Origin of the sequence: Kribbella yunnanensis, from assembly GCF_039529655.1 — a bacterium.
In the GTDB taxonomy this organism is placed as follows: domain Bacteria; phylum Actinomycetota; class Actinomycetes; order Propionibacteriales; family Kribbellaceae; genus Kribbella; species Kribbella yunnanensis.
In genome coordinates this window covers 56,698-114,368 of the sequence record NZ_BAAANF010000007.1, presented here as the reverse complement: position 1 = coordinate 114,368, position 57,671 = coordinate 56,698, and the positions used below count along the sequence as shown (strand labels likewise).

General features: G+C 67.6%; 48 protein-coding genes (2 of these 48 only partly in view). 21 read left to right on the top strand and 27 right to left on the bottom strand.

Translation table 11 applies throughout. The annotated features are described in order from the left end of the window. A protein-coding gene (locus tag ABD231_RS10920; RefSeq protein WP_344149098.1) for a M64 family metallopeptidase crosses the window boundary here: on the bottom strand, positions 1 to 1,049 show its beginning. It extends 1,216 nt beyond the left edge of the window; the window shows 1,049 of its 2,265 coding nt (coding positions 1-1,049); its start codon is at positions 1,047 to 1,049; its stop codon lies off the left edge, out of view. Positions 1,050 to 1,198: 149 nt separating this feature from the next. On the opposite strand from ABD231_RS10920, the gene ABD231_RS10915 reads away from it, so the two are divergent. Then, positions 1,199 to 2,002 carry a lysophospholipid acyltransferase family protein gene (locus ABD231_RS10915; RefSeq protein WP_344149097.1) on the top strand — a complete coding sequence of 268 codons (804 nt, stop codon included), beginning with the start codon at positions 1,199 to 1,201 and terminating at the stop codon, positions 2,000 to 2,002. 38 nt (positions 2,003 to 2,040) lie between these two features. Then, positions 2,041 to 2,919 (top strand): prephenate dehydratase, encoded by an 879-nt coding sequence (locus ABD231_RS10910; RefSeq protein WP_344149095.1) that lies wholly within the window; start codon positions 2,041 to 2,043, stop codon positions 2,917 to 2,919. 1,287 nt (positions 2,920 to 4,206) lie between these two features. On the opposite strand, the gene ABD231_RS10905 is transcribed toward ABD231_RS10910, so the two are convergent. Then, positions 4,207 to 5,094 carry an NADP-dependent oxidoreductase gene (locus tag ABD231_RS10905; RefSeq protein WP_344149093.1) on the bottom strand — a complete coding sequence of 296 codons (888 nt, stop codon included), beginning with the start codon at positions 5,092 to 5,094 and terminating at the stop codon, positions 4,207 to 4,209. A gap of 72 nt (positions 5,095 to 5,166) precedes the next feature. Here ABD231_RS10905 and ABD231_RS10900 point away from each other — a divergent pair, with 72 nt between their 5' ends. Next, positions 5,167 to 6,081 carry an aminoglycoside phosphotransferase family protein gene (locus ABD231_RS10900; RefSeq protein WP_344149091.1) on the top strand — a complete coding sequence of 305 codons (915 nt, stop codon included), beginning with the start codon at positions 5,167 to 5,169 and terminating at the stop codon, positions 6,079 to 6,081. After that, the gene (locus tag ABD231_RS10895) at positions 6,081 to 7,058 is read left to right on the top strand and encodes a GNAT family N-acetyltransferase (protein ID WP_344149088.1); all 978 of its coding nucleotides are present in this window, start codon (positions 6,081 to 6,083) and stop codon (positions 7,056 to 7,058) included. Before ABD231_RS10900 ends, ABD231_RS10895 begins: the two co-directional genes overlap by 1 nt. A 285-nt stretch (positions 7,059 to 7,343) precedes the next feature. Here ABD231_RS10895 and ABD231_RS10890 read toward each other — a convergent pair whose 3' ends face one another. Beyond that, positions 7,344 to 7,589: a hypothetical protein gene (locus ABD231_RS10890; protein WP_344149085.1), complete on the bottom strand. Its 246-nt coding sequence runs from the start codon at positions 7,587 to 7,589 to the stop codon at positions 7,344 to 7,346. On the opposite strand from ABD231_RS10890, the gene ABD231_RS10885 reads away from it, so the two are divergent. The 3 genes from ABD231_RS10885 to ABD231_RS10875 all read left to right on the top strand — a co-directional run bounded on the left by ABD231_RS10885 (position 7,579) and on the right by ABD231_RS10875 (position 11,095). Further along, positions 7,579 to 9,567 carry a DUF8189 domain-containing protein gene (locus tag ABD231_RS10885; RefSeq protein ID WP_344149082.1) on the top strand — a complete coding sequence of 663 codons (1,989 nt, stop codon included), beginning with the start codon at positions 7,579 to 7,581 and terminating at the stop codon, positions 9,565 to 9,567. The genes ABD231_RS10890 and ABD231_RS10885 overlap by 11 nt on opposite strands. 110 nt (positions 9,568 to 9,677) lie before the next feature. Continuing rightward, entirely contained in the window at positions 9,678 to 9,839 is a 162-nt protein-coding gene (locus ABD231_RS10880; protein WP_344149080.1) for a hypothetical protein, read from the top strand. A gap of 2 nt (positions 9,840 to 9,841) precedes the next feature. Continuing rightward, positions 9,842 to 11,095: a M28 family metallopeptidase gene (locus tag ABD231_RS10875; protein WP_344149077.1), complete on the top strand. Its 1,254-nt coding sequence runs from the start codon at positions 9,842 to 9,844 to the stop codon at positions 11,093 to 11,095. On the opposite strand, the gene ABD231_RS10870 is transcribed toward ABD231_RS10875, so the two are convergent. Continuing rightward, positions 11,092 to 11,634: a hypothetical protein gene (locus ABD231_RS10870; RefSeq protein ID WP_344149074.1), complete on the bottom strand. Its 543-nt coding sequence runs from the start codon at positions 11,632 to 11,634 to the stop codon at positions 11,092 to 11,094. The two genes, ABD231_RS10875 and ABD231_RS10870, sit on opposite strands and share 4 nt — an antisense overlap. Before the next feature lie 98 nt (positions 11,635 to 11,732). Here ABD231_RS10870 and ABD231_RS10865 point away from each other — a divergent pair, with 98 nt between their 5' ends. From ABD231_RS10865 to ABD231_RS10835, 7 genes are all read left to right on the top strand, one after another. Then, positions 11,733 to 14,807 carry an alpha-N-acetylglucosaminidase gene (locus ABD231_RS10865; protein ID WP_344149071.1) on the top strand — a complete coding sequence of 1,025 codons (3,075 nt, stop codon included), beginning with the start codon at positions 11,733 to 11,735 and terminating at the stop codon, positions 14,805 to 14,807. A 46-nt stretch (positions 14,808 to 14,853) separates the two neighbouring features. Further along, positions 14,854 to 15,225 (top strand): hypothetical protein, encoded by a 372-nt coding sequence (locus ABD231_RS10860; protein WP_344149068.1) that lies wholly within the window; start codon positions 14,854 to 14,856, stop codon positions 15,223 to 15,225. Between the two features lie 89 nt (positions 15,226 to 15,314). Continuing rightward, complete coding sequence (locus ABD231_RS10855; RefSeq protein WP_344149065.1) at positions 15,315 to 16,475, top strand: hypothetical protein; 1,161 nt, start codon at positions 15,315 to 15,317, stop codon at positions 16,473 to 16,475. Next, the gene (locus ABD231_RS10850) at positions 16,472 to 17,497 is read left to right on the top strand and encodes a serine/threonine-protein kinase (RefSeq protein ID WP_344149062.1); all 1,026 of its coding nucleotides are present in this window, start codon (positions 16,472 to 16,474) and stop codon (positions 17,495 to 17,497) included. The genes ABD231_RS10855 and ABD231_RS10850 overlap by 4 nt, the downstream gene beginning before the upstream one ends. Further along, positions 17,494 to 18,003, top strand: coding sequence for a hypothetical protein (locus ABD231_RS10845; RefSeq protein ID WP_344149059.1), 510 nt, complete (start codon positions 17,494 to 17,496; stop codon positions 18,001 to 18,003). Before ABD231_RS10850 ends, ABD231_RS10845 begins: the two co-directional genes overlap by 4 nt. After that, the gene (locus tag ABD231_RS10840; RefSeq protein ID WP_344149057.1) at positions 17,996 to 20,479 is read left to right on the top strand and encodes an Hsp70 family protein; all 2,484 of its coding nucleotides are present in this window, start codon (positions 17,996 to 17,998) and stop codon (positions 20,477 to 20,479) included. The genes ABD231_RS10845 and ABD231_RS10840 overlap by 8 nt, the downstream gene beginning before the upstream one ends. Continuing rightward, positions 20,476 to 21,492, top strand: coding sequence for a hypothetical protein (locus tag ABD231_RS10835; RefSeq protein WP_344149054.1), 1,017 nt, complete (start codon positions 20,476 to 20,478; stop codon positions 21,490 to 21,492). The genes ABD231_RS10840 and ABD231_RS10835 overlap by 4 nt, the downstream gene beginning before the upstream one ends. On the opposite strand, the gene ABD231_RS10830 is transcribed toward ABD231_RS10835, so the two are convergent. Beyond that, on the bottom strand, positions 21,489 to 23,420 hold the full coding sequence (locus tag ABD231_RS10830) for a TIGR03960 family B12-binding radical SAM protein (protein ID WP_344149051.1): 1,932 nt from the start codon (positions 23,418 to 23,420) through the stop codon (positions 21,489 to 21,491). The genes ABD231_RS10835 and ABD231_RS10830 overlap by 4 nt on opposite strands. Before the next feature lie 69 nt (positions 23,421 to 23,489). Continuing rightward, complete coding sequence (locus ABD231_RS10825; RefSeq protein ID WP_344149048.1) at positions 23,490 to 24,233, bottom strand: alpha/beta fold hydrolase; 744 nt, start codon at positions 24,231 to 24,233, stop codon at positions 23,490 to 23,492. A gap of 747 nt (positions 24,234 to 24,980) precedes the next feature. Between ABD231_RS10825 and ABD231_RS10820 the strand changes: the two genes are divergently transcribed. Next, positions 24,981 to 27,290 carry a LuxR C-terminal-related transcriptional regulator gene (locus ABD231_RS10820; protein WP_344149045.1) on the top strand — a complete coding sequence of 770 codons (2,310 nt, stop codon included), beginning with the start codon at positions 24,981 to 24,983 and terminating at the stop codon, positions 27,288 to 27,290. Positions 27,291 to 27,333: 43 nt separating this feature from the next. Here ABD231_RS10820 and ABD231_RS10815 read toward each other — a convergent pair whose 3' ends face one another. The 10 genes from ABD231_RS10815 to ABD231_RS10770 all read right to left on the bottom strand — a co-directional run bounded on the left by ABD231_RS10815 (position 27,334) and on the right by ABD231_RS10770 (position 36,882). Continuing rightward, on the bottom strand, positions 27,334 to 27,777 hold the full coding sequence (locus tag ABD231_RS10815) for a carboxymuconolactone decarboxylase family protein (RefSeq protein ID WP_344149042.1): 444 nt from the start codon (positions 27,775 to 27,777) through the stop codon (positions 27,334 to 27,336). 54 nt (positions 27,778 to 27,831) lie between these two features. Further along, positions 27,832 to 28,590 (bottom strand): hypothetical protein, encoded by a 759-nt coding sequence (locus ABD231_RS10810; protein WP_344149039.1) that lies wholly within the window; start codon positions 28,588 to 28,590, stop codon positions 27,832 to 27,834. Positions 28,591 to 28,642: 52 nt separating this feature from the next. Beyond that, a complete protein-coding gene (gene rodA / locus ABD231_RS10805; RefSeq protein WP_344149036.1) occupies positions 28,643 to 29,809 on the bottom strand; it encodes a rod shape-determining protein RodA in 1,167 nt (388 codons plus the stop codon). Beyond that, complete coding sequence (gene mrdA, locus ABD231_RS10800) at positions 29,809 to 31,863, bottom strand: penicillin-binding protein 2 (RefSeq protein ID WP_344149033.1); 2,055 nt, start codon at positions 31,861 to 31,863, stop codon at positions 29,809 to 29,811. Before mrdA ends, rodA begins: the two co-directional genes overlap by 1 nt. Next, complete coding sequence (gene mreD / locus ABD231_RS10795; RefSeq protein WP_132413481.1) at positions 31,853 to 32,392, bottom strand: rod shape-determining protein MreD; 540 nt, start codon at positions 32,390 to 32,392, stop codon at positions 31,853 to 31,855. Before mreD ends, mrdA begins: the two co-directional genes overlap by 11 nt. Before the next feature lies 1 nt (position 32,393). Further along, the gene (gene mreC, locus ABD231_RS10790) at positions 32,394 to 33,326 is read right to left on the bottom strand and encodes a rod shape-determining protein MreC (RefSeq protein WP_344149028.1); all 933 of its coding nucleotides are present in this window, start codon (positions 33,324 to 33,326) and stop codon (positions 32,394 to 32,396) included. Between the two features lie 2 nt (positions 33,327 to 33,328). After that, on the bottom strand, positions 33,329 to 34,357 hold the full coding sequence (mreB, locus tag ABD231_RS10785; RefSeq protein WP_132413477.1) for a rod shape-determining protein: 1,029 nt from the start codon (positions 34,355 to 34,357) through the stop codon (positions 33,329 to 33,331). 390 nt (positions 34,358 to 34,747) lie between these two features. Then, positions 34,748 to 35,158: a nucleoside-diphosphate kinase gene (gene ndk, locus ABD231_RS10780; protein ID WP_344149024.1), complete on the bottom strand. Its 411-nt coding sequence runs from the start codon at positions 35,156 to 35,158 to the stop codon at positions 34,748 to 34,750. A 3-nt stretch (positions 35,159 to 35,161) separates the two neighbouring features. Then, a complete protein-coding gene (locus tag ABD231_RS10775; protein WP_344149020.1) occupies positions 35,162 to 35,521 on the bottom strand; it encodes a DUF4233 domain-containing protein in 360 nt (119 codons plus the stop codon). Further along, on the bottom strand, positions 35,518 to 36,882 hold the full coding sequence (locus ABD231_RS10770) for a bifunctional folylpolyglutamate synthase/dihydrofolate synthase (RefSeq protein ID WP_344149017.1): 1,365 nt from the start codon (positions 36,880 to 36,882) through the stop codon (positions 35,518 to 35,520). The genes ABD231_RS10775 and ABD231_RS10770 overlap by 4 nt, the downstream gene beginning before the upstream one ends. 72 nt (positions 36,883 to 36,954) lie before the next feature. Between ABD231_RS10770 and valS the strand changes: the two genes are divergently transcribed. Together valS and ABD231_RS10760 are read left to right on the top strand one after the other, a co-directional pair. After that, the gene (gene valS, locus ABD231_RS10765; protein WP_344149014.1) at positions 36,955 to 39,492 is read left to right on the top strand and encodes a valine--tRNA ligase; all 2,538 of its coding nucleotides are present in this window, start codon (positions 36,955 to 36,957) and stop codon (positions 39,490 to 39,492) included. Positions 39,493 to 39,628: 136 nt separating this feature from the next. Then, positions 39,629 to 40,594, top strand: a complete 966-nt coding sequence (locus ABD231_RS10760) for a hypothetical protein (RefSeq protein ID WP_344149011.1) — start codon at positions 39,629 to 39,631, stop codon at positions 40,592 to 40,594. Between the two features lie 346 nt (positions 40,595 to 40,940). On the opposite strand, the gene ABD231_RS10755 is transcribed toward ABD231_RS10760, so the two are convergent. Then, on the bottom strand, positions 40,941 to 41,867 hold the full coding sequence (locus ABD231_RS10755; protein WP_344149008.1) for an AEC family transporter: 927 nt from the start codon (positions 41,865 to 41,867) through the stop codon (positions 40,941 to 40,943). A 182-nt stretch (positions 41,868 to 42,049) separates the two neighbouring features. Between ABD231_RS10755 and ABD231_RS10750 the strand changes: the two genes are divergently transcribed. Then, positions 42,050 to 43,411: a phosphodiester glycosidase family protein gene (locus ABD231_RS10750; RefSeq protein WP_344149005.1), complete on the top strand. Its 1,362-nt coding sequence runs from the start codon at positions 42,050 to 42,052 to the stop codon at positions 43,409 to 43,411. 146 nt (positions 43,412 to 43,557) lie between these two features. Here ABD231_RS10750 and ABD231_RS10745 read toward each other — a convergent pair whose 3' ends face one another. Beyond that, a complete protein-coding gene (locus ABD231_RS10745) occupies positions 43,558 to 45,213 on the bottom strand; it encodes a glutamate--tRNA ligase (RefSeq protein WP_344149002.1) in 1,656 nt (551 codons plus the stop codon). Between the two features lie 70 nt (positions 45,214 to 45,283). After that, a complete protein-coding gene (locus ABD231_RS10740; protein WP_344148999.1) occupies positions 45,284 to 45,670 on the bottom strand; it encodes a MerR family transcriptional regulator in 387 nt (128 codons plus the stop codon). A gap of 45 nt (positions 45,671 to 45,715) precedes the next feature. Between ABD231_RS10740 and ABD231_RS10735 the strand changes: the two genes are divergently transcribed. After that, complete coding sequence (locus ABD231_RS10735; protein WP_344148996.1) at positions 45,716 to 46,792, top strand: alkene reductase; 1,077 nt, start codon at positions 45,716 to 45,718, stop codon at positions 46,790 to 46,792. Here ABD231_RS10735 and ABD231_RS10730 read toward each other — a convergent pair. Beyond that, positions 46,789 to 47,322, bottom strand: coding sequence for a GNAT family N-acetyltransferase (locus ABD231_RS10730; protein ID WP_344148993.1), 534 nt, complete (start codon positions 47,320 to 47,322; stop codon positions 46,789 to 46,791). The two genes, ABD231_RS10735 and ABD231_RS10730, sit on opposite strands and share 4 nt — an antisense overlap. A gap of 23 nt (positions 47,323 to 47,345) precedes the next feature. Here ABD231_RS10730 and ABD231_RS10725 point away from each other — a divergent pair, with 23 nt between their 5' ends. Beyond that, positions 47,346 to 48,350 (top strand): M14 family zinc carboxypeptidase, encoded by a 1,005-nt coding sequence (locus ABD231_RS10725; RefSeq protein WP_344148990.1) that lies wholly within the window; start codon positions 47,346 to 47,348, stop codon positions 48,348 to 48,350. Between the two features lie 9 nt (positions 48,351 to 48,359). Here ABD231_RS10725 and ABD231_RS10720 read toward each other — a convergent pair whose 3' ends face one another. The 5 genes from ABD231_RS10720 to ABD231_RS10700 form a co-directional block, all read right to left on the bottom strand. After that, positions 48,360 to 49,628, bottom strand: coding sequence for a cytochrome P450 (locus ABD231_RS10720; RefSeq protein ID WP_344148987.1), 1,269 nt, complete (start codon positions 49,626 to 49,628; stop codon positions 48,360 to 48,362). 85 nt (positions 49,629 to 49,713) lie between these two features. Beyond that, positions 49,714 to 50,970, bottom strand: coding sequence for a hypothetical protein (locus ABD231_RS10715; RefSeq protein ID WP_344148984.1), 1,257 nt, complete (start codon positions 50,968 to 50,970; stop codon positions 49,714 to 49,716). A gap of 2 nt (positions 50,971 to 50,972) precedes the next feature. Next, positions 50,973 to 52,511, bottom strand: coding sequence for an alkaline phosphatase D family protein (locus ABD231_RS10710; RefSeq protein ID WP_344148981.1), 1,539 nt, complete (start codon positions 52,509 to 52,511; stop codon positions 50,973 to 50,975). Positions 52,512 to 52,613: 102 nt separating this feature from the next. Continuing rightward, on the bottom strand, positions 52,614 to 52,967 hold the full coding sequence (locus tag ABD231_RS10705) for a DUF1304 family protein (protein ID WP_344148978.1): 354 nt from the start codon (positions 52,965 to 52,967) through the stop codon (positions 52,614 to 52,616). After that, positions 52,964 to 53,392, bottom strand: a complete 429-nt coding sequence (locus tag ABD231_RS10700) for a cupin domain-containing protein (protein ID WP_344148975.1) — start codon at positions 53,390 to 53,392, stop codon at positions 52,964 to 52,966. Before ABD231_RS10700 ends, ABD231_RS10705 begins: the two co-directional genes overlap by 4 nt. A 122-nt stretch (positions 53,393 to 53,514) precedes the next feature. On the opposite strand from ABD231_RS10700, the gene ABD231_RS10695 reads away from it, so the two are divergent. Further along, positions 53,515 to 54,567 carry a helix-turn-helix transcriptional regulator gene (locus tag ABD231_RS10695; protein ID WP_344148972.1) on the top strand — a complete coding sequence of 351 codons (1,053 nt, stop codon included), beginning with the start codon at positions 53,515 to 53,517 and terminating at the stop codon, positions 54,565 to 54,567. On the opposite strand, the gene ABD231_RS10690 is transcribed toward ABD231_RS10695, so the two are convergent. Continuing rightward, a complete protein-coding gene (locus ABD231_RS10690; protein ID WP_344148969.1) occupies positions 54,554 to 55,978 on the bottom strand; it encodes a glycoside hydrolase family 6 protein in 1,425 nt (474 codons plus the stop codon). The genes ABD231_RS10695 and ABD231_RS10690 overlap by 14 nt on opposite strands. A gap of 94 nt (positions 55,979 to 56,072) precedes the next feature. After that, on the bottom strand, positions 56,073 to 57,671 hold the 3' portion of the coding sequence (locus ABD231_RS10685) for an alpha/beta hydrolase (protein WP_344148966.1). The gene runs 6 nt beyond the window's last position; the window shows 1,599 of its 1,605 coding nt (coding positions 7-1,605); its start codon lies beyond the right edge, outside the window; it ends in the stop codon at positions 56,073 to 56,075.

Here is a 57,671-nt window from a genome sequence, read left to right as displayed (position 1 = left end):
ATCGCCCGCCGATTGCCGGTCGGCAGCGTCCGGCCGTCCAGGGTCCAGGTGACGTCGAGCTCGTGACTGCTCGGGTGCAAGGTCTGCAGCCAGACGACCTGGTCCGCGGCCACCTGACCAGTTGGGGTACTGGTCTGGAACAGGTTCGCGCGAGACGAGATCCGCTGCGTCATCCGCTCCCGCGAGATCTGGTCGAAGTAGTAGCCCAGCGTCTTCATCATCGAGTGCCGGCTCGGCCGCCAGACGCCGGAACCGGAGTACATGCCGCCCTCGTAGCGCCCGATCGTGCCGCCGGACTCGGACGGCTCCCCCAGCCAGCGGAACCACTTCTGCTGCTGGTCCCGCATCTGCTGCTCGGTCAGCAACGAGTGGTGGATCGACGACGGCTCCGGACCCTCGTACGGCGCTCCGCGGTCGCCGCGAGCGTAGTAGTCGTATTCGTCCTGGAGGCCGCCGAGCGAGTGGCCGAGTTCGTGCGGGGTGATCAGGGCGGACAACGCGTTGCCGCCGGATGCCGTCGCATACGTGCCGCCGGCTCCGCCGTACGTGTCGCTGTTGCCGATGGCAAGAATCTGACGGTTGCTCGCCGTGGTGCCGGGGACCAGGTCGGCGTACGAGATCGCCGCGGTCGAACTGACGGTCAGCAGGCGCTGGACGCTGTTCGGGTTGCAGCCGCCCCAGAAGCCCATGTTGAGCGGGGTGTCCACCTTGGGCGAGGTGAGGTTCGGGTCGCAGTCGACGCCACTTTGCGGTGAGGCGATCTCGACGGCGTACACGTTGACGTAGTTGCGGTACGACTTGAACGGTTCGATGCTCCAGAGCACGTTCAGGTGCTTGTCGACCTGCTCACGGAACTTCGGCAGATCGGTGGCGGTGTAGCCGTCACCCATCACGATCAGGTTGAACCGGGACGCCGCCGGCCCGGTCACCTGCAGCGGGACCACCTTGGCTTCCGGACCTGCCTCTGGTTCGGCACTTGCAGTCGTACCGGTCCCGACGAGTGCTGCTGCCAGCACGCCGATCACCGCTGTCAATCGTCCGATCCTCACGGCCACTCCCCTGCCCCGGCGACACTGCCGTGAGCAGCTTACGAACGTGACCCCGAAGCTGTCAGGACCTTCCGCGTGGCGGCTTGCTCCCGTCGCGGGCCGTCGTACGGCATCATGTGGGTTCGGGGAACAGTGAGGAGAGGACATCGATGACGGAACCGGCGCAGTCGCCACGGCCTGACCGCAAGGTGGATCCGGTGGTGGACGCGGCGGCGGACGGTGACGGCAAGGGCATCTACTGGGTGCTCCGGAACGTCCTGGTCGGCCCGCCGGTCAAACGGCTCTTCCGGCCGATCGTGGAAGGCATCGAGAACGTCCCGACCGAGGGTGCGGCGATCATCGCCAGCAACCACCTCTCGTACGCGGACTGGATCTTCATGCCGCTGGCGTTGCGGCGCCGGGTGACGTTCGTCGCAAAGTCCGACTACTTCACCGGAGCCGGCATCAAGGGCCGCTTCCAGCGCGGGTTCTTCAAGGGCACCGGCCAGGTGCCGATCGACCGCTCCGGCGGTTCGGCGTCCGAGGGCGCGATGCGGGCCGGCATGAAGGTGCTCGAACGCGGCGACCTGTTCGGCATCTACCCCGAAGGCACCCGCTCGCACGACGGCCGCCTGTACAAGGGCCGGACCGGCGTCGCCCGGCTCGCGCTCGAGGCGAAGGTCCCGGTGATCCCGTGCGGGGTGATCGGCACCGACGTGGTCGCGCCGCCCGGCAAGGTGGTGGCCTCGTTCGCCTCCCCGACGGTCAAATTCGGCGAGCCGCTGGACTTCTCGCGGTACGAAGGGATGGAGAGCGATCGGCTCATCCTGCGCGCCGTCACCGACGAGATCATGTACAAGATCATGGAACTGTCCGGCCAGGAGTACCTCGACATGTACGCCACCAAGGCCAAGGCCCTCGAGGGCCGGGCAACCACCGGCGCCCCCAAGAAGGTCCGCAAGACGGACACCTGATCCGAGGTTTGAGATGGCCCGGGTCTAGTCTGGGTACCGTGGACGGACCGATCGCGTACCAAGGTGAACCCGGAGCCAACTCGGCGATGGCGTGCTCCGACATGTTTCCGGACCGCGAGCAACTGCCCTGTACGACGTTCGAGGACGCCCTCGAGGCGGTGAGCAGCGGCCGCGCCGGGTTGGCGATGATCCCCATCGACAACTCGATCGCCGGCCGGGTCGCCGACATCCACCACCTGCTCCCGGAGTCCGGGCTGCACATCATCGGCGAGTACTTCCTGCCGATCCACTTCCAGCTGCTTGCCGTGCCCGGTACGACGATCGACCAGATCCGGACTGTCCGCAGCCACGTGCACGCGCTCGGGCAGTGTCGCAAGATCATCCGTGAGCACGGGTGGTCGACTGTCGTTGCCGATGACACTGCGGGTGCGGCGCGTGAGGTGGCTGAGCTCGCTGATCCGTCAGTGGCCGCGTTGTCGCCGCGTGCTGCGGCTGGGTTGTACGGCCTTGAGACGTTGGCTTCGGATGTCGAGGACGAGCACCACAACACGACCCGATTCCTCGTGCTGGCGCGCGAACCCGTCGTACCGCCGGTGGGTTCGGGGCCGATCGTGACGAGCTTCGTGTACCGGGTGCGGAACGTGTCGGCGGCTCTGTATAAGGCTCTTGGTGGGTTTGCTACCAACAGCGTGAACATGACCAAGCTGGAGTCGTACCAGCTCGGCGGCATGTTCTTCGCCACCCAGTTCTACGCCGACATCGAAGGTCACCCGGAAGACCCGAACGTCGCGCTGGCGATGGAGGAACTGGCCTTCTTCTCGGTCGAGGTCCGCCTGCTGGGTGTCTATCCGGCCCACCCGTTCCGCGCCGAGATCGCCGAACCCGCCGCGAACCGAGCCTTGCGGCCGCACCACTAGTTCCCCCTCGCTGCGGACACGCGCGCTCCTCCGTCGCGTGCTCCGCCCGTGCGCCCACCCACCCGTTCACGCGGCTGCCGCCGCTTCCGTGGGCGACGCGCGGGTATAGGCGGGCGGGCGGGTAACGAGGGTGCGGGCGGTGCGCGTCGGACGGATGTTGGGAGGTCCGGCAAGGCCGGTTGTTGAGGGCTCTCACCACGAGCCGGTACGACGTTGGGCACGGGTCAACCACGTGCACGATCGGACGGTGGTTGAGGGGTGCTCAAGGTGAGCTGGCCGGGGCGACCTTGAGCACGGTTCGACCATTTCGGTGGGGTGTCGATGGTTGGTGGAGTCTCAAGGTGATTGCCGGCCCGCGTTCTCGGGTCGTCGGGGGTGACTGGCGCGTTGGTCGGAACGAAATCGGCGCCTGGACCCGAAGATCCTCCGACTAGCGCAAGAGCCCGAGCCTCACGCACCTCAGCCACCGCCCGTCAGCCCTAGACGGCGTGGAGCAGTGGTCGCCGGGCCTCGCCATCTGGCCCAGCCACCGCTTGGCCAGCCCTCTTGCTTTGTCGGCCGCCTTTGGTGGTCGAGTCGGGGTGCAGGCGCGAAAGGACTCGGCCGGGGACGTCCGCTGTGGCTGATCGCCGCGTCCGGCCGACTAAAAAGACGGCGTGGCTGGGCGCCGCGATGGCTGAGGTGGACGGTGCGGTCGGTGACCGCGGCTCCGCGTCGCTTGGGGTTGCCGGGCTGTGGTTGCGGTGCGGGAAGAGGCACTGGCCGCTGCCCGTGAAGCCCTCCGGGCGCGACTGCTTGCTGGTGGCTGGACCACCTAGCACCTCACCAAGCCACCCGGGGCCTCATCAACCACCCGCGCCGCGCCAAATTGCGCCGCGCCTCACCACCCCGCACCTCACCAACCACCCCGGGCCTCATCAACCACCCGCGCCGCGCCAAATTGCGCCTCACCAAACCACCCCGCACCTCACCACCACCCCGGGCCTCGCCAACCCGCGCCGCGCCAAATTGCGCCGCGCCTCACCAAACCGCGCCTCACCAAAACCGCGCCGCCTCGTCATGCGTGCAGGGCGGTGATGCGTTGGCCGGTACTTTTTTCGCGAATAGCGCCCCAAAGTTACCGATCAACGCAGCCCCCGACACCGCAGAGGCGAGCCTTAACTGGCATGGGGGTCGGGCGGACCTGGGTCACCGTGTAAGTGAGGTTCGTGGGGTGGGCTCAGGCGTGGGGGGATCCGGTGATCAGTGGGTTGGCGGGTGGTGGGGGTCCGGTGGTGGAGGTCCGGGTCAGGGTTTCAGGTGGATGATGGTTCGGCCTCGGTCGGTGAAGGCTTCTGCGGACTCGGTCAGGGGGCGGACCTTCGTTACCAGGGGTTTCACGATGCCGTGGCGGAGGCGGTCGGCTAGTTGTGTCAGCTGGGCGCGGTTCGGCTCGACGACGAAGAAGACGGCGCGGGCGCCCTGCGGCTGGATCGTGGGCGGGTCGGGGATGGTGACCAGGGTGCCGCCGGGGCGGACCAGGGCAGTGGAGCGGTCGCGGATCTCGCCGCCGAGGACGTCGAGCACGACGTCGACCTGGCCGACCTGTTCCAGGTTGTCGCCTTCCAGCGTGACGAACTGGTCGACGGCAGCGGACTGGGGGTTTGTGCGGCCGGTGCCGATTACATACGCGCCTGCCTCGTGGGCCAGCTGGGCGGCGACGGAGCCGACGGCTCCGCCGACGCCGTGGATCAGGACGGTTTGGCCGGCTTCCAGGTGGGCGTGGTCGAAGAGGGCTTGCCAGGCGGTCAGGCCGGAGATGGGGAGGGCGGCGGCGGTTATGTGGTCGATGTCGGCGGGCAGGGGCGCGAGGTTGCGGGCTTCGACGGCTACAAACTCCGCGAGCGAACCGTCGCGGGTCCAGTCCGTCAGGCCGAAGACCCGCTGACCGACGGTCAGGCCCGTCGTTCCGTAGCCGAGCTCGGCGACCACCCCGGACACCTCGTGCCCAGGGATACTCGGCGTTCGGTCGCGGCCGGCGCGGTCTGTCCAGGTGCCGGGCCAGGTGAGTTCGCCGCGGGTGAAGCCTGCGGCCTGGACCTCGACGATGACGTCGTTCTCGGCTGAGTGGGGGTACGGGACGTCGGTCAAGGTCAGCTCGACGGCATCGCGGTCCTGGACAGTGATGGCTCGCATGCGACCCAACCTAGACCTCGACCGAGGAAAGTCGATTGACCGGTGGCAGGCCCGATGTGAGGCTCCGGGACTATGGTCGCGAAGCTGCACGATGACGAAGTCGAGATCGACGAGCCGCTGGTGGAGCGGCTCCTCGCCGAGCAGTTTCCGCAGTGGGCCGGGGCTCCGGTTGAGGTGGTCACCTCGTCAGGCACGGATCATGTGGCTTTCCGGGTCGGCACCGACCTGGTGGCTCGACTCCCCCGGACCGAGCGGATGCAGGGGCAGGCGGAGAAGGACGTGAGCTGGCTCCCGCGGCTGGCACCGCACCTTCCGCTCGCGGTTCCCGAGCCGCTGGCGATCGGCGTACCGGGTGCCGGTTATCCCTTCACGTGGGGTGTCTATCGCTGGCTCGAAGGCGAACCCCTCGACCTGGACCGGCTCGCCGACCCGATCACGACCGCGCAAGACCTCGCCGCCTTCATTCGCGCACTGCAAAGGATCGACACCACCGGTGCACCGGTCCCACCCAGCGATGACCCCTTCAGTCGAGGTACGCCGTTGAAGCCCCGCGACGCGATGTTCCGCGAAGCGCTCGACCAGTTGCGGGACGAGTTCGACACCGAGTTGGTTCTCGCCGCCTGGGATGCCTCGCTGGCCGCGGACACGTACGCAGGCCCGCCGGTCTGGGTGCATGGCGATCTCATGGAGGGCAACATTCTGGTTGCCAACGGCAAGCTCTCGGCGGTGATCGACTGGGGTACGGCGCGCGCGGCCGACCCGGCAGCCGACGTGATGCCGGCCTGGTGGCTGTTCGAAGGCGACTCCCGCCGAGCGTTCCGCGAAGCGCTGGAGGTGGACCAGACCACCTGGACGCGCGCCCGCGGTTGGGCCCTCTCGCTGTCGATGATCGCCATCCCGTACTACCGCACCCGCCGCCCTGACCCCACCCCCGGCGAGCACCCCTACATCAATGGGCTCCTCAACGACTTCAAGGCGGACAACTGATGGAGATCGTCGCGGTCGACGGCCGGGATGTCGAGACGTTCCGGCGGTTCTACGAGGTGAAGTACGGCGTCCGGCAGGAGCTGGAGTTCCCCGTGGGGATGGGGCTCGAGGAAGCGCGAGTGCTGATGGCGAGGGACCATGCCGACGTGCGGGCCGACGGAATCGGTGCGGTGGTCGACGGCAAGTGGGCCGGGGTCGCTTGGTTCGACTGGTGGTTGGTGGGAACCACGGACACGGTCGACGTGGAGATCGCGGTCGCGGCCGAGCACCGGCGGCGTGGCGTCGGATCGCGGTTGCTGGAGGTCGCCGTACAGCGAGCGCGCGCAGCCGGTCGCCGGGTGCTGAGCGGGTCGGACCTGACCGGTGATCCGGTGACAGGTGAGAGCGCCGGTACGGCGTTCGCCCGGGCGAACGGCTTTGTTCGCAAGCATGCGGAATTGCATCAAGTGCTCGAACTTCCGATCGTCATTGCGGAGAAACCCGTTGCCGGGTACGAGATTGTGCAATGGCGGGAGCACACGCCGGACGAATGGGTCAAACAATTCGCTGATTTACAAACCGGAATGAGTGAGGATGTTCCGGCCGGTGAGCGGACGACGGAAATCGTGCACTGGACGCCCGAGCTGATTCGCGATGCGGAAGCCCGGCGCATTGCTCAAGGACGGTTCACGTATGCCACGGCCGCCGTACACAGCGAGAGCGGCGAACTCGCGGCGTACACGCAGATGGGCGGTACGCCGGAGACGCCGAACCGGTTGAGTCAGTACGACACGTATGTCCGGCGATCCCATCGTGGTAACGGACTTGGGCTTGCGGTGAAGGCGCCGAACCTTCGCGCATTGCAAGAAGGTGTCGCGCGACCCGCCGTACTGCACACCTGGAACGCACCGGAGAACACACCGATGATCGCCGTCAACAACAAGCTCGGCTTTCGTCCGGTCGCGCAACGGACGAACTGGGAATTCCTAGTGTCCTGAGTCAGGAGGTCGGCGAGTGCTGGAGGTGTCCAGGTGCGTGCATCGCAAGGCGGAGAAGCGTCCTCGATGCGGTGTTCATCGTGGATGCTTCTCCAACGCAGCGAGGTGCGTGCCTGGGCGCCTCCAGTGCCGTCGAACTTCTGACTCAGGACACTAGTGTCGTAAGGGGTTGTGTGCGCGACGTGATCGGAGGATGGTGAAAGCAGAGCAGTGACTTGGGGGCCGACTGTTCGGCGGGAGAGGGCGGGACGATCCGTTCTCGGCTGTGGGGTGTGCTGGGGGTGTTTACTCAACGGTTCGGCGCAGGCCGGCCTGCTTCACGTGCCCCTGCGTTAGGGGGAAGGACATGCCGAGGAAGGCCAACGGGAGAGCGTCGGCGAACGGCACGCCGGGCACGGGGATGAGCAGCGCGACCGGCGGCGCTGCGGGAATGAACGCGGCACCTGGTGGTGACGCGATGAGTAGCGGGGCGGGCGGGAGCCCGAAGATGAGTGGCGGTGGTACGTCGGACGGCGCTGGTATGAGCAGCACGGAGTATCCGGCACGGCGGCAGTGCGGTGTGATGGATGTGCACCGGCGGTTGCTGACCACCTCCCCCGAGTACGCCGCCGCGCGGTCGGCACTGGAGAACGCGACAACGCAGTACGTGGCCCGCCAGCAACGGTTCAGCGGTGTCGTGCGGATCCCGTGTGTCGTGCACGTGGTGTACAAGACGGCCGCGCAGAACATCTCGCAGGCCCAGATCGAGAGCCAGATCGACGTCCTGAACCACGACTTCCGGGCCACCAACGGCGATATCGGGTTCGTGCCGGCGCCGTTCACGCCGCTGGTCGCGGACTCGCGGATCGAGTTCTTCCTGGCGACCGAGGACCCGGCCGGCAACCCGACCAACGGAATCACCCGGACCCCGACGACCAGCTCGTCGTTCTCGACGGACGATCGGATCAAGGCGACAGCGACCGGCGGCATCGACCCGTGGCCGACCGACCGCTACCTGAACATCTGGGTCGGCCAGCTCGGTGGCGGGCTGCTCGGATACGCACAGTTCCCAGGTGGGCCGGCGAACACCGACGGTGTGGTGATCCTGCACTCCGGGTTCGGCACCAACGGTACGGCGGCCGCGCCGTTCGACCTCGGCCGGACGACGACCCACGAGATCGGCCACTACCTCAACCTGTTCCACATCTGGGGCGATGACGGCACCGGGTGCAGCGGCACCGACGAATGCGCCGACACCCCGAACGCCGGTGGGCCGAACTTCGGCGTACCGACGTTCCCGAAGCTGTCCTGCAGCAACGGGCCGAACGGCGACCTGTTCGTCAACTACATGGACTACACCGACGACCGCGGCATGGTGATGTTCACCCACGACCAGGCCGCGCGGATGGAGGCTTGTCTGGACACGGTCCGGACGACGCTGCCGGTGCCCGTGCCCGGCCCGGGATCAGGGATGCCGGAACCGGCCGGCTCGGTGGTGTCGTGGGGCTCGGACCGGCTCGACACGTTCGTGCTCGGGACCGACTCGGCGATGTACCACAAGTGGTGGGACGGGGCCGCGTGGGGACCGTCCGTCACCGGCTACGAATCGCTGGGTGGCATCTGTATGAGCGCGCCCGAGGTGGCGTCGTGGGCGCCGAACCGGCTCGATGCGTTCGTGCTCGGGACGGATCACGCGCTCTATCACCAGTGGTACGCCGGTGCCGGCTGGTCCGGCTGGGAGTATCTCGGCGGGGTCTGCATGAGCCCACCGCGACTGGCTACCTGGGGACCGAACCGACTGGACGCGTTCGTACTCGGGACCGACCGCGCGCTCTACCACAAGTGGTGGGACGGGACCGCCTGGGGACCGTCGGTCGACGGCTACGAATACCTCGGTGGGATCTGTATGAGCCCGCCCGAAGTAGTTGCCTGGGGCCCCAACCGGTTGGACGTGTTCGTGCTCGGTACCGACAACGCGACGTACCACCAGTGGTGGGACGGCACGGCGTGGTCGGGTTGGGAGTCCCTTGGTGGCGTCTGCGCTTCGCCACCACGGGCTGTTGCCTGGGGCCCGAACCGGCTCGACCTGTTCGTCATCGGGACCGATTCCGCCTTGTACCACAAGTACTTCGACGGTACGGCGTGGTCCGGTTGGGAATCGCTCGGCGGCATCTGTACGACGGCGCCGACCGTCGTCTCGTGGGATGCGAACCGGCTCGACGTGTTCGTGCTCGGCACGGATTCGGCGCTGTACCACCAGTGGTGGGACGGGTCGACGTGGTCCGGCTGGGAGTACCAGGGCGGCATCTGCACCGACGAGCCGCGCGTGGTCTCGTGGGGTCCGAACCGGCTGGACGTGTTCGTCACCGGCACGGACAAACAGCTCTACCACAAGTGGTGGAACGGAACCGCCTGGGGACCGTCGATCGACGGCTACGAAGCACTCGGCGGCACGATCTCGGACTTCAAGGTCACCATCCCGTCGACGATGCCGAAGGAGCCCGCACTCGGACAGGTGGTGCTGAGCTGACCACGCATCTGCCCGGCCGGTGGACGCACTCCTTCGAGGAGGACCACGACGGAGTCACCGTCTACCGGCGCGACGACTACGCCTTCCCGCCGGCCCGCGGCCGGCGGGGGGTGCAGTTCCGCCCGGACGGCACCCTGCTCGAGGTCGCCATCGGCCGCGGCGACGCCCCGGAGGAACGTCCAGCCGGCCGCTGGACCGCCGACGGCCGCGTCACCAACGGCCGCATCATCACCGCAACACCTGATCGTCTGGAAATCCGCTGGGAGGAATAGTCATGCCCGTTCGATACCGCGTCATCCCCACCGCCGACCTGGCGCCAACGGACGAGCAGGGGCCGAAGCATGGCGGCGTACTGCGGCATGACGTGCAGGTGGCGCGGTTCGGCGAGCGGAGTGTCGTGTGGGGTGAACACGTCGGCCGGGGTTCACGGACGGCGCCTGGACTCCTGCTGGTGACCCAGGTGGGACGGAGTTTTCAGGACGCGTTCCCCGACGTGAAGCCGGTGCTCGATCGTGGCCGGCATCTGGTGATCTCGGCGGCGGACAAACCACGGCGGCGATCGAACCACTGCTGGCGGGTCGAGACGCTGCAGCCTGGTTCCGTCGTCGCAGTCGCAGGTCCCGGTGAGGCGCGGGTCGATCCGACGGTTGCGGGACTACTCGCGGAGCTGACGCCCTCGGCGTACCAGGCTGATGTGACGTGGTTTGCGAGCTTGCCGACGCGGCACTCGCACAGTACGTCGTTCGTCGCGGCAGTGGACTATGCCGAGCAGCGGATGGTTGCCCTCGGCTACCAAACGCGGCGGCAGCCGATCACCGTCGGCACGAAGCCGTCGCAGAACCTGATCGGCGATCGCGCCGGCTCCGGCGGCGGCGTCGTACTGGTGACCGCTCACCTCGACTCGATCAACCTGGCCGGCGGCGCGAGCGCGCCCGCGCCTGGTGCGGACGACAACGCGAGCGGTTCGGCCGGCGTACTCGAACTCGGCCGCGTGCTCGCGACCCGGAACTGGCAGCACGACATCCGGTTGATCCTCTTCGGCGGTGAGGAGGAAGGGCTTTACGGCAGCAAGCAGTACGTCGCCGCGCTGCCGCCGGCCGAGCGGGCCCGGATCCGCGCGGTGCTCAATCTGGACATGATCGCCAGCAAGAACAGCGCCAACCCGACTGTCCTGCTGGAAGGCCACCAGCTCTCGTCGAGCCTGGTCGACGACCTCGCGACCGCTGCCGCGACGTACACGGGTCTCACTGTGGAGACCTCGCTGAACCCGTTCGCGAGCGATCACGTGCCGTTCATCAACGCCGGGATCCCCGCGGTCCTCACCATCGAAGGCAGCGACAGCGCGAACAGTCACATCCACTCCGCGAACGACACCCTCAACTTCCTCAACTGGCCGCTCGCCGCGGAGATCCTCCGGATGAACACGGCCGCTCTGTCCGGCTGGCTGGAGCCCGTCACGATCCGTCCGCGCCCGGCCGGCTCGATCGTTGCCTGGGGGCCGAACCGCATCGACATCTTCGTCAGCTAGACGAAGGTCCAGGCCGGATGACCGGCCTCCAGCAGCTCGCGATGCCCCGCCCAGCCCTTCGCCGGCAAGGCGCCGACGTCGAGCAGTTCGGGCCGGCCTGAATAGAGCTCGTAGCCCCAGGAGAACGCCGCGATCGGCTCCACCACGCGCGAGCGGATGACATCCGGTACGACGACCAGGAAGGTGTCGGCCCGCCAAGTCCCATCCGGATCGTCGGGGTAGGCCGGGGCATCGAAGAACGTCGGCAGATAGCCGTAGCTGGAGAAGGGGTCGACATTCGACAGGTTCGGAACCAGGTCGACCCTGGCGGAACCACCGTTGGTGACCACCTGGATCCAGCCCATGATCGCCTGGACGCCTTGCCCGTGGTAGCGCAGCGCCGCCGTACAGATGGGGAAGCCGCGATAGGCCTCGGCGTTCAGGTCGGGGACGACGAGCTGGTGACCGGAGGCCCAGGGGTCGTCGTTCGGAATGACACGCACCGAGATCAGCCCGCGGTGACCGCGGGTCTCGAACGGGACCGACGTCTCTCTGCGCATACCCAACCGTAAGCTGCCGTTGGTCTATCCGTACTGCTTCGCTACAAGCCTGATCGAAACGATACCCACGAGTCACACCGGCGCTGACAATCAACCGCATGAGACGCCCGTTCGCCGCCCTGCTCGTGGTGGCCGCTCTGCTGACCACCGCCCTCACCACCCAGCCGGCACAGGCGGCGGACGACGGACCACCCGCCGTACGGGCGTTGCTCGAACGGGTCGTCGGCAAGGCGCGCGCCGATCAGGTCTCGCTGCGCCTGCAGCCGGATGAGGACGCCGAGTGGTTCCACGTGGACGCCGCGGATGGGCGCATCGAGGTCAGCGCGAACAGCTCGCCTGCCCTGCTCACCGGCTTCAACCGGTACCTCAAAGAGGTCGCCCACGCCGACGTCTCGATCATGGGCAGTCAGCTTCCCGCGACACTTCCGTTGCCCACGGCTCCCATCGAGCGGACGTCGACAGTCGAGCACCGCTTCGCTCTCAACGACACCAACGAGGGCTACACCGGTCCGTACCAGTCCTGGCAGGAGTGGGAGCGGCACCTCGACGTACTGGCTCTCAACGGCGTCAACGAAGCCTTGCTGTACGTCGGTCAGGACGCTGTGTACCGCGAGACGTTCCAGCGCTTCGGGTACTCCGATCTCGAAATCCGGGGCTGGATTCCGCAGCCGGCGCATCAGCCGTGGTGGCTGATGCAGAACATGTGCTGCTTCAACTCCCCCGTCTCGCCCGAACTGCTCGACCGCCGGGTCGCGTTGGGTCGCCAGATCGCCGACCGGATGCGTTCGCTCGGCATCACGCCGGTCTTCCCTGGGTACTTCGGAACAGTCCCGCCCGACTTCTCCGCCCGCAACGGCGGTGTCCGGACGGTGCCGCAAGGAACGTGGGTCGACGGGCTCGAGCGGCCGGACTGGCTCGACCCGACGACTTCCGTGTTCAGGGAGGTCGCGTCGACCTTCTACGACGTACAGGATGAGCTCTTCGGCGAAACGGGCCTCTACAAGATGGACCTGTTGCACGAGGGTGGAACGGCCGGTCCGGTTCCGGTCGGTGCGGCATCCCGCGCGGTTCAAGTCGCTCTGAACGAGGCCCACCCGGACGCGCAGTGGGCGATCCTGGGCTGGATCGGGAACCCGCTGCCCGAGACCCTGTCCGCGGTCGACCGCGGCAAGATGCTGGTGCTGGACGGCATGAGCGAGGGCGACGAGATCACGAACCGCGAGGCCGACTTCCAGGGGGCGCCGTACGCGTTCGGAACGATCTGGAACTTCGGCGGGCACACCAACATGAGCGCGGCGCTCGGTACCTGGAACACGAAGTTCCACGAGTGGCGGACGAAGGGTGGCAGTCGGTTGAACGGGATCGCGCTGATGCCGGAGGCGATCGAGAACAACCCTGTCGCGGTCGAGTTCTTCATGGAGTTGCCCTGGCAGGACGGTCCGGTCGATCTGGACGAGTGGTTCGCCTCGTACGCACGTGCGCGGTATGGCGTTGACGACGTGCATGCCCAGGCGGCCTGGAAGCGGCTGGGCGAGACCGCGTACAGCACACCGAGCTTCTGGACGGCCAAGGAAGGCACTGGGTACCTGGCCCACCGTCCCCAGCTCGAGATCCGCACCGATCCCCTGAACTACCCGGTCGCGACCTTCGACCAGGCGTTCGCTGACCTGCTGCAGGTCGCACCGGCAGCTCGGGCGAGCAGTGCGTACCGGTACGACCTGGTTGATGTCGGTCGGCAGGTCCTGGACAACCACAGTCGTGACCTGCTGCCACAGATCGCGGCGGCGTACCGCGCCAAGGACCTGGCGAGTCTGCGTCGGCTGAACGCTCAGTGGCTCGATCTGCTGGGTCGGCTCGAGAAGCTACTCGCGACTCATCAGGACACGCTGTTCGGCACGCTAGTCGCCGATGCCCGCGCTATGGCCGCCAACGACGCGGAGGCCGCCGTACTGGAGTACGACACGCGCACTCTGATGACCACGTGGGGCGAACGCCCGACTGAGGCGCACCTGGGCAACTACACGCGGCGGCTGCTGGGTGGTCTGATTGGTGACTTCTACCTTCCCCGCTGGCGTCTGTTCCTGACCGGTCTGGAGACTGCGCTGCAGCAGGGCAAGCTGGCGCAGCCGATCGACTGGTACGCCAACGGGGAGCAGTGGTCCCGTCAGCGCAACGTTCTCCCGACCAGTCCGGTCGGCGACACCTATACGGTTGCCTCCGAGCTGTACTCGCTCCTCGCTGAGAACTCTGGGCTGGCCAGGCTCGACGTCACTGCCGATCCGGTCACCGTTGCTCCTAACGGCTCCAGCACACTTACCGCCGTACTGCGCAACACGAACGGCTTCGCCGCCAGCGCCGGTGTTGAGCTCTCCGTCCAGACACCGGCTGGTGTGCATGCCGAACCGCTGACTGCAGTGTCGGTCGACGAACTGGCGCCGGACGAGACCTTCACCGCACGCTGGCGGGTGACAGCACCTGACCCCGCAGCGCTGACTGGGCTCGTCGGTGTGACCGCTTCCGTCACCTATGGCAGCAAGACCGGGACAGTGACCGGTGGGGCCAGTCTCGTCACCGGGGCGGCACCCGACGCGTCGTACCGGACGTTCTCATCGAACTACTCGACCTTCGCGCAGCGCGGGAGCCAGGTCGCGATCACCGGAGGTGGATCCGACCTCTGGCTGCAGACCGAGGAGTTCGGGATGGTCTACCGGCAAGCGGCACTGCGGCACGAGAACCTCGTGTCGGCCAAGGTGGTCCGGCAGGACGACACCGGGCCGTGGGCTCGCGCCGGACTGCTGGTGCGCAACGCGATCGGCCCGGACAACTTCGGCGTCGTCAACCTGGCGGTCACACCGGCCAACGGCTGTGTGCTCAGCTCTGATGAGAACGGCGACGGCCGCTTCGACACCGTCCGTACGGCGCCTGGGATCGCTGCGCCGGCGTGGATCCGGCTGCACCGCGGGCCGGCCGGGTTCACCGGCGACTGCTCGTCCGACGGCGTGAACTGGACCCACGTCGGTGTCGTCGCCGCACCCGGCACGAAGCCCACCCAGGACGTCGGCTTCTTCATGACGGCCGCGAACGGCGGCAACGGCAAGACCGGTACAGCGGTCTTCGACAACCTGCAGATCATTCCGACGGCGTCGAAGGGCTCGACCTCTGTTACCAAATGACCTAATCTGCTGAGTTCCTGTTAATTGATAACCGGAGGGACTGGGGATGAAGAAGCTTCTGGTCATGGCCGCCGCGACGGCGGCGGCTGTCGCGGGGATCGCGGCGCCGGCACAGGCGAGCACCGCCGGCACGCAGGCCTGCGACCTGCACATCGGGAAGGGCGTCTACTCGAGCGCCAACATGCTGTACGTCGGCGTCTCGCTGGACGGATGTTCGACCAGCGTCACCGAGGTCAGGGTCGAACTGCACCGGGCGGACAGCGCGAGCGGGCCGTTCACCAAGTTCGACGAGACGATGGCGTACTCCGGTGGTGGCGCCTGGTTCGGGCCGGGCACCGACTGCGGCTACTGGAAGGCCGTCGCCTTCTGGCAGGACCAGACCGAGACGACCCCGGACGTGAACCAGGGCTGCAGCTGACGTTGGCCGGGGCCCGTTGTCCCGCGGGCCCCGTGTCAGCTTGAGGTCAACCACCACCACGGACGGTCGCCGGTCGCGACGATTCTCGAGTGACCGATGCCGTTGTGACCGCGCTGCGCGAGATCGCCAACCGCGATCTTTACCAGCGCAACGCCTTCCACATCACCGGTCTGTCGACCGGAGTGGACCGCCGTACGACGCGACGTCGCCAGCAGCATGTGACCGCCGTACTGGAGGCCGGGGCCGACCTGGAGACCAGCGGATCGACTGATCCGGACGAACTGCGGCTCGCGTTCGACCGACTGCTCGGTGATCCGCGGCGGCGACTCGTCGACGAGGTGTTCGGCGAGTGGGGCCGGCCGAACGGCGACTGTGGTTGCGATGTCCCGGTGCACCAAGCGCACGACGAGGCGGTCTACGCGCACGCGTATGCCATCGAGCTGCTCATCCAGCCGCCCGATCCGTCGCCCGACCACCGGATCGGTCTCTTGAACTGGTGGAATGCCGCCGGGGTGCGGTGGACCGAGGCGATGGCGCACCCACAGTTCTGGCAGCATCTGCGCGATCGCGTCCTCACCCTCGACGACTGGCAACTGGCGGCCGGTGCGATCGACCAGATCCGTGGCGAGCTGCCTGCGACTCTGACCGGTCCCCTGCTCGACCTGGCAACGACCAGCGATTACCCCGCTCAAGTGGCGAAGATCCTCGAGCGCTGGCCGGTCGGCGGCGATTCACGGCAGCGCCGGCTTCTCGAAGCGATGCGAACGCAGTACGAGCGAGCCGAGGACGCCACCGTCGCACTGCTGCGCAGACTGCAGCAGGGTCCGCATGAGGTGGACCCGGTGATCAACGAGCTGGGCCGGAGCGTGCTGCCGATGTTCCGACGGTTGCAGGTGTTCCTGCCGTCCGAAGAGCACCAGCGGACGCTGACACTGCGCGATGACATCGCGCTGGTCTACCACAACGGCGCCGTCGGCATCGCGAACGACGGCTGGGTGCACGACCCGCGCATCACGTTCCTGTTCGACGAAGCCGAGGGGTACGCGGGCAGCGACGAGACGCGCAGCAAGATCGCCGCCAACCGCGCAGCGGCTCAGCAGCTCAAGAGCCAAGGCAGCTTCCGCGCGCAGAACGCCGCCCATCGGCAGAATGCGCCGCAGCAATGGGATGCCGAAGGGTGTGGTTGCGCCATCGGCATCCTCGTCCTAGTCGCCCTCGGAATCTTCCTCCTGATCAAGGCCTTCTCGTGACGGCGTTGCTGGCGCCCGGCGATCGGGTGGGGGAAGCGCTGGTGGTGGACCGGCGGCTCGGGGCGGGTGCGTTCGGCGAGGTGTACCGGGTGCGCCACGAGCACCTCGGGCTGCAGGCGATGAAGGTGTTCCGCGAGGTGACTTCACTCGAAGGAACCGATGAGCTGCTGGAAGAGGCGCGGCTGCTGTCGACACTCGGGCATCCCAACATCGTTCGGCTCTTCGATGCCGGCGTCGTCCTGACCTGCGAGGGTGAGCGCGGGTACTTCACCATGGAGTACGTCTCAGGCGGCACACTGCAGCAGCTGGCCGATGCGTACCGCCCGTCGCTTCCGATCGAGCTCGCCGTACAGGTGATCGAGCAGCTCGCGGCCGGCTTGGCCGCGGCGCACGACCGCACGCCGCCGATCCTGCATCGCGACCTGACGCTCGCCAATGTCATGTACGGGTACGACGACGAGCGGTTGCGGATCCGGATCTCCGATTTCGGCCTGGCGCGGAGCGCGAACCCGGTCACGCTGCTGGCCAGTGCGCAGGGCACGTATGTGTTCATGGCGCCGGAAGTACTGCGCGACTTCGGCTACTCGACCGCGTCCGATGTGTGGTCGATCGGTGTGATCGGCTACCTGCTGCTGACCGGCCTGCTCCCGTACGACGACGGCACCGATCTCACCACCTGGTCGCAGACCCGGTACACGCGGCCCCTGCATCCGCCGAGTGAGTTCGATCCGCGGATCGACGCGGAGCTGGATCGCATCCTGCTCGCGGCGCTCGCACCGGTCCCCCGCGATCGGACGGCGTCCGCGGTTGAGCTGACCGAGCAGTTGACGGCATGGCGTCGTACGACGAAGTCACCGTCCGAACGCGCGCGGGAGCTGGCCTCGGGTGCAGTGGAAGCGGCGGGAGCCGGGTCGTTGGAGCGAGCGGTGGAGTTGATGGAAGAGGCGTTCGTGCTGTCGCCGGAGCTGCGCCTGCAGTACTGGCTGGACGTAGCGCGGTGGCGAAGAGGAGTGATCTGGTGAGGGCCTGGTTCCGGCAGTGGTTGCAGCATCGCGAGATCCGGATCGCGGAACCGATGTTCAGCGAGGAGCAGTGCCGGGAGCTGTCCGAGTTGATCACCTTGCTCGATCGATCATCTTCGGTCGATCGATCACCTTCGGAGGCTCCGGACGATGACACCAGGTCTCTGGCCGAGGCGGCGACGAGTCTCTGGCGGGCGCAGCGGAAGCTGACCCAGGCCGGGCGCTCGGCCGAGAACCGGCAGACCGGCCGCTACCTACGCACCTGCGCGGAGGCGCTGGCCGCGGCCGGGCTCGTCGTACAGGAACACGACGGTACGGCGTTCAACGCGGGCCGGGCGCTCGATGTCCTCGTGTACCAAGACGATCCGGGTGTGACCGAGGAGACGATCGTCGAGACCGTGCGGCCGTCGGTCTACTACCACGACCAGCAGATCCAGCGCGGCGAAGTGATCGTCGCTCGACCAACCGCTGATCAATCGACCAAGGTGGGCGAAGGCTATGCGTGACACGATCGATTTCGGGATCGACCTGGGGACCACGAACAGCGCGCTGGCGGTCGCCGGTGACGACGACGTACGGATCCTGAAGAACAACGACGACCAGTCCGACATCACGCCGTCCGCGGTCTGGCTGCCGAAGGCGGACACGGTCTGGGTCGGCCGCCGGGCGCGGCACCGGGCCGAGACGGATCCCGAGAACGTCGCGATCGAGTTCAAACTCGAGATGGGGCTGGCGGACGCGAGCCGGACGTTCGGGAAGGCCGGGGTGACGCTGAGCGCGCCGCAACTGTCGGCCGAGGTGCTGAAGACGCTGCGCGCCGACGCCGCCCGGTACGCCGGTGCTGCGCCGGACTCGGTGGTGATCACGGTTCCGGCTGCGTTCGCGCTGAACCAGAACAAGGCGACGCTGGAAGCCGCGCGACTGGCCGGGTTCACGGGATCGGTGCCGTTGCTGCAGGAACCGACCGCGGCCGCGTTCGCCTACGGCTTCGACGATGCGGACGAACGCGCGTACTGGATGGTGTTCGACTTCGGCGGTGGCACGTTCGACGCGGCCGTGGTGAGCAAGCGCGACGGCGATCTGCGCGTGCTCAATCACGCGGGTGATCCGTATTTGGGCGGAAAGCTGATCGATTGGGCAGTCGTTGAACGATTGCTAGCGCCGGCCGCCGCGCGTGATCTCGGGCTGAAGGACTTCCGTCGGGACAACCCGATCTGGCGTGGGAACTTCGGTCGGCTCAAGCAGGCGGCCGAGCAGGCGAAGATCCAGCTGTCCGGTCGTGATCGGACCGATCTGCTGCTGGAGCTGGTGGTCGATGGTTCGGAGGAGACGTTCGAGTTCACGCTGACGAAGGATGCGTTGGATGCGGTCGCGATGCCGTATTGGGCGCGAGCGGTCAACCTGTGCCGGGAGGCGTTGGTCGAAAGCGGGCTGGGTGCCTCGAAGATCGACCGGTTGTTGATGGTTGGCGGGGCGACGTTGGCGCCGGGGCTCCGCGAGCTGTTGAGCGATCCGGCTCACGGACTGCAGATCGAGCTGGATACGCGAATCGACCCGACGACTGTGGTGGCTCGGGGTGCGGCGATCTTCGCGGGGACGATGCGGCGGCCGGCGTCGGAGTCGGTGGTGCGGGCAGTCGGTGAGTACGGCGTGGAGCTCGCCTACGAGCCTTCGTCGACGACGACTCGGCCGACCGTGGCCGGGCGGCTGAGCGGGCCGTCGGGTGAGGTCGACTGGTCGGGACACAGCGTGGTGATCGCGAACCCCGAGGGCCGGCCGCCGTTCCGGACCGGGCGGGTCACGGTGAACCGCGTCGGCGCGTTCGCCACCGAGGTCGAGCTCGACGAACACCGGACGTCGCGGTTCACCACCGAGCTGTACGACGGAAACGGGGCGCCACTGCCGTTGGCCGGTGGTTCGTTCGGGATCACACATCGGGAGGTGGAGTTCGGCGGTGCGCGGTTGACACATTCGCTCGGGATCGCTCTCGCGGACCATAAGTTCTCGCCGCTGGTCCGGAAGGGAACGGCGGTGCCGACGCGGGTGCGAGAGATCTTCCGAACGTCCCATGCGTTCAATCGGTCGGATCCTTCAGCGATGGTTCGGATTCCTGTGGTGCAAGGCGAACGGGCGCGGGCCGATCGGAATCGGCAGGTCGGGATGCTGCAGATCCGGCCGGTCGACATCCGGATCGACCTGCCCGCCGGGACCGAGGTCGAGGTCACCTTCGAGGTCGACGAATCGAACCTGGTGACGGTGGTGGCCGACGTACCGCTGATCCAGGCTCAGTTCGAGGCGGAGATCGATCTCGACGACGTGCTGACGCCGGATGCCGACGTACTGGCTGACGAATTGGCCGAGGTGGAACGGCGGATCGCCGAAGCGCAACGGACGGCCGCGACGAGTCCGGAGGTCGAGCAGCGGTTGGCGCGACTGCAGGAGGAAGGCACGCTCGCGACCGCCCGCGAACAGGTGCGCGCGGCCTCCGCGGATGCCGGCGCGGCCGTGACCGCCGAGGAGCGGTTGCGCGAGGTGCAGGCGCAACTGGACGACATCGACGAGGCCGCCCAACGCCCAGCCAAGGAACGCGAACTCCGCGAAGTCCTCGCCGAAGCCGAAGAACTCGTCGAGCGAGTCGGCCGCCCCACCGACCGCGCCGAACTGGCCGACCTCCGCACCCGAGCCCAGGACGCGATCGATCGAAAGGACATCCGATCGATCGAACGCGAAACCGAACAGGTCGTCTCATTCCTGATCGGTCTCGAACGCCGCCAACCCGGCTTCGTCATCCGCCTGTTCAACCAACTAGCCCTGGACACCTCATCCATGCGCCCCGCCGCCGAAGCCCGCCGCCTGATCGCCGCCGGCCGCTCCGCAGCAGCCCGAGGCGACGAAGCCGGCCTGATGGTCATCTGCCAGCAACTGGTCCGCCTCCTCCCCCAATCCGAGCAGAACACAGTCGTAGGCCTGGTCCGCTCATGAACCCCGAACAGCTAGCAGTAGCCACCGCAGCCCACACCGCCCGCCAAGGCAACCTCCCCCAAGCCCTCCAACTGCTGACCAACCTCCAGTCCGCCGAAGCCGTCGACCTACGCGCCCGCGTACTAGCCCAACTCGGCCGCTGGCAAGAAGCCAACACCACCTGGGCCACGCTGGACCCAGCCGAGACCGCGGCCGAGCTGAGCCCCTCCGCCACTGCGGGACACCAATCACCCCACCTTCATCCCGGGACCGGGGTGGAGGTGGGGGCCTCGGCCGGGCATGCCCTGGAGCAACTGCCCGACGGGCGTGCCTCGGCGCATCAGGCGCTGGCCGGGCATCCTCTCGCGCAGCAGGTGCTTGACGGGCGCGCGCTGGCGCAGAAGGTGCTGGCTGGGCGGGTTCGGCAGCGCCCCGTCGTACGCCCCGTCGCGGCGGCCGCCGTCGCGATCCTCGTGATTGGCGGAATCACCACCGGAACCGCGTTGGCGGTTAGCCGGCCTGAGCCTGTGGTGGCGGAACCTCGGGTGGAGCCGTCGGTGGCACCGCGGACTGTCACGGTGACGCCCACCGAACAACTGGATGAGCTGGATCGGCGGATTGCTGCCGAGAAGGCTGCTGCGGCCCGGCTGGATGCGATCGCCGCCTCGGTGGCAATGCCCGGGGTGACAGTACGGCGGGAACCCGGTGCCGTGCGGGTGGTGTTCGACCGCGGTCTGTTCACGTCCGGGACCACGTTCGCCGACGGCGGTGTCGAGTTGCTGACCCGGCTGGCCCCGAAGCTCCACCGCGTCCCCGGGATCACGGTCGTCGGGCAATCGGTCGCCGTACCGGGTGGTGAAGCAACCGGCGGCTCCAGTACGGCGCTCGCCCGGGCGCGCGTGGCCGCGCAACTACTCGCCCGAGCGGGCCGATTGCCGCTGACCCGTCTCGCACTCGCCTCCGGGGATCAAGCGCATCCGTTGTTCCCCGGCCAGGCGCGCAACCGCACGGTGAGCCTGCTGCTGACCGCCTAGACGACGGAGAGTGGGAGGAGCTTCTTGCCGGTGGGGCCGATCTGGATCTCGGTGTTCATCTGCGGGCAGACGCCGCAGTCGAAGCACGGGGTCCAGCGGCAGTCCTCGACCTCGATCGCGCCGTCCTCTTCGAGCGCGTCCTGCCAGTCCTCCCACAGCCAGTCGCGGTCCAGCCCCGAATCCAGGTGATCCCACGGCAGGACTTCGGCGTACTCGCGCTCTCGCGTCGTGTACCAAGCCAAATCGACCGGCTCGTCGGCCAGTGCCTTCTCCGCGCTGGAGATCCAGCGCTCGTACGAGAAGTGCTCGCTCCACCCATCGAAGCGCCCGCCGTCGCGCCACACGGCCTCGATGATCCGGCCGACGCGGCGGTCGCCGCGAGACAGCAGGCCTTCGATAATCCCGGGCTTGCCGTCGTGGTACCGGAATCCGATCGCCTTCGCGTACTTCTTGTCGGAACGAATCGCCGCGTTCAGCTTCGCCAGCCGCGCGTCGGTCTCCTCGACCCCGAGCTGCGAGGCCCACTGGAACGGCGTATGCGGCTTCGGCACGAAACCACCGATCGACACCGTGCACCGCACATCGTTGCGACCGGACACCTCGCGACCCGTCGCGATCACCCGCTTGGCCAGGTCGGCGATCGCCAGGACGTCCTCGTCGGTCTCGGTCGGCAGACCGCACATGAAGTACAGCTTCACCTGCCGCCAGCCGTGGCTGTACGCCGCCGCGACCGTGCGGATCAGGTCCTCCTCGGAGACCATCTTGTTGATCACCTTGCGCATCCGGTCCGACCCGCCCTCGGGGGCGAACGTCAGACCGCTGCGCCGGCCGTTCCGCGAGAACTCGTTGGCCAGCGTGATGTTGAAGGCGTCGACCCTTGTCGAGGGCAACGACAATGACACGTTGCCGCCCTCGTACCGGTCGCCCAGTCCCTTCGCCACCTCGGCGATCTCGCTGTGGTCGGCCGAGGACAGGCTGAGCAGCCCGACCTCCTCGAAACCGGTCTTCTTCAGACCGTTCTCGACCATGTCGCCGATCGTCGTGATGCTGCGCTCACGCACCGGCCGGGTGATCATCCCGGCCTGGCAGAACCGGCAGCCGCGCGTGCAGCCGCGGAAGATCTCCACCGAGAACCGCTCATGCACGGTCTCGGCCAGCGGCACCAGCGGCTTCTTCGGATACGGCCACGCATCCAGGTCCATCACCGTGTGCTTCGCGGTCCGGAACGGTACGCCGGTCCGGTTCGGTACGACGCGCTGGATCCGCCCGTCAGGCAGGTAGTCGACGCTGAAGAACTTCGGGATGTAGACGCCACCGGACTTCGCCAGCCGCAGCAGCACCTCGTCGCGGCCGCCCGGGCTGCCCTCGTCCTTCCACTCCCGGATCACCTCGGAGATGGCCAGCACGATCTCCTCGCCGTCCCCGAGCACCGCCGCGTCGATGAAGTCCGCGATCGGCTCCGGGTTGAACGCCGCGTGCCCACCCGCGAGCACGATCGGGTCCGCGTCGGTCCGGTCCACGGCGTACAGCGGGATCCCGGCCAGGTCGAGCGCGGTCAGCATGTTCGTGTACCCGAGCTCGGTCGAGAACGACAGCCCGAAGACGTCGAACGCCCGCACCGGCCGGTGGCTGTCCAGCGTGAACTGCGGGATCTGGTGCTCCCGCATCACCGCTTCCATGTCCGGCCAGACCGAGTACGTCCGCTCGGCGAGCAGGTGCTCACGCTCGTTCAGCACTTCGTACAGGATCTGAACGCCCTGGTTCGGCAGTCCGACCTCGTACGCGTCCGGGTACATCAGCGCCCAGCGCACACTCGCCGCGTCCCAGTCCTTACTGACCGAGTTGAGCTCACCTCCGACGTACTGGATCGGCTTCTGCACGCTCGGCAGCAGCGCCTCCAGGCGCGGGAACAGCGATTCGACAGTCATCAGGCACTTCCGGTCGAGGACGAAGCACCTACCAGATTAGCCCCGGGACCGCCCTACTTCTGAATCGAACTAGCTGAGATGGGTCAGGAGGAGGGGGTTGACGACGTCCGGGTGGGAGTAGGTGACCAGGTGAGCGGCGTTCTCGATGACCTCGAGGTGGGCGCCGGGGATCTGGCCGGCCAGCGGTACGACGGTCTCCGGCGGGACGGAGGTGTCGGAGTCGGTGGTGACGAGGAGGACTGGGGCGCTGATCTCGCCGAGTCGCGGGACCAGGTTCAGGCCGGCGAGCGCCTCGCAGCAGGCGGCGTACCCCTCGTCCGACGTGCTGAGCAGCATCTGCCGCACCGGGTCGATGTCGGTGAACTCCGGGAGGAACCAGCGGCCGAGCGTCGGCTCGGTGATCGCCTGGGTGCCCTCGGCCCGGACCTGGGCGGCACGGTCGAGCCACGGCTGCGGATTCGCGGCCAGGTTGGACGGCGGGCAGAACAGGGCAAATCGGTGGAACCGGTCAGGCGCGTTCTGAGCCAGCCAGAGACCGACCGCGCCGCCGAGCGAGATCCCGACGTACGACGCCTGTTCGATCTCCAGCGTGTCGAGCAACTCGACGACGTCGCCGCCGAGGTCGTCGATCGTGTACGGGCCCTTCGGCGCGTCGGAGCCGCCGTGTCCCCGATGGTCGAACGTGATCACCCGGAACCGCCCGGACAAGGACTCGAGTTGCGGCGCCCACATCGTGTGCGCCGCACCGAGTGACGAGCCCATCAGCACCACAGGTGCTTCCGAGGGACCTGTCTCCACATAGTTGAGTCGCATGCGACCCAGTATTCACCGGCAGATTGTCATTGCACTTTCCGGACACGAACGTCTACGTCGGCCAGAAATCGCAGCAGTGCCCCCAGCATGGTCTTGCTGGTCGCCCGCGTACGTCGCCTCACAGCTACTTCTCTCCTCACTCGATCCACATCAAAACCGCCTACAGACAGGCGGGGCGGTCTGTCGATCGAGGCGGTTGCCTGAGCCTATCCCGCCCCGGGTTCGCGCAGGGCGGCCGGATCACTCGCCGGACAAATCTGCAGGTTGTTGCAACGTCTCACCAGGTACAACTGTCGACACCGGTCGGCCGGAGGAAGCAGGCAAGTGGGGCGGCCTGCCGGTGGGGCGGGCGTGCCGACGCCCGCGCCACCGGCTCCCCTCGTCAGGCAGCCGTCGCCGGACACCTCTGGCCGTGAGCTCCGGCTCGCGTGGCCGCCACGGCATCGCGAGCTGGGCTCACACTCTTCAGCTATTACCAGGCGCAGGCCACGATCAGGCCTCGTTCGTCTGGGGCGGGAGTGCTGACCTGTGGTGCCTGGCGGGGCTGTTCGGAGGGCGGCGCGGTGGGCGTGCGGGCAGAATCAGCCGACGTCGGTTGACTGACTGGGCGTTCGGTGCACCGCACGTGTGGCTCCCTCTCGTTGGGCGCTGACGTCAAGAATGCCGGTACAGACCGGTATTCGTCGACCGTAGTACTACGTAGTCGCAGTACGTAGTTCTGACCCGCGTGGCGTGTACAACCGACGGGTGGGGGCCTCGAACGATCCGACCAGTACGCCGGTTGAGCTCACCTCGTTCGTGGGGCGCGCGGAGGTGATCCGGGCCGGGCTGGTCCGGCTGGAAGGCGCTCGGCTGCTGACGCTGGTCGGGCCGGGTGGTGTCGGCAAGACCCGGCTGGCCGGGCGACTGGTGCGAGCGCTGGGCCGGACCGGGCGGAAGGCTCAGGTGCGGTGGTGCACGCTGACCGGCGTACCGGATGGTGCTGACGAGGCGGCGGTTGAGCGAGCCGTGGCGGAGGCGCTCGGGGTCGAGATCGTGACTGAGCACTCGGCCCGGCTGATGATCCTGGACCACCTGGCTGAGCTGGAGCGCGGCGGGCCCGTGGTGCTGGTGCTCGACAACTGCGAGCACGTGGTGGGTGCGGTGGGTGCGCTGGTCAGTGCGGTGCTCGGGGCTGGTGGGAGTGTGCAGATCCTGGCCACCAGTCGTGAGGGGCTGGGGTGTGCGGGCGAGGAGCTCTTCGATGTGCCGCCGCTGTGGCGAGCTGAGGCGCTTGAGTTGTTCAAGGAGCGTGCGCGGGCGGTTGGCGTCGTCATCCAGGCCGCCGAGGACGACGCGGCCGCGCAGTTGTGCAGCCGGCTCGATGGGCTGCCGCTGGCGATCGAGCTGGCCGCGGCCGGGCTCCGCAGTCAGTCGGTTAGCGAGATCCTCGGTCGACTGGACGGGGACCGCTTCCGATTGCTGACTGGTGGTCCGCGCCATGGTGCGCATCCGATGCACCACAGCATCCGTGCGGCCGTGGAGTGGAGCTACCGACTGTGCAGCGAGACCGAGCGCGCGCTCTGGGCACGGCTGTCGGTCTTCGAGAGCGGCTGGGACCTGGCCGCTGCAGAGGCCGTGGGCTCAGACGCGGATCTCCCTGCGGACGACGTACTGCCGGTCCTCACTGAGCTGGTCGGCAAGTCGATCGTCACGGCCGACCGCAGCGACGGTACGACGCGCTACCGCATGCTCGAGACGTTGCGTCAGTACGGCTATGCCCAGCTGGCCGATCCCGCCGCGCAGTGTCGTCGGCACCGCGAGTACTTCCGCATCCTGACTCGCGAAGCCGCAGCGGGGTGGTACAGCGCTCGCGAGGTGTCCTATCTGCAGCGGGCCCACACTGACCTGGCCAACCTCCGCGCCGCCATCGCCTGGAGCGCGGCGAGGCCGAGCGAAGGGCGGGCCGGGCTGGAGCTCGCCGTGAACCTGGCCAGGCTGCGGCTGCAGTTCTACGTGGGAAACTCCGGCGAGACGATCGAGTGGCTCCGCAACGGTCTGCCGGCCGCTGGAACCCCAGCTTTGCGACTGTGGGCCGTCACGCTAGCGGGAGTGACCGCACTCGCCCAGGGCGATCTCGACACCGCGGACGAGATGCTCGAGCTCAGCCGGACCGGGCCGGTCCCGGACGACGACGTAGCGGCCGGGCTGGTCGCACTACTCGAAGGGCTCTACGCCTTCTTCGCAGAAGGCAAAGCAGAGTCGATCGCCGTGCTGCGTGACGCGGTGACCGCTTTCGAGAAAGCCGGACCGCGGTACCGGGGTGAGCGCGCGATGGCGCTCCTGTTCGCCGGCATGGCCGCCGACTGGTACGGGACGGCCGAGGAGGCTCAGGAACTCACCGGTCGGTACGCCGCGGACACCACGGCTGCGGGTGCGGAGTGGGCGTTCGCGTGGGCACTCCTGGTCTGCGGACTGGCGGTGATCTGGCATGGCGACCCGGACAGCCTGCCGCCGATCCCCCGGCCCAAGAAGGAGCCAGGCGATCACTGGGGCTTGATGTACCTCACCCACCTGGTCGCCTGGGCCGCAACGGCGAGCATCAAGCAAAGCGCGACACCCGATCGGGCTACTGCGGTCCGAGTCGCCAGAGCACTCGGCGGCGCGGCCCGGCTCCGCGAGCGGTATCGGGTCGCCATCTCCGTGCTGCCGCCGTTCCGCGATGCGAATCTCGAGGCAGAGCGGGTTGCCATCGGCGTACTGGGCCCTGCGGTCTTCGAAGAGACCTTCAGGGCCGCGCATGCACTCACGTACGACGACATCGCCGCGCTCGCCGCATCTGAGGATCCTGGCGATCCTGCTCCTGACGTTGTCGAGGAGACGAGCCCTTGGGCCGGCCTGACGGCCACCGAGCAAGACGTTGCGCGGCTGGCGGCTGAGGGACTCAGCGACGCGCAGATCGCGCGCCGCCGAGTCTGTTCGGTGCGGACGGTCGAGAAGCACCTCGAGAACGTCCGCCGCAAACTGATGGTCGAGTCCCGGCACGGCATCGGCCAATGGATCCCGCGCCGGGACTGACCGGCGCCGCCACCCCCTGAGCCCCGGGTGACGGCGCGGCTCGTCAGGCGCTGACAGCCGGCTGGGCGTGGGTGGTGATCGCGAGGCGGTTCCAGAGGTTGATGGTGCCGATGGCAAGGATCACGTTCAGCGTGCCCTCTTCACCGAAGTGCTTGACCGCGTCGGCCCAGACGTCGTCCGGGACACCGTGGTCACCCAGCTTGGTGACCGCGTCGGTCAGGGCGAGCGCGGCCCGCTCGGTCTCGTCGTAGAACGGGACCTCGCGCCAGGCCGCCAGGCCGAACAGGCGCTGGGTGGTCTCGCCTTCCTTGAGCGCGTCCTTGGTGTGCATGTCCATGCAGAAACCACAGCCGTTGAGCAACGAGGCGCGCACCTTGATCAGGTGCAGCAGCGTGTGGTCCAGAACGCTCTGTACATAGGTCTCGACGCCGTACACGGCCTTCACACCGGCCGGCATGGCCTTCATCATGTCGCTGCGTTGTTCCATACCTGTTTGACAAGGCAACCCGGTACGGCGTGACAGCGGGGCCGGTGACCTGGGTCACGTGGCCGGTTTGAGCACCGCCTGCGCCTTGGTCGCGGCAGCCTCGGCAGCGGCCTCCAGCACGGTCTCGTCACCGGCCAGCACGCTGACCGACAGGACCACGTCGTTCACGCCGGTGATCAGGGCGGTGAACTCGAGGCCACGCTTGGGACCGCTGACACCCATCAGCCGGAACGCGAACGGCTCGGTGCCGTACTTCGGGGCGGTGAGCTCGTCGACCTGCATCGTCGTGCTGCCTTCGCCCTCGGCCCGCAGGCTGACCTTCGGGCAGGACGCGACCGCGTCGGCGTACTTCTCGCGCAGGCTCGCGACCTTCTCGACCGATCCCAGGGCATCGAAGCCGAAGTCGATGTAGGGCCCTTCTTGACCGCCGGAGAACGAGCGGCTGACGGTGGCCTTCGAACCCGGCGCCTCGGCGGCGTTCAGGTACTTGACCAGGGTCTTGCAGCGGCTGCTCGGGGTCGAGAACGGCTTCGAGCCGTCATCCGGTTCCTCGTCCTCCCGGGAGAACCCGGCCGGCAGGTCGGACAGCTCGAGCAGCGCCTTGGTCAGGTCCGCCTCGGTGCGCACGACCAGTCCGGTCGCCGGATCGGTCGTCGCGTGGACGGCCTCGGGCGGCGTGGAGGTCGGCGTCGAAGGTACCGACGGAGCCGGGGTCGGAGGGGCGGAGCCCTTGTCGTCGCCCCCACCACACGCGGTCAGCGTGAACGTGAGAGCAGCGGCGAGCGCGAGGGAGGACGACACGAACCTGGTCATGGAATTCCTAGTGTCCCGTGGGCGGGGGCCGAGCAGGCAGCAGCGTACCGGATCAGAAACTGTGCGAGCGCAGGTGGATGTTCTGCAGCAGCCCGACCGCGAGCAGGCCGGCGAACATCGACGAACCGCCGTAGGAGACGAACGGCAGCGGCAAGCCGGTGACCGGCATGATTCCGAGCGTCATCCCGATGTTCTCGAAGGCCTGGAAGGCGAACCAGCACACCACCCCGGTGGCGACCAAGCGGCCGAACGCGTCGCGGGCGTTGATCGCGATCCGCAACCCGCGGAACAGGATCAGCGCGAACAGCACGATGATCGCGCCGGCGCCGATCAGACCGAGCTCCTCACCGGCCACGGTGAAGACGAAGTCGGTGTGCTGCTCGGGAACGAACGCGTTCTGCGTCTGGCCGCCGTGGAACAGGCCTTGGCCGAACACCCCGCCGTTACCGATCGCGATCCGCGCCTGGTTCACGTTGTAGCCGGTGCCTTGCAGGTCACCCTCGGGATTCGCGAACGAGGTGAAGCGATCGAGCTGGTACGTCTTCAGGATCTGCAGCTTGATCGCCAGCGCCGCGATCACCACCCCGGCCGTGACGAGACCGAGCATCCAGCGTTTCGGGACGCCGGAGACCGCGATGATCCCGAACACGATCGAGCCGAGCACCATCACCGTGCCCAGGTCGGGCTGCAGCATCACCAGCAGCACCGGGATCGCGGCGACGGCAATTGCCTGGGCGACATCGATCGTGCGGGCTGTCTCGTTCCGGTCGGTCTCACCCTTCTCCGCGATCAGCAGCGACATCCCGACGATCACCGCGAGCTTCGCGAACTCGCTGGGCTGGATCGACATCCACGGCAGCTGGATCCACGACCGCGAGCCGTTGATGACCGCGCCCACCCCGGGCACCAGGACAAGGATCAGTCCCACGATCGCGGCGGCGTACAGGACCGGGGCGAGCAGCCGGAGCCGGCGCGGATCGGTGACCGCGGCGCCGACCGCGAGGATCAGGCCGATCGCGAAGTTCATCGCGTGCCGGAGCAGGAAGAAGTGCGGGTTGCCTTCGGTCAGCGACTCGCGGTTGTGGGTCGCTGACCAGATCAGCAGCGCGCCGATTGCCGACAGTGCGACCACGCCCAGCACGAGGATCCAGTCCACTTGCCAGACGGTCGATCGCCGATCGGCTCGCGGCCTGGTCCGAATCGGGCTCAGTGTCGCCATCAGTGTGGCTTCTTGGGATCGGTGGCCGGAGGTGTGGGCTTGATGTCGTACAGCGTCTCGTAGATCTTGCGGACCGCTTCACCACCGGCGCCCGAACCGGTTCCGGCCTGGCTCAGCATCATCACCACGGCGTAGCGATCGGTGTAGGACGCCATCCATGAGGTGGTCTGTTTGCCGAAGACCTCGGCGGTACCGGTCTTGGCCCGGATCGGGATCGTGTCGAGCGGGAAGCCCGCGAACTTCCAGGCCGCAGTACCGCTCCGGGCGGTCTCCTTGAGGCCCTTGTCGATATAGCGCAGGTTGTTCGCCGAGACGGGCAGCTTGGCCTTTACGGACGGCTTGATCACGTGGTTCTTGCCGTTGGCGCCTCGCCAGGACTCGACGACGCGCGGCTCGTACAACGTGCCGCCGTTCGACAGAGCCGAGTAGACGACCGCCAACTGCAGCGGCGTGATCGTGGTGTCGCCCTGACCGATCGAGAAGTTCACCGCGTCACCGGCGCGGTACCGGTAGCCGTCGACACAGAACTCGCGGGAGAACTGCTTGAGGAACGCCGACGTACCGGCCGGAGGGCTGGCGGCGAGCTTGCAGTAGTAGTCCTTCTGCGAGTCGTAGTACTGCTTCTTCCACTTCCGGTCCGCAATCCGGCCGCTCACCTCACCGGGCAGATCGATCCCGGTCGGGGTGCCGAGGCCGAACTTCTTGGCCATCTCGACCAGCGGATCGCGCGCGTTGATGTCACCGGAGTTGCCACCCTCCTTGAGCCACAAGGCGTAGGCGATCCGGTAGAAGAAGGTGTCGCAGGAGATCGACAGCGCCCGGTCGAAGCCGATCATCCCGTACGACGCGGACTCGTAGTTCTTGAAGCGGCGGTCACCGACCTCGAGGAACGACGAGCAGTCCAGCCGGGTCTTCGTGCTGTACCCGGCGCCGAGCGCAGCGGCGGTGGTGATCGGCTTGAACGTCGAACCGGGCGCCAGCTGACCCTGCAGTGCGCGCGAGACCAGCGGCGTCCCGGACTTGGGCGAGTAGAGCCCGTCGAGCTCGCGCTGGCTGATCCCGCCGACCCAGACACCCGGGTCGTAGTCGGGGTAGCTGGCCATCGCGACGATCCGGCCGGTCTTGGTGTCCATCACGACCGCGGCACCGGAGTCGGCGACGTACTTGCGTTTGGTGATCTTGTCGTACTGCTTGCGGGCATTGAACAGCGCGCCGCGCAACTGCGTCTCGACCGAGGCCTGGATCCGCGCGTCGATCGAGCTCACGATCGTCGCGCCCGGCGTCGGTGCGGTCTGCTTCTCGATACCGGTCGTGTACCCGACCGCGTCGACGATGACGTCCTTCACCCCGGGTGCGCCACGCAGCATCGCGTCGTACGTGCGCTCGACACCGGCCCGGCCGACCAGGTCCGAGCGGTGCGGGACCGAGTCCTGCCCGGACTTGTCGATCTTCTCCAGCTCGTCGGTCGTGATCGGCGAGAGGTAGCCGAGGATGTGCGCCGCGTTCACGTGGTACGGCGCCGGGTACGCGCGTAGCGTCTGCGAATCGGCCCCGACCCCCGGGAAGTCCTCGCGACGCTCCATCACCTCGATCGCGACCTGCTCGCTGACGTCCTTGGCGACCGGGATCGGCTGGTACGGCGTCCCGTTCCAGCAGCGCGGTGGTTTCGACGCACCGGGCTCGCCGCAGAGCATCGTGCGGTCCTTCAGCTCCTTCGGGGTCTGCCCGAGCACCTTGGCCAGCCGCGCGATCACCTGGGTCTGCTGTTTGTCCGGCAGCTTCGCCAGCACCGACCGGTCGACGGTGATCACCAGCGACACCCGGTTGCCGACCAGCGTCCGGCCCTTGGCGTCCACGATCGTGCCGCGCGGGGCGGGCACCAGGACCTGGCGGGTGTGGTTCTGCGTCGCGGCCTGGGTGTAGTCGGCACTGGACATCACCTGCATGTACCAGAGCCGGGCGAACAGTGTGCAGAACAAGGAGAAAACCAGCACACCGATCACGAACAACCGCAGCCGTGCCTTCAGCGGCGTCTCGAAGCCGTCAAAACTCACGGGTCATCACCCGGCGCTCACGAGTCGCCGTGAAGCGGGACATCAGCCACATCACGAGCGGAATGACCACGATCGCCCCGACCACGTCGTACCCGGCCGCGATCCCGATGCGGACACCGAACTGCCCCCAGTCGACCGAGGGATCGTGCAGCAACGCACCCGTGGCCGAGTAGATCAGCAGCGACAGCCCAGCCCCGAAGACAACCGTCAGGGCGACGCCCAAGGGTCCGACCGGACCCGCTGAGGTCTCCCGCCGGATCAGACCGGCCACGTAGCCCGCGATCGCCAGCGCGAGCGCCCAGCGACCGGCGGTGTGGTCGGCGGGCGGCACGATGTCGAGCAGCAGACCGCCCACGAAACCGGCGATCGCACCCCACTCCGGACCGCGCGACAACGCCAGCGCGATCACCACGATCAGCACCAGGTCACAGGTGACACCGGCGACCGCGATATTCGTCAGCACGGACGTCTGGATAGTGACCGCCAGCATCAGCAGCAAGGCGGCCAACCCGACTCTTAGTGCTATCACGTTAACTCCCCTTCCCTGCTGTTGTTGTTGGCTTGAGTTGTGGTCGGGCGGGGCGAGCCGGCGGACCGGTCACCACACCCACGGTGTCGATCCGGGTGGGATCGACGTACGGCTTGATCGTTGCGGTCGTGCCGAGCCCACCGGCCGTCGCCGACACCGAGGTGACGACGCCGATCGGAACCCCAGGCACGTACGGCGCGTTGCCGCTCGAACCCCAGGTGACGATCCGGTCGCCGATCCGCGGCTTCGCCTTCAGGTCGACGAGCTTGTAGTCCAAGGTCCCGGCCAGCTCGCCACGACCCGAGACGAATCCCAGGGCCAGCGTCGAGTTCAACCGTCCACCGACCGTCGAGTTACGGTCGCCGATCAGCAGCACGGTCGCGGTCGCCTCGGTCGTCCGCACCACACGGCCGACCAGACCACTCCCGTTGATCACCGTCATGTCCGCCCGGACGCCATCCGCCGTACCGGCGTCGATCGTGACGGTGTGGTTGAAGCTCTGCAGACTGCCGATCCCGATCACCCGGGCCGGAGTCATGGTGAACTTCGGCGCGAGCCGGAGCAGGCTGTCCAGCTCGCCGGCCCGGTTCCGCGCGTAGTCGGTGGTGTTCAGCTCCTGGCGGAGCTTGTCGTTCTCGCTGTGCAGTTTTTCATTCTCTGCCTTCAACTTATCCGTTTCCGCGAAGCGGTCCCGGAGGTTGTCCACAGGCTGCCGGGCCGAACTCGCGGTCGACTCCAGCGGGCCGAAGACGGCCGCGGCGCCGGCCCGCAGCGGCTCCACCGGCGAACCGGCTGAGCGGCGGGCGTCGAGCACGATGAGCGTGAAACAGGCCAGGATGATCAGAACCAGAATCGTCCGGCGGCGCCGGATCTCCCGCGGCACCCCGGCCGCCCGGACCAGGCCTCGCGCGGGGGTGCCGAGGTCTTTGAGCATGGTCAGCGCCGGTTGTCGGTGACGAGAATCCGGTTCAGCGTCTCGATGTTGTCGACACACTTGCCGGCTCCGAGGACGACCGCGTCCAGCGGATTGTCCGCGACATGGATCGGGATCCCGGTCTCGTGCCGGAGCCGCTCGTCCATGCCCTTGAGCAGCGCGCCACCGCCGGTCAGCACGATGCCGCGGTCGACGATGTCACCGGCCAGCTCCGGCGGGGTCTTGTCCAGGGTGGCCTTGACCGCGTCGACGATCGCGGTGATCGGCTCCTCGATCGCCTGCCGGATGTTCGCCGAGGAGACCTTCACGGTGCGCGGCAGCCCGGAGATCATGTCCCGGCCGCGGATCTCGCTGTCCGGACCGTCGGTGGTCGGGAACGCCGACCCGATCGTCATCTTGATCTGCTCCGAGGTCGCCTCGCCGAGCAGCAGCGAGTACTCCTTCTTGCAGTAGTTCACCACCGCCTTGTCGATGGCGTCCCCGGCCACCCGGATCGACTGGCTGGTGACGATGCCGCCGAACGAGATGACCGCGACCTCCGTCGTACCGCCGCCGATGTCGACGACCATGTTGCCGGTGGCGTCCCGGACCTCGAGGTTCGAGCCGAGAGCCGCGGCCATCGGCTCCTCGATGATGTAGACCTTGCGAGCGCCGGCCATGTACCCAGCGTCACGGACCGCGCGCTGCTCCACCGCGGTGATCCCGGAGGGCACGCAGACCACGATCCGCGGTTTGGCGAAGTACCGGCGGCGGTGCACCCGCTGGATGAAGTACCGCAGCATCTGCTCGGCAGCGTCGAAGTCGGCGATCACGCCGTCCTTGAGCGGCCGGATCGCGGTGATGTTCCCCGGCGTCCGGCCGATCATCTTCTTCGCCTCATGACCGAACGCGACCGCCTCACGCGGCTCGTCGGTCCGGGTCGCGACCACGGACGGTTCGTTCAGAACGACACCACGCCCTCGTACGTAGACGAGGGTGTTGGCCGTTCCGAGGTCGACCGCCATGTCGCGGCCGAGCATGCTGTTCGCCATCCCGGGGCCCTCCACCTGCTCGGGTCCTGAGATTCTCAGGCTAAGCGCGGACCCAGCGCCACCCGGGGACCGACACGACCCGTCTGCCCAGCACGCATCGTATCGGTCCCCTCACTGAAACAACGGATCGGGTCACCGGACATCGTCAGTCGACCACAGGCTGCCGGCGTCGGCGTAGGTCTGGCTGCTGGTGCAGTTCGCCACGAGCATGCCGCGACGCCTGAAATCACCAGCTGCTCCCCCGAGGAGCGCCCAGCCTCGTCGTAGCCTGTGATCGACCCGACGTGCTCGACCGCCCCAAGCAGCAGGCCGAGAAGGTCAGCCTTCCCGTGCCAAGGTTGCCGCAAACCGTCGACAGCGAAACCAATGGCCGCCATGCGGGGGCCGGTACTACGGCAGGTCGGGGAACCAGATTTTGATTTCGCGGTCGGCGGACTCCGGGGAGTCGGAGCCGTGGACGAGGTTTTCGCGGTTGGAGAGGGAGAGGTCGCCGCGGATGGTGCCGGGGGCGGCCTTGCGGCCGTCGGTGGCGCCGTTGAGGGCGCGGACGACCTCGATGGCCTCGTCGCCTTCGAGGACGAGGGCTACCAGGGGGCCGCTGGTGACGAAGGCGCGCAGGGGCGGGTAGAAGTCACGCTCCACGTGCTCGGCGTAGTGCTGGTCGGCGGTCTCGCCGTCGATCGTGCGGAACTCCAGCGCGACGATCGACAGGCCCTTGGCCTCGAACCGGCCGAGAACCTCGCCGACCAGCCCGCGGCGTACCGTGTCGGGCTTCAGCAGGACCAGGGTGCGCTGCGACATCTGTCAACTCTCCGTAGAAGTAGTCGGGGCGGCAGAGCCTACCTGCTGTGCCTTTTTCACTTCCTCGATGCGGCGGCCGAGGACGATGGCGGCCACCCAGAAGGCGGCGAAGGCCAGGCCTAGCAGGAACATGACGGGGACGACGAAGCCCAGACCGACGGCGCCGACCTGGACGGCGGAGCCGAGGATGTAGCCGGTGCGGTTGCGGAGCATGCCGGCGGACAGGATGGCCAGTAGGGCGAGGCCGAGGCAGACCGGGAGGGCGACGGCCGGGCGGACGTCGGCGACCGAGATCATCACCGGGGTGACGAGGGCGAGCAGCAGGGCCTCGAAGCCGAGGACGATGGACGCTAGAGACCTCATTCGGCGTCCGCCTCTTTGGGCTTGCGGACCAGCAGGGTGCGGGCTTCGCCGGCGGTGACGACCGAGCCGGTGACCAGTACGCCGCCGCTGCCCATGGCGATCGCGCCTTCCTCGGCCAGCCGGATGGCGTCGTCGATGGCGTCGATCAAGTGTGGGCGGACCAGGACGCGGTCCTCGCCGAAGATCTCGGCCGCCAGTTCACCGAGCTCCTCGGCCGGCATCGAGCGCTCGAGGAAGCTGTTCCGGGTGCAGATGACCGTTTCCATGATCGGCTCGTAGGTCTCGAGCAGGCCGTAGACGTCCTTGTCCTTCATACAGCCCAGTACGCCGATCAGCGGCTGGAACGCGAAGGCCTCGGACACCGCCTCGACGGTCGCCTGGGCGCCGTGCGGGTTGTGTGCGGCGTCGACGAGGATCGTCGGGCTGGTCCGGACGACCTCCAGCCGGCCGGGGCTGGTGACCTCGGCGAACCCGGCCTGGAGCAGGTCGGTGGTGACGCGCCCCTCGGACTCCTCGCTGGCGCCGAAGAGCGCTTCGACGGCCGCGACCGCGGTGGCGGCGTTGTGCGCCTGGTATTCACCGTGCAGCGGCAAGAAGATGTCGTCGTACTCGCCGCCGATGCCCTTGAGCGAGATCAGCTGACCGCCGACGGCGACCGAGCGGCTGACGACGCCGAACTCGAGTCCCTCGCGGATGATCGGTGCCCCGACCTGGGCCGCCCTGGCCATCAGCACCTCGAGTACGTCGAGGCTTTGCTGCGACACGACCGCCGTACCGGACTGTTTGATGATGCCGGACTTGTCGCGGGCGATCGTGACCGGATCCGCCCCGAGGATGTGCGCGTGGTCGACCGCGACCGGGGTGATCACGGAGACCGTCCCGTCGGCGACGTTGGTCGAATCCCAGGTACCGCCGAGGCCGACCTCGATGATCGCGACATCGACCGGGGCGTCGGCGAAGGCCGCGAACGCCATCCCGGTGATCACCTCGAAGAACGACAGCGGGTGCTCCTGCTCGGAGTCGACCACGTCCAAGTAGGGCTCCAGCTCGGCGTACGTCTCGACGAAACGCTCTTCGCTGATCGGTTCGCCGTTCAGCGTGATCCGCTCCCGGACCGACTCCAGGTGCGGGCTGGTGAAGCGCCCGGTCCGCAGCCCGGCCTCCTGCAGCAGCTGGTCGATCATCCGGGCGGTGGACGTCTTGCCGTTGGTCCCGGTCAGGTGCACGACCGGGTACGACTTCTGCGGATCGCCGAGCAACTCGACGAGCCGCTGGACCCGGTCCAGCGTGGGGTCGATCTTCTGCTCCGGCCAACGGGCCTGGAGCCGTGCCGATACCTCGGCGTAGGAGAGGTCGCTCATCAGAACTGCAGTCTAGTGAGCCTGTGGATAAAGCGTTCGGAGCACCCCTTGACAACCACTAGGATTGTGCGCATGACCCAGATGTCCCGCGTTCCAGACAAGCCCAGCCTCGACGGCCTCGAGGAGAAGTGGGCTGCCGTATGGAAGGAGCAGCAGACCTACGCCTTCGACCGGACCGCGGAGCGCGCCGATGTCTACTCCATCGACACGCCCCCGCCGACGGTCTCGGGGTCGCTGCACGTCGGGCACATCTTCAGCTACACCCACACCGACCTGATCGCGCGCTTCCAGCGGATGCGCGGCAAGCAGGTCTTCTACCCGATCGGCTGGGACGACAACGGCCTGCCGACCGAGCGCCGCGTCCAGAACTACTACGGCGTCAAGTGCGACCCGACGCTGCCCTACGACCCGGACTTCACCCCGCCGGAGAAGCCGGACCCGAAGAAGCAGATCCCGATCTCCCGGCAGAACTTCGTCGACCTGTGCGGTGAGCTCACGCATATCGACGAGCAGGCCTTCGAGGCGATGTGGCGCCAGGTCGGGCTGAGCGTCGACTGGAACCACCTGTACACGACCATCTCCGAGGACTCCCGCCGTACGTCGCAGCGTGCGTTCCTGCGCAACTTCGCCCGCGGCGAGGCGTATCTGTCCGAGGCGCCGACGCTCTGGGACGTCACGTTCCAGACGGCGGTCGCACAGGCCGAGCTTGAGCCGCGGCCGTATCCGGGCGCTTACCACCGGGTCGCGTTCCACGGTGCCAACGGGCCCGTCTACATCGAGACGACGCGGCCGGAGCTGCTGCCGGCCTGTGTCGCGCTGATCGCGCACCCGGATGACGAGCGGTACAAGGACCTCTTCGGTACGACGGTTCGCTCGCCGCTGTTCGACGTCGAGATCCCGGTCCTGGCGCACCCGGCCGCCGAGATGGACAAGGGTGCCGGTATCGCGATGTGCTGCACGTTCGGCGACCAGACGGACATCACCTGGTGGCGTGAGCTGCAGCTGCCGGTCCGCACGGTCATCGGCCGGGACGGGCGCATCCTGCGGGAGACCCCGGAGTGGCTGACCGGCTCCGAGCTGTACGCCGAACTGGCCGGCAAGACGACGTTCTCGGCGCGCGAGCTGATCGTCGGCAAGCTGCGCGAGAGCGGCGACCTGGACGGGGAGCCGAAGAAGACCGAGCGGATGGCGAACTTCTTCGAGAAGGGCGACAAGCCGCTCGAGATCGTCTCCACGCGCCAGTGGTACATCACGAACGGCGGCCGGAGCGCCGACCTCAAGGCCGAGTTCCTCGAGCGCGGTGACGAGCTCGGCTGGGTCCCGGAGCACATGAAGCACCGGTACATGAACTGGGTCGACGGACTGAACGGCGACTGGCTGGTCTCCCGGCAGCGCTTCTTCGGCGTACCGTTCCCGGTCTGGTACCCGATCGACGCCGACGGCGAGGTCGACTACGACCACCCGCTGATGCCGGCCGAAGCCGAGCTGCCGATCGACCCGACCTCGCAGGCACCGCGTGGGTACGACGAAGCCCAGCGTGGCAAGCCCGGTGGGTTCGAGGCCGACCCCGATGTGATGGACACCTGGGCGACCTCGTCGCTCACCCCGCACATCGCGTGCGGCTGGGAGCGGGACGACGACCTGTTCCAGCGGACGTTCCCGATGGACCTGAACACGCACGCACACGAGATCATCCGCACCTGGCTGTTCTCCCGCGTCGTCCGGGCCCACTTCGAGAACGGCACGCTGCCGTGGGCGCGCTCGATGATCTCCGGATTCGTCGTCGACCCCGACCGCAAGAAGATGTCGAAGTCCAAGGGCAACGCGATCATTCCGTCGGAGATCCTGGAGAAGTTCGGCACCGACGCCGTTCGCTGGCGGGCCGCGATGGCGCGACCGGGGATGGACTCGCCGTTCGACGAGTCGCAGATGAAGGTTGGCCGGCGGCTGGCGATCAAGGTTCTGAACGCTTCGAAGTTCGTGCTGTCGTTCGGGGCGACGACGATTGATGCGGCTGCGGTCACCGAGCCGGTCGACCTGGCGATGCTGCAGCGGCTTCGTTCGGTTGTTGCGGATGCCACGGCCGCGTTCGAGCGGTACGACTACACCGGTGCGCTCGAGGTTTCCGAGCGGTTCTTCTGGACGTTCTGCGACGACTACGTCGAGCTGGTCAAGGAGCGCGCGTACGGCGGTCAGGGCGACGCTGCCGCGGTCTCGGCCAAGGCGGCGCTCGCGGTCGCGTTGTCGGTTCAGTTGCGACTGCTCGCGCCGTACCTGCCGTTTGCAACCGAAGAGGTCTGGTCGTGGTGGCAGGAGGGTTCGATCCACCGGGCCGCCTGGCCGACAGACGCCGATCTTGCGGTTGCTGCGCAGGAGGCTGAGGTTCTTGACGCGGTCGCCGAGGTGCTTGCTGGGATCCGCGGCGCGAAGTCCGCGGCGCAGGTCTCGATGAAGACCGAGGTCAGCAAGGTCGAGGTCAGCGGCCCCGCCGCCCGCCTAGCCCTCGCCGAGCGCGCCGAACCCGATCTGCGCGCCGCCGGCCGGATCACCGGCGAGATCGTCTGGAACGCGGACGAGACCGACACGGTGAGCGTCGTCGCCACCCTCTGACGTCGTACCGGTAGTGCCCGTCACCCCCTGGGGAGGCGGGCACTACGCGTTTGCATCGAACGACTACGCTGCGGAACCAGGTTGTCCGATGTGCAACCATCGGCCTGGACCCGCGTCAGCACCAAGGAGCCCTTTGATGAGCGATCCCACCACCCCGAGCGACCCCGGTTCCCAGGAGTCCCCGGAGTCCGGTGCGGCCACCCCCGCTCCCCCGGCCCCCGACGCGACCCCCGCCTCCAAGGCACCGGCTGCACCTGCCACAACCACCCCGACAACACCGTCGGCACCCGACGCGCCCGCCGCCTCCAAGGAGCAGCCGCCCGCCGACTCATCGGCTCCGAAGCCGACGACCGCGGAGACCACCGCAGCGGAGAAGCCCGCCGCCGAGGACTCCACCCCCGACAAGTCGCCTGCCGCGGACAAGCCTGCGCCGACGACGCCTTCGGCCGCGCCCACCACCGCCGTACCTGGAGGTGCTGCTTCAAAGGTGGACGCGGGGAAGGATGCTGCGGGTGGTTCCGTGGCTGAAGCGGGTGCTGGTGCGGCTGCCGTCGTACCTGAGGGGGAGAAGAAGGTTCGGTTCTACAGGCGTGGGCCGTTTGTCACCGTGGCTGGGGCTTTGGTGGTGTTGTTGGTGTTGGCGGTGCTTGGGTATGTGTGGGGGCTGGGTCCGTTGAACCGGCTGAACACGGCTCGTGGGATTACGCCGCCGGCGAAGCTTGCGGGGCTTGATCGGGTCACGGATGCGGACATTCGGAACCAGTTGCAGTTGGACCAGACGCGGCAGGCGTTGAGTCGGATCAACAACGGCAAGCAGGCGACTGTTGAGGCGTACGGGAATTTGGACGGCGACCGGCTGTTCGTGGTGATTGCGTTGCGCGGGAAGGTCGACATCGCTAAGACGGTCGCGGACTCCGGGGCGTCACCTGACAAGGTGAAGAAGATTGGGCAGGCGACCTGTGTCGAGACGACCGGCAACCTGCCGACGCAGTGCTACCGCGGTTCCAACACGCTCACCGTCATCGCCCAGTCCGCCAACGAAGGCATCACCGTCGACCAGGTGGCCCCGGTCGCCGTCGAGGCCTTCCACGCGATGAAGTAGCCCGGACCGCCAACACTCACCAACTGCACGCGCCCCACCCACTTCACGCTCAACTCCATCCGCGCGAGTCGCCAATCCGAGGGTTACTGAGTGGCGCAGGTCCGCCCCGAGCTGCCGCACCCCGGAACCTTCGCCATCCCCAGCCGGCCGGCACGCCTGAACCCATCGTGCCCCCGAGCGCATGTTGCCCGCCGAGTCAGGGGTTGCCCGTCGAGTCGGGGGGTTGCCCACTGAGATTCTCAATGGGCAACCCCCCGTCTGGAGGGATGACCGTTGAGCTGGGGGGTTCGCCGAAGGGAGGGCGGGTCGCCTGGGAGGGCTGTTGGGGGGTGGGGTAGCACGGGGGTTAGGCGAGGAGGCCGGCTATTGCGGTCATTAGGGGGATGGAGACCAGGGTGCTGATGAGGACTGCGCTTCGGGCGAGGGTGCGTGAGGTTCGGTAGTGGACGGCGTACACGTAGACGTTCTGCGCGGTGGGTAGTGCGGCCAGTAGGGTCGGGGCCAGGAGCGCGGTGCCGTGCAGATCGAGCAGCCAGCGGGCGACGGCGTACGCGAGCAGGGGTTGGGCGACCGTCTTCAGGACCACGGCCAGTACGACGTCTCGCTGCAAGGTGATCGAGTCCTTCGCTCCCGCGCTCAGGCTGAGGCCGTAGGCGATCAGCGCGACCGGTACGGCGGCCGCGGCCAGCAGGTCGATCGGTCGCATCAGCACCGTCGGCAGCGGTACGTCGAACGCGGCCGCCACCAAGCCGAGTAGCGACGCAACCGTCAGCGGGTTCCGCAGTGGACGCGTGAGCACCGTGCGCAGCTGAACCCGACGACCGCTCCCCTGTCGATCGCCGTCCAGGATGGCGAACGCGACGGGCGCGAAGACGAGTAACTGGAAGAGCACGATCGGCGCGACCAACGCACCATTGCCCAGTACGTACGCCGCGATCGGTACGCCGAGATTGCCTGCGTTCACGTACGACGACGCGAGCACGCCGACCGTCGCTTCGGAACGCGTTCGCCGCCAGAGCAGCACCGCCACCAGCACGAAGATCGCCTGGACGACGAGCAGGCTGGCCAGGTTTGTCACCAGCACCACGGAGAAGATCGAGTGCAGATCCGCGCGCGCGACCGTGGTGAACAGCAGTGCCGGGGTCGCGACGAAGAACGCCAGGCGGGACAGGACGAGCTCGTCCTGGGAGCGCAGTACGCCGGCCAGACCGACGACGTACCCGAGCATTGCGACCGCCACCAGCGCGACGAACGCACCCACGACGGCGGACACCCGCGGTCAACTCCTCAACAGCTCGGCAACCTCCGGATCGTATCGGGAACGCATCCGGAGACCTTCGGGCAGACCATCCTCCGGACAGCTTCACCGTTCGTGCTCGACCCATTACCCTGGTACTCGCTGACGACTCAGCGCATCATCGCGGAAAGATTCCGCCGAGGGGGAAGGTACCGCCCATGCCTGCTCAACTCCTGAAGCGAGGGCTCGTCGTAGCCGCCCTCCTGTCGATCACCGTCGTACCGGCCGCCGCCGCACCCGGCGCCGACCCAGGATCGTCGGGATATCAGACTGACCCGGCCTCGCCGGGCTATCGGAACACGCCCGGTAAGGCAGGCGACCCACAGCCGTCCGCGCCGCGGGCCGACGGGAGCCTGCCGATCGGCGACGCGGATCTCACCGAGACGCGCACCGACAGCGCGCTCGCGCCTGGTGTCACGCTGACCAAGATCGTCCGCGGTACGACGCCGGCCGACCCCGACGAGATCGAGACGACGCCCCGCGGTCCCTGGGTGGTCAACGTGGTGACGATCGATCCGGCACTCGCGCAGGGGCGCGTCGCGACGACGTACGGACCGGATCTGGCCCGGACCGAGAAGACATCGCAACTGGTCAAGAGCGCGGGCGCGGTCGTCGGGACGAACGGGTCGTTCTTCACGTTCACCGCGAACCCGACGTACCCGGGTGATCCAGTGGGACTCGCTCTCTCGGACGGCCAGCTGATCAGTGAGCCGACCACCAGCATCAGCGAGATGAGTCTGCTGATCGATGCCAACAGCAACCAGCTGAGCGTGCAGAAGGTGAGCTGGACCGGTCAGATCAAGAACCGCGATACCGCCGCGACGCTTCCGCTCGAGTTCGTCAACCACCCGCCGGTGATTCCGGCCGCCTGCGCCGACATCGTCGATCAGACCACCTGCACGGCCGCGGGTGACGTCGTACTGTTCACGCCGCACTTCGCCACCAAGACGCCGTCGGGACATGGTGTCGAGATCGTCTTCGACCGGCTCGGGTGCGTGGTCCGCACGTCGACCACCCGCGGCAGCACGATCACGGTCAGCCAGTTCGCGCTGCAGGCGACCGGCAAGGACACGAACGCGCTGCTCGCCCTGACGGCGAACGGCGGTTGTGTCGACCGCAGTCACCTGCTCACCAACGACCAGGGCACGCCGATCACCTTGCACCGCGGCCTGTACGGCGTTGTCGGGCGCTACCGCCTCACCCAGGGCGGCGAGATCGTCGTACCGCCTGGTGGCGGCAGCTTCTTCGCCCGCAACCCGCGGACCATCGCCGGAACCACCGCCGACGGCAAGCTCATGCTCGCCACCATCGACGGCCGGCAAACCACCAGCGTCGGTACGACGATGGCCGAGACCGGCGCTGTCGCGGACGCACTGGGCATGACCGAGTCGGTCAACCTCGACGGCGGCGGGTCGACCGCGATGGCGCGCACGGACGGCACCCTGATCAACCACCCAAGCGGGACGAACGGCGCGGAACGCTACGTCGGCGACGCGGTCGTCTACTACCCCACCCGCTGAATCGCCAACGCCCGAGACCCCATTTGGCTGGCTAGCCACCGCGGTTGGGGGTTCTGCACCATGGTTAAGGGTGGAGAACCCCCAATTTGAGTGGCTAGCCAGCGAAATTGGGGGCGGGGCGGGCGCTCGTGTCGCCGGCGGTGCGGTTAGGAAGCGGCGAGGGCCTGGAGGCGTCGGAGGGTTTCTTCGGCGCCCAAGGCCTGCGTGGTTGCGTGCAGATCAGGGCTCTTCGTGGCGCCGGTGATGGCGACCCGGACGAGCTGTGAGGCCTCGCGGATCGAACCCGGGTAGGCGTCCGGATCCTTCTTGTATTCCTTGGCATTCGCAGCGAACCCGTGCTTGGACGCCAGATCGCGGATCTGGTTGAACCACTCGGACGCGTCATCGCGGTGCTCGTAGCTCGCGACCAAGTCCTGAGCGAACGCGGTGACGACCTCGGGAGCAACCCCCAGCGCGGCGATGCGCTCGTCGGTCGGGCCGCTGACCAGCTCGAACAACTCCGGGAAGAAGAACGCGTAGGCAGTCCGGAAGTCGGACCACTTGCGCAGGTCCTTCCGCGGGTTCTCGACACCGTCACGCTCAACCGCGAGCGCACGCAACGCGAGCTCGGGCTCCGCATCCAACACGGGGACGAGCTCAGCGTCGTACTCGAGAGCCCACACGCGCACCGCGTCGAGGATCTGCTGACCGCTCAACGTCGCGATGTGGTCAGCACTGATGTCCTCGAGCTTCACGAGGTCAACGAGCGGACCGGCGACACCACACTGGTCGAGCTGGATCGGCGCAGCCAGCGCCTCGGCCAGCGGGACCTCCGCCAGCCGGCCGTTCGCCAGACCGCGCAGGTAGTACAGGACAGCGTCGGCCGGGAAGCCCGCGCCGATGTAGAAGTCGACACCGGCCTCGGGGTCCTTGCGCTTCGACAGCTTCCGCTTGCCACCCGGGATCTGCTTCATCAGCGGCGCGATGTGCGCGTACTGGATCGGCTCGAACTCCAGCGCCGCGAACAACTGCAGGTGCAGCGGCACCGACGAGATCCACTCGTCGCCGCGGATGACGAGGTTCACCCGCATCAGGTGGTCGTCGACCGCGTGCGCGAAGTGGTACGTCGGGAGCCGCGGCGACTGGTCGGACGCCTTCAGGATGACCGCGTCGTTCCGGTTCGCCTCGTGCTCGAGCTCACCACGGATCGCGTCGGTGAACCGCGTCCGCTGCCCGTCCGCATCGTCGGGTGCGCGGAAACGGACGACGTACGGCGTCCCGTCGGCCAGCTTGGCGGCCACGTCGCTCGCGTCCGCGTCACGCCAGATCGCCCACTTGCCGTAGTACCCGGTCGGGACCTTGTTCGCCTGCTGGCGACCGGTGATGTCGGCCAGCTCCTCCTTGGTGGCGAAGCACAGGTACGCCTTGCCCTGGCGAAGCAGGTGCCGCACGAAGGTCAGGTAGATCTGCTCCCGCTGCGACTGCATGTACGGGCCGTAGGAGCCCTTGGTGACATCCTCGTCCGACGAGATGTGGAAGTAGTCGAACCCGCGCGCGAACTGCTCCAGCGCCCCCTCGACCTCGCGCGACTGGTCGGTGTCCTCGATCCGCACCAGGTAGACGCCACCGGTGTTCGTCGAGATGTCCCGGTCGATCATCCCGGCATAGATCCCGCCGATGTGGATGAACCCGGTCGGCGACGGCCCGAGCCGCGTCACCTTCGCACCGTCGGCCAGCGCACGCTGCGGATACTTCTCCTCCCAGAACTCCGGCTCGGGGAGATCAGCAGGGAACAGTCCATCGATGACCGCGCGGTCCAGCATTTCGGTAACTCTCACTTCCGGTTCGACGCCAACTGCCCGAGCCTAGCAACTGCGAGTGAAAGAACCGCGGTCAGAGCGTGACGCGGTGCGCGCGGTTGATCTTGATGAGCTCGTCCAGGGCGTCGCGGGTCTTCAGCAACTCGTCGATGTGGTCCGACAACCTGTCGCGTTCCTGGACCATCCGGTCGGCGGCGGCGTCCGAGTTCTGCTCGCTCGGGGCGTAGCGGCACGGCATCACCTCGGCGATGGTCTTGCTCGACAGGCCGGCGGTGTACAGCACCTGGATGAAGGAGACCCGATCGACGGCCTCCTCCCGGTAATAGCGCTGCCCGCTCGCACTCCGGGTGCTCGTGAGCAGTCCCTGCTCCTCGTAGTACCGCAGCGAGCGCACGCTGACACCGGTCCGGTCGGACAGTTCGCCGATGCGCATCGCCATGTCGGATGTGACCTGAACCACGATGATTTGCCCCTCACATGGATGTGAGCTTTTAGCTTAACTCGTATGAACTCCCTCTTCGACAATCACCAGCTCGGCCACATAGAACTCCCCAACCGCGTGGTGATGGCCCCGATGTCGCGGGTCCGCGCCACGACCGACGGACTCGCGACGCCCGCGATGGCGACGTACTACGCGCAGCGCGCGACCGCTGGGCTGATCGTCTCCGAAGGCGCGCAGCCAAGTCTGATCGGACAGTCCAACCCCAGTACGCCGGGACTGCACACCGACGAGCAGGCGGAGTCGTGGCGCCAGGTGACCGCCGCGATCCACGCGAACGGCGGCCGCGTCTTCGCCCAGATCATGCACGGCGGCCGCGTCTCCCACCCGGAAACGCACGGCCTGCAGCCGGCCGGACCATCGGCCGTCCCGGCAGTCGGCGACGTCTTCACACCGAGCGGCCGGCAGCCCGCGCCGATACCCCGCGCGATGACGACTGCCGAAGTACCGGAGCATGCCCGCTCGTACGCCGACGCTGCCCGGCGCGGGATCGCTGCGGGCTTCGACGGTGTCGAACTGCATGGTGCGAACGGCTACCTCATCCAGCAGTTCCTCTCCGACAACGCCAACCTCCGCACCGACCGGTACGGCGGCTCGGTCGCGAACCGAATCCGGTTCGCCGTCGAGGCGGTCGCGCACACGGTCGAGGCGGTCGGTGCCGCCCGCACCGGTATCCGCCTCTCCCCCGGCGCGACGTTCTGGGGTGTGCAGGAGAACGACGTACCGGCGCTCTACACGGCGTTGGTCAAGGAACTGGCGGCGTTCGACCTCGCCTACCTGCACCTCGAAGTCACCACCGACGAGGCGACCCTCGCCGCGCTGCGCGCCATCTGGCCAGGCACCCTGATCATCAACCCCGGCGCAGGACTAGGCCCCGTTCAGGCCGGGCCCGCCGACGCCGACCACTGGCTTCGGAAGGGCGCGGACCTGATCAGCTTCGGGCGTGCGTTCATCGCCAACCCCGACCTGGTCGAGCGCCTACGAATCGGCCTCCCCCTGGCCACCGCCGACGAGGCCACCTACTTCGAGGGCGGCAACCACGGCTATCTGACCTACCCGGCGTACCAACACCAAGCGGCCTAACTCAATACGGCGACGTCCGCCCAGGCGATCCGCAAGCAGGCTGGGCTCCCGTTGAGTCGGCTCGGATCGCCACCGGGCGGCGGTACCGGCGCGGACCCAACGGCCTCGCCTCCGTTGGCGCGGTAGAAGCCCTGCGCCGCGAAGTTCTGCTCGAGCACCCACAAGTACATGGCGCGGCTCGCCGCCCGCTGCTCAACAGCACTGGCCGCATGCCGCAACAAGCGGCCGCCGATCCCGGACCCGCGTCGCGCGGTGCTCACATGCAAGTTGTCGACCAGACTGCCCCACAGCGGATCCTTGTCGAGCATCACGTGCACGAACCCGATCAGCTGACCGGATTCCTCGGCCAGCATCGTCTCGGTGTGAGCCGGTACGGCGAGTCGTTCCGTCCAGACCTTGCGTCGATCGGACTCGATGTCGCCGTCCAGGAACGTGTCGGCGTACGCGCCTCGGTAGTGTCGCCGCCAGCTGTCCGCGTGCAGTGCTGCGACCTGTTCGGCGTCATCCACCGTTGCCACTCGAAAGTCCACGTCATCAAACCTAGTCTGCGGGGATGAGGATTACGCCCCGAATTTTCCTGATGTCCGCCCTCGTCACCGCCGGGCTACTCGTTGCACCAACCGCCCAGGCCGTCGACACCGCGCCCGTCGATCCACGTCCGTCGACCGCGAAACTCGCCGTACAGCTGCACAAACTCGCTATCCAGAGCCATGGCAAGGTCCGCGTCACTCCGATCGGCCGTAGTAACGAGAACCGGCCGGTCTGGGCGGCGCGGGTCGGCCATGGCAAGGTCAAGATCCAGTACGTCACCCAGCAGCATGGTGACGAGCCGCTCGGGACTCCGGCGGCGCTGGAGTTCCTGCGCACGGTCGGCGTCGGCAACAGCGCGTGGCAGCGCAAACTGCTGTCGCAGGTGACCGTCGACATCATCGTGCGCGCGAACCCGGATGGCCACGAACGCAACTGGCGTTACAACTACGACCCCACCGCCGTCCCCGAGTACGGTGAAGCCGGTAAGGGGTACGACATCAACCGGTACCACGACCCGGCGGTCGCGCCGGCAGACAACCCGGCGACCGAGGCCGGGCTGATCCAGCGCCGGTTCGCCGCGGTCCAGCCGGACATCATGGTCGACTACCACATGCAGGGTCGCTACAAAGATGCCTCCGGCAAGGAAATCACCGCCTCCACGCTGTGGCCGACGAACGCAGGCGTGAAGCCCGCGGACGTCGACTTCGCCAAGCAGATCGCGGTCGTGGTGCAGCGGTCGATCAACGGCGCCGGCGGCAACGTGACGCAGTACCCCGGTGGCGACTACCAAGGCATCGCCCGCAACGGCTACGGCCTGCTGGGCAGTGGCAGTGTGCTGGTCGAGCTCAGCGACATCCCCGGTCGTGAGCAGCACCAGATCTCCGATGCACTCGCCTCGATGCTCGCCATCGCACGGTCCGCCGCGAACGGCTCCGTGCACACCATCGACCCGGCGGCCGCAACCGCCATCCCACCGCGCGGCCCGGCCCTTCCTGGCTTTGCCGAGGATGAGCACGACGCCGCCTGACCAATCGACTCAGCTCGCCGGACGTACGTCGTCGATGCGGACCTGAACGCCGTACCGGGGGCGCATCGCGCCGTAGCCGATCGGCTCGATCCGCTGCGCTATCGGGCTCAGCGTGGCGCGCTCGAGCAGCCGGCTGAGGACCACCTGCAGCTCGACAGTCGCGAAGGTCGAGCCGATACACCGGTGCGCCCCCGCGGCGAACGGCAGGAACTCGGCCGGAGTCGGCTTCCGGTACGACGCCTGCTGCGGATCCCACCGGTCTGGGTCGAACCGCGTCGGGTCCGGCCAGATCTCGGCGAGCCGATGCGTGACGTACGGACTGATGATCAGCTGAGTGCCGACCGGGATCCGCTCCCCGGCGAACTCGAACTCCGTCGCCACATAGCGCGCCGACAACACGGCCGGTGGATGGAGCCGCAACGCTTCGGACACCAGGTTGGCGATCGAAGGATCGTCGTACGGCGCCGGCTGCCAGTGCTTCGGTGCGTTGACCAGCTCGTGAATGAGCCAGCCCATCGCAGCACTCGTGGTCTCGTAGCCGGCCGAGATCAGGCTGATCACCTGATCCCGGATCTCCTCGTCGGACAGCCGATCACCGTCCTCATCGACCGCATCTACCAAGGACGACAGCACATCCGTCCCGACCTCGTCCGGATGCGCCCGCCGATAGGCGATCTCCTCGAACACCCGGGCGTCGACCTCAGCCTTGGCCGCCAACGCCCGCCGCCACTTCGGCAGGCCGAGTCGCTCCTGCAGCAGCCGCTCGAACGGCAGCAGGTCCAGTAGATCCAGCACGAGCTGCAGCTGATCCCCCAGCCGTTGTTCGTCCGCAGCCAGCCGCTCCCCGAACAGCAGCTCGATCGTGCTCCGCCGGATGGCTCGCCGGAACTCGGCGTACGCATCCACGACGGTCCCCGGCCGCCAGCTGTCGATAACGCGATCCGCGTTGCGCCGGAACGTATCGACGTACCCGGCGATCTGACGGTGGTGGAACGCAGGCTGCACCAGCCGCCGCCGGCGCTTGTGCGGCGCACCGTCACTCGTGATCAGTGCCGTCTCGCCGGTGATCGGGACCAAGAACTCGAACGCCTCCCGCCACCGGAAGAGATCCGAGTTGGCGAACACGAACCGATTGGCGTCGGCCCCGAACAGGTACGTGTAGTGAATCGGCCCGAGCCGCGTCTTCACCACCTCGCCCCGCCGCCGGTGCATCGCCACGAGCTCGTCGTACGGGCGGCGCAACAGGTCGAAGTAGTCAACTGCCTTCGCGGTGGGCACCTGTCCATCATCACCTCGCGTGATCGCGCACCGAAGGCATCGTGCGCGATCACGCAACAACCGTGGCCGGTTCAGGCAGGTCGTTTTACCAGCTGTTGTTGGAGATTGAGGTGCCGAGGTGGATCTGGTCGTACGTGTTGCCGTCGTTGTCGTCGGTGTAGGCGACGGCTACCTCGGCGTACGACGAGACGGCGACCACCATCTGCTCCTGGCGGCCCGCCGTGACTGAGCTGAGTTGCTGAGCGGAGAGGCGGCCGGTGTCGGTACCCGCGGGAGTGAAGCCGCGCACCCAGACATCCAGGTCAGTGGCCTGGGTCGTCCAGCCGACCACTGTCTGCTCAGCATCGTCAATGCCGACCGAGGGAGCCTTACCGCCGGCAGCAACCTGTACGTCGGCGAAACGGGCGGTGCCGGTGGCGTCGAACGTGCGGGTCCACGCGCCCGCCGTACCGGTGTGGTCGGACTCCCACGCGACTGCGAAGTCACCGTTGAAGTTCGCTGCTACCGAGGCGTGTGTCTGCTGACCGTCGCCGTTGGAGTTCGCGATGCGGCGCGAGAGGTTCACTGCGCCGTTCGCCTTCGCCAGCCGGACCAGACCGACGTTGTACGCCGCGTTTGCGTCACCGTCCTCGTCCCACACGACAACCGCGTCGCCTGAGGCTGAGACCGCCACATCCGGGTTGTGGTGCTGACCGGTTGTCTGCGACGCGGTGACCTCCCAGGCCCGAGTCGTCGGGCCTGTGTACCCGGCTGCCTTCACCGTGGCCGGCGTACCGGTCTGGATGTCTTCCCAGACTGCAGTGAACGCGACAGCGCCACCACTGGGTGCGCCATCTGGGTCTACAGCCACGCGGGGGTTGATCTGCTGACCGGTAGCGCTGCTGTTCGCGTTACCGGAGGCGGTGACCGTCCCAGCGGTGTTCACGACTCGATAGGGGATGTTGTAGAAGCCGTTGCCGTCCGGGTCGTCCTGCCAGACCACTACTGCGTTGCCCTTGTCGTCCAGGTCGACGTCCGGGTGCAGGTGCCGCCAGTTCGTCACCCCAGAGTCGCCACCGGCAGACAGCTTCTTCTCGTAGACAGCAGTCCCGTCGCGGAACAGCCGCAGCCAGATGTCGCTGTGCACGTTGTCGGTGGCGTTGTCCGTGTCGCGGTCGTCCTCCCAGACCACAGCGACGTAGCCGGTCCGGTTGATCGCTATGGCCGGCGCATCCTGGTCGCCGGTGGATGAGCTGTTGGCAGTGACCCAGACCGGTGCAGCGATGTGTGCGGACGCCGTTGGCGCCATGAGCCCGAGTGCAGTGACAGCAACGCCTGTGATGGCCAGTGCTCGCTTCAGCATCGTCACACCGCCTGCAATCCGGGCTGACCGTCTTGGATGACGAATGACTTCAGTGTCGACACCGTGCCGTCGTGCTCCGACACCTTGGACAGACCGCGGAAGTCGGCCTGCATCTGGGTCGGAGTGATCGTCGTACGGACATAACCGCGCCGGTTGCTGTAGAACTTCAGCCACGGGTTCGTCCCGACGTCAGGAACGGTTGTGGTGGCGTCACCGTCACCACCCGACGTGACCGACGTACAGACGAGCTCACTGCCGATGGTGGGCGAGCTGGCGTTGTTGTAGTCCTTCTTGAGGTCGTTGGCCCAGGCGCGGTGCACATCACCAGTCAGTACGACGGGGTTGCGCGTACCGCGGTCCTGCCAGCCCTGCTGGATCCGGGCCCGCGAAGCGCGGTAGCCGTCCCACGAGTCCATGCTGGCGCCACTCGCGTTGAACCGGCGGGAGAAGAACACCTGCTGGCCGATGATGTCCCAGGTGCCGGTGTGCTCGTTCAGACCGTTCAGCAGCCAGGTCTCCTGAGCGTTACCCGGCAGACTGCGCGAGGCGAGGTCAGCGTCCGAGCAGACCTTCCACCCGTCGCCACAGGCCTGGTCGTTGCGGTACTGCCGCGTGTCGAGCATGTGGAACGTCGCCAGGCTCCCCCACTGCAGCCGCCGGTAGAGCTGGATGGCCGCACCGTTGTTCACCTGCGCCGCCCGCAGCGGCATGTTCTCGTAGTACGCCTTGTACGCCGCCGCCTGCCGGGCAGTCCACTCCGCAGCCGTCAGCGCAGGCGTGCTGTCGGCCCGGATGTTGCCCGCCCGGTTGTTCTCGACCTCATGGTCGTCCGGTACGACGATCCACGGCGCAGCCGCGTGAGCCGCCTGCAGGTCCGGGTCACTCTTGTACTGCGCGTACCGGCGGCGGTAGTCGGCCAGCGACACGATCTCGGTCGCACCCGCGTGCAACCGCGGCCGGCCGGCAGTAGCGCCGTACTCGTAGATGTAGTCGCCCAGGTGCAGGATCAGACCGGGGTTGTCCTCGGCCATCTTCCGGTAGGCGGTGTAGTAGCCCTCCTCGTAGTGAGCGCACGAGGCGAACGCCATCACGAGGTCGCGGCCGTTGGTACCGGCGGCCGGCGCGGTCCGGGTGCGGCCGACCGGTGAGAGGTGACCCTGCGCCCGGAACCGGTAGAAGTAGTCGAAGTCCGGATTGAGACCACCGGCGATGACATGCACCGAGTGAGCACCGGCGGACTTCGCCACGACGGAGCCGGACGCGACCAACGTGGCAAAGGTGTCGGTGGTCGACACCTGCCAGTCGACGGTCACATCCGCGGTCCCCATCCCGCCAAGGCCGTCGGCATTCAGCGGAGAGGGAGCCAGGCGGGTCCACAGGACCACGCTGGACGAGTCGGGGTCGCCCGAGGCAACCCCGAGCTGGAACGGATACGGGACTGCCGCGGTCGCGGCGATCACTGCAGAGCGGACCGGGAGTGCGCTGACGCCGGCCGCGGCGAGTCCTCCAAGGACAAGGGTTCTGCGACTGATTGGGCTCATGAGGCCTCACCTTCACGGATACTCGGGGCGGGGAGCGTTCGTGGTGCGGTGGCCATCTTTGCGCAATCGCCGTAACTTTCCTACCGTTTGGTCTAAATCTGCTCACCGAGTGGCCAGAATGAGCAGTGCCAGCGCGGGAATCCCTTCGAGCAGCGAGTTGAACCAGAGTCGTCGCTCCGTCACGACCAGGACCACCGCCAGGAACACGTGTTGTGCCGCGGTGAACACCACCAGCGCGTCGATGTCCAGCACGACGCCGATCAGCAGCGCGATCGCGGTGGTCAGGTTGTAGAAGCCGAGGTTGACCGTCCACAACCGGACCGCCTGGAAATCCTCGGGCCTGGTCAGGAACAGGGGGTAAAGCCGCGGGCTCCGGTAGCGGAACGACTCCATCACAAACACCATGACCAGCATCGCCGCGATGACCACGGCCAGCACCTGCGCCGCCGTACTCATGAGTCGACCAACTCGATGCGGTGCCGCGCTGCGACCGCACCGAGCGCGGCGTAGTCGGTCTGGTCGGTGGTCGTCAGCTCGGCGAAGAACGCGCTCATCCCGCCGGTCCGGCTGAAGGCGAGGAACTTCGCGCTCGGGGTGAGCACCGAGAAGGTGTTCACCGTGCCGGCTGGGATGCTGATCGAGGCGCCGGGACCGAGGTCGTAGCCTTCGTCGCCGGCCTGGACCAGGATTCGCCCTTGCAGCACGTAGAAGGCTTTGCTCCACGGCTCGGTGTGCGGCGGTCCGCTTGGTCCCCGTGGGGCGTCGATCTCGAAGAGTTCGAACTCGGCGTCGGTGTGCTCCGCGCCGATCTTCACGGTCACAGTCGCGTCCGGCGCGACGTACTCCTGCCCGGTTCCTGCTGAACTCAGATGAACTGTCATACCGGCGACGGTAGGAAGCAGGATCGCGACCTACCATCCCGTCGAACGAGGCATCCCACGACGGCTCGAATCCCCACAATTCAGGGATAGGCGGCGCTCGGACCGCGGCGCATACTGAGGCCATGTGGGAGGGTCGTGCGAGGTCCGCGCGCCGGGAGATCGCGGCGCTCGCGACGTCCGGACTGGGCGTCGAGGCACTGCATGCCGCCGCGATCGAGGTGATCGCCGGAGTCGTGACCAGTGAGCTCACATGCTGGGCCTCGCTCGACCCGGGCACTTTGGTGATCAGCTCGATGACGAGTGGCCGTGAGCGGATTCCACCGGAGTACGAGCCGCTGCTGGCCCAGACCGAGTACGCCGGCGACGTACCGAACTCGTTTGCCGAGCTGGCTCGGCGCGCGCAGCACGTGGCCAGGATGTCCGACCTACCGCATCGCGAGGTGGTCGGCCATCGCCGGCTGAACGAGGTCTGGCGCCCGCTCGGCCTCGACCAGGAGGTCCGTACGACGTTCCTCGTGGACGGCGATTGCTGGGGTGCGGCCGGGTTCGTCCGGGCCGGTACCGACTTCAGCGATCGGGAGGTGGAGTTCCTGGCGGCGGTCGCACCGGCGATCGGCGCGGCCACGCGGGTCGCGGTCCGGACCGACGCTCACGGGTACCGCGGAGGGGTCGGCCCGTCGATCGTCGTCACCGGACCGAACGGCGACCCGCGGGCCGTCACCGCGGCCGCCCAGATCTGGCAGGACGAATTGGACCAGATCGCGCCCGGGCGGTTCGCCGTACTGCTGCAGGCCGTTGTGACCGGCACGCGAGTCTCGGAGAGCGGGACCTTCCAGGTGCGCGTTCAGACCGTCTCGGGCGGCTGGGTGTTGTTGCAAGGCAGCCGGCTGATCAGTGACGACGACCAGTCCGAGGTCGTCGTCACCATCGAGCCCGCATCCGGTCAGCACCTGGTCAGCATGCTGCTGGCGGCGTACGGGTTGACCGCCCGCGAACGCGAGATCTGCCTCGAGGTGATCTCCGGGCACACCACCACCGAGATCGCCGACCGGTTGTCGATCTCGCCGCACACGATCCAGGACCACCTGAAGGCGGCGTTCGCCAAGGTCGGCGTCCGCAGTCGTGGCGAACTGGTCGCCACGCTGCGGCCCGACGACCTGACTATCGGCTGTTGATCAGCATCATCGCGAGGTTGGGGTCGAACCTGCCGGCCGGCTCTGTCGATGCGTTGCACACGCCGTCGGAGTCACCGGGAACCTTGACCCACAACAGCATCTCCGCACCGCCGCCTTGCTGCGCGACCGAGCCGAGCTTGCGGTCGCGCGGGTTGCACCAGGGGTCGACCTGCTCGTTGCCCGGCCCCTTGCCGTTGCGGCTGGTGTCCACGATGAACGGCTTGGGAGTGTCCAGGTGGGAGTTGAGTTCAGTGGCGAACGCGATCGACTCGTCGGTGAAAAAGTAGTTCGACACGTTGACCGCGAGCCCGTGGGCGTTCGCCACTCCGGCCAGCTTCAGCCGGGTGGACAGTTCGGGGAGCTTGATGTCGTAACCCCAGCCCTTGTTGGTCGCATCGGCGTAGGTCCAGGTGTTCGGAGCGAACTCCTTGAAGGTCTGCAGCGCGAAGTTGAGCATCTCGTACCGGAAGGTGCGTTCCTCCTCGAGCTTGATGCACCCGATGTCGCCGATCGAGTCCGGCTCCACGATCACCAGGGCCGGCCGGGTACCGATCGCCGCCGCGAAAGTCTGGATCCATTCCTTGTACGCCGCCACGTTCCCCGCACCACCGCTGGAATGACCGCCGCAGGCGTCGCGACCCGGAATGTTGTAGGCGACCAGCACCGGCAACTTGCCGGCCGCGATCGCCGGAGCGATGTACTGCTGGATCTCGTCGGAGATGTTGGGGACCCAGCCGCCGAACCAGCGGGCCATCGGCTTGCTGGCCAGCGCGTTGTCGATCGTCGTCTTCCGGTCGTCGTTCGGGTTCAGGCGGATCCACTCTTTCGGGTTGGAGAGCGGGTCGACGGCGAACCCGTTGGTCTGCGCGACCGGGTTGCCCGCGGGCGTGCCGGTGATGTCGAGCAGCGAGACGTTGTCCAGCCAGAACGTGTAGGCGCCACCGGCCAGCCCGCCGAGCTGGAAGGTGAGCTCGGCCTGGGTGGTCTCGAAGCCGCCGGTGAAGCCGAAGGCGAACCGCTGCTTCTTCGTGGTGACCGCGAAGGGCTTGTTGAGGGTGCCGGTGAACGGCTCCGCGTTGAGCTGGACGGTCGTCTGCAGCGTGCGGGCAGCGGACGCGCGCGCGTCGAAGGCCAGGATGTACTTGTGACCCTGACGGATCGGGAACGCCGGGACCTTCTGGCCGACCAGCGCGTCCCACGGCTTGGCGGTACCACCCGGGACGGCGGCCTTGAGTTGCCCGGCGTCCACGCTGATCGGCGTGTTACCGGTCCCCCACCAGTTCGCCGTACTGGTGGTGAAGGCGCCGTTCACGATCAGTTCGGTGGCGGCGCTGGCCGTGGGAGCGCTGCCAGGAATTACCACTCCGAAGGCGAGTGCGGCGGTGACGACGCCGCGGACGATCCATCGCATGTACTGCTCCTCTTGGGGCGAAAGGGGCCGGCATGAGAAACCGGGAGCGCTTCCAGTTTGCCTGGTCGCACTCCCGGTTGTCACTAGCTTTCGCTCATCGAATCAGGTTCGCCACCGACTTACCCGTCGGCAGCGGGTCGAACGGCTTGCGGTCCTGCCGGCAGGTGCTGCCGTCGGCCGGCGCCTGGAGCGTGGTCAGGTACTTCGTCAGCAACTGGTCCGCGCAAACGCTCCCACCGAGGCTGGTCGAGTGCCCCCAGCCCTCGATCGTGACCATCCGCGCGTCCGGCCACAGGTCGGCGTACGGGCGGGTGGCCTGGTACGGCGTCGCCGGGTCGTGCCGCGTGCCGAACACCAGCACCGGCTCCTGCACCTTGTTCCTCCACGGCCCGAGGAACGCGTCGTTGTCCTTCAGACCAAGGAACTCGCACTGGACGCCGACCCACGAGCGGAACCGGCCGAAGTGCGGAGCCCGCGCGTCGGCAGCGTCGGCGTACGCGGGGTAGGACAACGGGCGACCGGTCTGCTTCGCTTCGATGCACGGCTGCAGAGCGGTGCCGATCGAGCTGTAGTCCTCCTTGCGGCGGTTCCACTCGATCAGTGACTGGGTGGCCTTCGGCGCAGCCGCCTTGGCACGCGTCGGCGTGGCCAGTTTCGCCAGCTCGGCCAGCGTCTCGGCCAGCCCCGGGTACGCGTAGGACGAGTAGAACTGGGTGAACATATAAGACACCGCGGCCGGGTAGTCGATGGTCACCGTCGTCCCGTCCGGCATCGGTACCTCCACCGGCGTGGTCTTCAGCTTCGCCAGGAGGCCCTCGGAAACCGTTCTCGGGTCACCGAGCTTGTTCAGCGCGCAGGCCGCCCCGGCCTTCTTGCACTCCAGCAGGAACTGGTTGTAGCTGTCGGACGCACCCTCACCCTGCCGGATCCGCGCACCGAGCGGCTGACGTTCGCCGTTCGAGCCGGAGTACCACTCCGGGAGCAGAGTGCCGTCCAGAGCCAGCGCACGGACGTTGTTCGGGAACAGCTTGGCGTAGGTCGCGCCCAGGTACGTGCCATACGAATAGCCGACGTACGTCAGCTTCTGGTCGCCGACCGCCTGCCGGAGCAGGTCCATGTCCCGGGCAACGTTCGCGGTCGAGTAGTGCTTCAGGCGGTCGGGCGACGTGGTCCGGCAGTTGATCGCCAGCTTCGCGGCGTCCGCGATGAACTGCCGCTCCTCCTTGGCGGTCACCGGGAACGCCGGCAACGTGGCCAGCGCGGCCTGCTCCTCGGCCTCGGTCGGGTAGCAGGTCGCCGGGTCGGACTTGCCGACACCGCGCGGATCGAACCCGAGGATGTCGAACTGCGCGCGCAGTTGCGGCGAGTAGAGGGTCTGGGCGATCTGGTGGATGAAATCGACTCCAGGCCCACCCGGACCGCCGGGGTTGGTGAACAGGGTGCCGATCTTCTTTGCCGGGTCGCTGGCGGGCAACCGGGTGAGCGCGATCGTGGTGGTCGGCCCGTTCGGCCGGTCGTAGTCGGTCGGTACCTCGACCGAGGCGCACTGGAACGGCTTCAACTCCGGCGCGGGACCACAGGTACCCCAGTTGATCTTCGGTACGACGGTCCGCGCTTGAGCGACCGCGGTCATCGGCACGACCAGGGCGAGCGCGGTGGCGGCGATGGTCAGACTTCGAACGATTCTTCGTTG

Bases quoted from the DNA above. Each gene is read 5' to 3' on its own strand.
- rodA (WP_344149036.1), bottom strand. From the start codon at position 29,809: ATGGCGACACTGAGCCCGATTCGGACCAGGCCGCGAGCCGATCGGCGA.
- ABD231_RS10915 (WP_344149097.1), top strand. From the start codon at position 1,199: ATGACGGAACCGGCGCAGTCGCCACGGCCTGACCGCAAGGTGGATCCG.
- ABD231_RS10870 (WP_344149074.1), bottom strand. From the start codon at position 11,634: ATGCGCAGAGAGACGTCGGTCCCGTTCGAGACCCGCGGTCACCGCGGG.
- mreC (WP_344149028.1), bottom strand. From the start codon at position 33,326: ATGCTCAAAGACCTCGGCACCCCCGCGCGAGGCCTGGTCCGGGCGGCC.
- ABD231_RS10745 (WP_344149002.1), bottom strand. From the start codon at position 45,213: ATGCTGGACCGCGCGGTCATCGATGGACTGTTCCCTGCTGATCTCCCC.
- ABD231_RS10705 (WP_344148978.1), bottom strand. From the start codon at position 52,967: ATGAGTACGGCGGCGCAGGTGCTGGCCGTGGTCATCGCGGCGATGCTG.
- ABD231_RS10830 (WP_344149051.1), bottom strand. From the start codon at position 23,420: ATGACTGTCGAATCGCTGTTCCCGCGCCTGGAGGCGCTGCTGCCGAGC.
- valS (WP_344149014.1), top strand. From the start codon at position 36,955: ATGACCCAGATGTCCCGCGTTCCAGACAAGCCCAGCCTCGACGGCCTC.
- ABD231_RS10905 (WP_344149093.1), bottom strand. From the start codon at position 5,094: ATGCGAGCCATCACTGTCCAGGACCGCGATGCCGTCGAGCTGACCTTG.
- mreB (WP_132413477.1), bottom strand. From the start codon at position 34,357: ATGGCGAACAGCATGCTCGGCCGCGACATGGCGGTCGACCTCGGAACG.
- ABD231_RS10725 (WP_344148990.1), top strand. From the start codon at position 47,346: ATGAGGATTACGCCCCGAATTTTCCTGATGTCCGCCCTCGTCACCGCC.
- ABD231_RS10760 (WP_344149011.1), top strand. From the start codon at position 39,629: ATGAGCGATCCCACCACCCCGAGCGACCCCGGTTCCCAGGAGTCCCCG.
- ndk (WP_344149024.1), bottom strand. From the start codon at position 35,158: ATGTCGCAGCGCACCCTGGTCCTGCTGAAGCCCGACACGGTACGCCGC.
- ABD231_RS10710 (WP_344148981.1), bottom strand. From the start codon at position 52,511: ATGAGCCCAATCAGTCGCAGAACCCTTGTCCTTGGAGGACTCGCCGCG.
- ABD231_RS10865 (WP_344149071.1), top strand. From the start codon at position 11,733: ATGAGACGCCCGTTCGCCGCCCTGCTCGTGGTGGCCGCTCTGCTGACC.
- ABD231_RS10750 (WP_344149005.1), top strand. From the start codon at position 42,050: ATGCCTGCTCAACTCCTGAAGCGAGGGCTCGTCGTAGCCGCCCTCCTG.
- ABD231_RS10860 (WP_344149068.1), top strand. From the start codon at position 14,854: ATGAAGAAGCTTCTGGTCATGGCCGCCGCGACGGCGGCGGCTGTCGCG.
- ABD231_RS10810 (WP_344149039.1), bottom strand. From the start codon at position 28,590: ATGACCAGGTTCGTGTCGTCCTCCCTCGCGCTCGCCGCTGCTCTCACG.
- ABD231_RS10815 (WP_344149042.1), bottom strand. From the start codon at position 27,777: ATGGAACAACGCAGCGACATGATGAAGGCCATGCCGGCCGGTGTGAAG.
- ABD231_RS10735 (WP_344148996.1), top strand. From the start codon at position 45,716: ATGAACTCCCTCTTCGACAATCACCAGCTCGGCCACATAGAACTCCCC.
- ABD231_RS10825 (WP_344149048.1), bottom strand. From the start codon at position 24,233: ATGCGACTCAACTATGTGGAGACAGGTCCCTCGGAAGCACCTGTGGTG.
- ABD231_RS10895 (WP_344149088.1), top strand. From the start codon at position 6,081: ATGGAGATCGTCGCGGTCGACGGCCGGGATGTCGAGACGTTCCGGCGG.
- ABD231_RS10835 (WP_344149054.1), top strand. From the start codon at position 20,476: ATGAACCCCGAACAGCTAGCAGTAGCCACCGCAGCCCACACCGCCCGC.
- ABD231_RS10900 (WP_344149091.1), top strand. From the start codon at position 5,167: ATGGTCGCGAAGCTGCACGATGACGAAGTCGAGATCGACGAGCCGCTG.
- ABD231_RS10690 (WP_344148969.1), bottom strand. From the start codon at position 55,978: ATGCGATGGATCGTCCGCGGCGTCGTCACCGCCGCACTCGCCTTCGGA.
- ABD231_RS10775 (WP_344149020.1), bottom strand. From the start codon at position 35,521: ATGAGGTCTCTAGCGTCCATCGTCCTCGGCTTCGAGGCCCTGCTGCTC.
- ABD231_RS10875 (WP_344149077.1), top strand. From the start codon at position 9,842: ATGCCCGTTCGATACCGCGTCATCCCCACCGCCGACCTGGCGCCAACG.
- ABD231_RS10700 (WP_344148975.1), bottom strand. From the start codon at position 53,392: ATGACAGTTCATCTGAGTTCAGCAGGAACCGGGCAGGAGTACGTCGCG.
- ABD231_RS10885 (WP_344149082.1), top strand. From the start codon at position 7,579: ATGAGCAGCACGGAGTATCCGGCACGGCGGCAGTGCGGTGTGATGGAT.
- ABD231_RS10840 (WP_344149057.1), top strand. From the start codon at position 17,996: ATGCGTGACACGATCGATTTCGGGATCGACCTGGGGACCACGAACAGC.
- ABD231_RS10715 (WP_344148984.1), bottom strand. From the start codon at position 50,970: ATGCTGAAGCGAGCACTGGCCATCACAGGCGTTGCTGTCACTGCACTC.
- ABD231_RS10770 (WP_344149017.1), bottom strand. From the start codon at position 36,882: ATGAGCGACCTCTCCTACGCCGAGGTATCGGCACGGCTCCAGGCCCGT.
- ABD231_RS10695 (WP_344148972.1), top strand. From the start codon at position 53,515: ATGTGGGAGGGTCGTGCGAGGTCCGCGCGCCGGGAGATCGCGGCGCTC.